Source organism: Streptomyces yangpuensis (assembly GCF_024666385.1).
Lineage (GTDB): Bacteria > Actinomycetota > Actinomycetes > Streptomycetales > Streptomycetaceae > Streptomyces > Streptomyces yangpuensis.
In genome coordinates, this window is sequence record NZ_CP102517.1 from 1 (window position 1) to 56817 (window position 56817).

Below are 56817 nucleotides of genomic sequence, written 5' to 3' on the forward strand. Positions count from 1 at the left end.
TGTGGAGGGCCCGAGAATTTAGGCGCAGCAGAGGGGAGGTGCGCGCGTCAATTTTCTATTTGCCGCATTTATGCTTAGAAACGTGCCGACTTCGTGTTTCGATCGCGTCCTGAACAGGGGCCGTCAAGGGGGCGCGGCAGAGCAGCTGAGGAAATTAAGGGGTTAATGTCCCGCTATCTAGCCTTTTGTCTCTTTCCTGCAAGTGAGACATGTGTCTCTTCCGGTCAACTGGTGTGTCGGCTCTCGGGGGTATCGCGACGAGGCCCCTCACCTGCGCTGACACCCTCTCAGGCGCGCAAGTAGGGGGCCAACTTCCTGTGGTGCCGTCAGTTGAGCAACGGGCCTCTTCTGGTGCCTGATTGGAGCCACCTCGGACGGTCCCGTTCGGGGCATGCAGCGGGCCCACCCTGTCGGGAGATCTGGCCGGATCGAGGCAGGGCGGGCCCGAGTTGGCCTAGGAGGCCGTAGTTGACCGTACACATGACCCTCGGAGGGGTCGCAGCGTTTGTGATGAGCGTCCTAGTGACGTACTTCGTCTTCCAGCGCTCCCGGCGTGCTCACGCCGGCCCTCCCGGCCCGGGTGACCTCGGCGGCGCGATCGCCGCCGGAGCAGCGACATTCGGCGTCCTGTACCTCCTGCTGGGCACCGGCATCACGGCCGGCGCACCGCGCGAGGCCGGCCCCGCACAGCCGGCCCCGCCTGTGAGCAACACCACCACACCGATCGCCGACCCCTCGGCCAAATAGGTGGCGAACGGTCCGCTCCGGCGTGCAGCTGCCGCCGCGGACACACGACTGCGCCCCGGCCTGTGCGGCCGGGGCGCAGTCGTGTGCAGAGTGACCGGTCAGGCGCCGATGCCGACGGAGGAGACGTAGGCGTAGGCCGCGTAGTCGGAGTCGAGGTCGGTGATGACGTCGTCCCAGATCTCGTCCACCATCGCCTCGTCGCGGTCGGCCCAGGCCTGGACGAGGTCGGGCCAGATGTACCGGACGGTGATCGAGCGGTCGCTCAAGGGCCGGCTGTACTTGGAGTCGACGTGGCTCTGGTCGACCGGGTAGATCTCCATCCGGCTGCCGCGGCCCTCGTTGTCTAGGTGCCGGACCAGCCAGCCGGAGCGGATCAGGTTCTCGCGCCGGCGCCACCAGTACGCCGCGTCGATCCGCTCCCGGCTCGCCGGGGAGGGTGTGGCCTTCCCGCGCGTCCAGGAGCGCAGGGAACGGGGCGTGACGCCCTGTTCGGCGAGGGCTTCGCGGCCGGCGGGGCTGTCGAGGTAGCGCAGGCGTGCGGCGAGGCCGCGGCGGGAGGTGACGGGCGAGACGATGCCGGAGGAGTGCACGATCCGGTTGAGCTCCAGGATCAGGGCCTCCCCGCCCTTCATGCCACGGGCGTCGTGCTTGCCCCAGTCGCCCCAGCGGGCCCACAGGTCCTCGGAACCGGCCATCAGCGCTTACCCCCCAGCAGGTAGGTGTTCTTTTCCTTCACCTGGTTCAGGTCCCGGCCCTCGGCGAACACCTGCCGCCAGTCACCGATCACGTGGAGTTCGTCCGTGCCGGAAATCTCCACGACCTGCAATCCGGCCTTGTGGGCCTTATTGGCCTTCATCCACAGATTCGCGAATGCTTTCGCCCGGATAATGTGCATCCAGTCCGGGCGTCGCAGTTCACGGTTCGCAGTCGACTCACCGACGGTCGATACCAATTTAGAATACATGGCTTTCACGTAGGCGACGGTCAATTCGTCACCCTCAGCCAAAGCAGTCTTACGCGTTTCGGCGAGGGCGCGGCGGAGTTTTTCCAGGAGTCCTTCGGTGGCGCCGGAGACGAGGGAGCGGTGAATGGTCGGGGGGTCGGTGAGGTTTTGGCGGGCGCAGTCGAGGAGGAGGCGGAGGGTGGATTCGCTGACCCACAACTCCCCCGGCTCCATCCGGTTGCCGAGCGGGTTCGGGAGGTCGGCGTGCTCCCACGAGGCTGGGGTGATGAGGTGGACGCCGGCCTTCTTCGGGTCGTGGACCCCGGTGGTGTCCTCGCGGAGCTGGCCGATCGGAAGCCAGCACTTGAGCGCGCTGAGGTAGGCGGCGTTCATGTCCAGAGCCGTCACCTCCAGCTTCGCGCCGGCCTTCGCCGCCGCCACCAGCTCGGGGTTGCGCCACTTCGGACGGCCCTCCCAGATCTCGTCCGCGCCCTTCTGCGAGCGCTTCCGCAGGATCTCCGCGGTCGGCGGGAACTCCGAGTGCTCGTACCGGCCGCCGACCCGGGAGGCCTTCAACAGGGCCATCACATCCGGGATCGCCACCTTCAGCAGTGCGGCCTGCGCGGCGTCGACGTCGCCAGCGTGCTCGGCGAGGACGTCGTGGACGCGATCGGTGATCCGGCCGATCAGGTCCTCCGACGCGTACGTACGCGGGCTCCGCGGCCTCGCTGGGGCCGGCTCCGGGGCCGGAGCAGGGACCGGTGCCGGGCCCGCGGGCTCCGGCGCAGGGGCGGGTGCTGACGCCGGAGGCACAGCAGGGGACGGCGCCGTCTGGGCCGGCTGCACGACCGGCTCCGCCGGCTCGGCGGAACCGGCGGGGAGCGCCGCGGCCGGGGCGGGGGGCGAGACCACGGCGGGAGTGGTCGCGGCGGGGGCGGCGACCAGGGCGGGGGTGGACGCGGTGGGGGTGGGGTTCGCTGCGGCAACGGCGGCCGCGCACTCCTCGGCACTCAGGTGCTGCGGGAAGCCTTCGAGCTCGTCTCCGGTCGGCTGCCCGCACAGCACACAGGCCCCCACCGGCGCCGCAGGAACCGCGGGCGCCGCAGAAGCCTCAGGAACCGCGGGGGCGGGCGCAGCGGGTGGCAGGGGCGCGGAGGGGAACAGAGCGGCCGGGGCTGGCTGCGCGGCTGTCGCGGGCGCCGCCACGGCGTCCGCGGGGCGCAGGGCGGGAGTTGCCCCGTGGAGGACGCCGACGGCGTGGGTGGGGCCGGCCAGCAGGTCGAGGTAGTGCAGGCCGAAGTGCGCGGCGAGACGGTCGACGTCCTCGAGCGACCAGTGCTGCCGGCCCGCCTGTTTGCGTGAGACCTGCGCCTGGGACAGGCCGAGCCCGTCGGCGAGGTCATTCTGGCGCTCACCGGTGCGCGACATCAGCGCTGCAACCGTGAGCCTGAGGAGATCCTCAACACCCATCATGCATGCAACTATAGCATGCCGCATGCACATTACGCATATGGCATGCGTTAGTTGCCGTACCGATATGGTGCGAAGCGCGCCTACCTCTCAGGAGATGCTCGGGCCGGTGACGGGAGGCGTGTGGTCAACCGCAACCGCCCCACTCGGAGACCACTGGGCAGGTAGGCTGCCGCGCCAACAGCGCTCGCAACGGCGCGGTGCTGAAGTGCCGGGGGGTCTTGTGCCTGTCTCCTTCTCCGTCTCTCAGATCAGCCTCGTCGGAGGCGTCACGGTCACACCGCCCACCAACGGGATGACCTTGTTCATCGGCCCCAACAACTGCGGCAAGTCCCTCCTCCTCAGGGAGCTCTCGACTCAAATCGGCCGCACGGTGACGGGCAACTTCCGCTGGATCCAGCAAAGCGGTGTCCGGTGCACCCGCGAGGGCACAGGAGCGGAGTTCCTGAACTGGCTCACAGAACGGGGCATCAGGCGTTGGTCTCCGCAAGCCGGTGACGCCGCCCACTTCCGCACAGGCCCCGGCCAATCAATGCCTGAGAACTCGCTCAGCGACTGGTGGGAACGCGATCACCTTGACAGCTTCCTGGGCCTTCTCACCTCGGCGCAGTGGACGGACGACCGGCTCCACGTCGCAGCGGAAGACGGCCTGTGGGACCCCGCAGACCCAGGCAACTCACCCGTTCAACAGCTCTGGGAAGACCCTGAGCGGGAGAAGGCGTTCTCGGATTTGATGGAGCGGGCATTCAACGAGCCCGTCGTTGTCGACCGCTGCGGCGGTCCGACGATCGCCCTGCGCGTCGGCGATCCGAAGGTCACCGAGGTCACGTTGCCGCCGGCTCCCGAGGTGATCGCCGCGTTTCGCGCGCTCCCGCACGTCCGGGAGCAGGGAGACGGGTTCAAGGCCTTCACTCAGATCCTGCTGCACACGATGATCCGCCCCACACCCGTGGTCATCATCGACGAGCCGGAGGCCTTCCTCCACCCCCCTCAGGCACGCCTCCTCGGGCGGATGCTGGCGAGCTTGTCGGGCCCGTCCCAGGTCTTCGTGGCCACCCACAGCGCGGACTTCCTCGCCGGCGTGCTCGACGCCGAAACCGACCGCGAACTCGCGCTCGTCCGCCTCGACCGCAGCGCAGCTGTTCCCAGCGCAAAGATTCTCGAACCCGGCATCGTCCGCGAGCTCCTGCGCACCCCGCTGCTGCGCTACTCCAACATCGTCTCGGGCCTCTTCCACGACCGCGTCGTGCTCTGCGAGTCCGAGGGGGACTGCCAGTTCTACGCCGCGACCTTCGACATCACGAACGACGACTCCAAGCCCGAGAACACGCACTTCCTGCACACCAACGGGAAGGTCCGCCTCGCCGACACCGCGCGCCGACTGCGCGAGTGCGGCATTCCCACAGCAGTCATCGCTGACCTCGATCTCCTGAACGACAAGACCGTCGCACGCCGCGCCTTCGAAGCGCTGAACGCTCGTCACACCGATCTGCAGAGCCTCGCCAGCGACGTGAAGACCCTCAACGAGTACACCGGCAGAGACGTCAAAACCATCACGATCAAGGCGTTCCGAGAAACGATCAGCACGCTGCTCGAGAAGAAGCGGGGCGAGTGGGCTCTCCCCGCCCATGTGGCAGCCGAGGTCAAGAAGCTCATTGCCTCGTCGTCGGGCTGGGACGATCTCAAGCTGAGCGGTGTCAAGCATCTGGCAGGAAGCAACGACGCATACAAGGCGGCGAAGCGCCTCGTCACCGCGTCGGCCCGCCTCGGACTCTTCCTGGTCCCCTGCGGTGAGCTCGAGAGCTGGGTACCCGACGTGCCCCGCGGAGACAAGCAGCGCTGGCTCACCGAAGTCTTCGAAATCCCCGAGAACCCAGAAGGGCGAGAGCCCTGGTACTCGCAGCCCAGCCAGGAGCTACGCGACTTCTGCCAGGACATCCGCACCTACCTGAACCCAAAACGCCCCTGACCTGGCGACTCTCCACCAGACAAACCTGTTCCCGTGATCACAGCAGACGTACGGCGCAGCTCTAGCGCTACCGCGGGCCTCGGGCATCCGGCGCGTTCCGGGCGTTGTACTGCGTCACCCACTCGGTGACGTCGGCGCAGTCAGCCGGCGGATAGGCGACGTCCGGCCCGATCTGCAGCAGCGCGGCAACGTCAGCGCCCGGGTGCATCGCGCGGACGTGATCACCGGCCCGCCGCACCGCCAGGTCCAGCCGGCCGCCATCGAGAACAAGCTCGCCGAGCGTTCCGCACGGGGCGCACCGGACGTACGTCACCGCGACCGGGGTCCGCATCCCGAACGGGAGCCGCTCCACCATCTCCATGCCCTGCCCAACGCCGGAGGGCCACGCCGGACACCGGCAACACAGATGGCAGTCGGCTTTGGGGGGCGGCCCGGGGGTACTGCTGCCCCCAGAGCGCTCTGGGCCCCGGGCCTCACCCGGGCACGCCATATCGGCACGGGCTGAGCCAGACCCTAGCTTGATCAGCAGTCCTGCCGACGCGCGGTTGTCGATCTCTTTGCCCTGACCACCTGACGCCGCCACGTGCGGCCACGGGCGCCGCTCCGGAGCACGTCAGACTCGCCCAACCCGAGCCGCCACCCCACATCGCACCTAAGCCTGTTCCACCTCCGTCATGAGCAGGCGCAGGGTCAGGGAGTGCTTCTCCGGCGGGAGGGTGTCCAGCGCCGCGCGGGCGTACGCGGTACCGGCGGCGACGTCGCCGGCACGGGCCAGCATCAGGCCGCGGTGCATCTGCAGGTGGGTCGCGAACCGGGGCAGCGTGGCGGGGAGCTCCGCGGTCGCGGTGTCCTGGGCCGCGGCGGCGGTGGTCTCGTCGCCGAGGCGGGCGGCGAGCAGGGAGATGAAGACGTTGAGGCGCCAGTGGGGGACGGCGTAGTCGGAGGTCTGCTCGTGCGAGCCGGCCCGGTCGAAGATCCGCCGGCCCTCGGCGAGGAGCCGGCGGGCCGTGGTGTCGTCGCCGCGGAGGGCGGCGGTGTGGGCCTTGCCGAAGACCGCGTTCAGCAGCCCGAGCGACGGGCGGTCGCTGAGGGCGATGGCCTGGTCGGCGAAGACGTCCGCGAGGGGGAGGGCGGCGCCTTCGTAGCCGAGGGCGATCGCGGCCCGTCCGCGGACCCAGACGCGGGTGTCGAGGTCCTCGGAGGCGTCGGCGGCCTTCGCGGCCATCCGGTACCAGTGCACCGCCTTCGCCCCGTCCGAGCCCGGGAACGTCTTCGCGTACAAGGTCATGAGGCGGGCGGCGACGGACCAGAGGCGGGGGGTGTCGAGTTGCTGCTGCACGGTGACGAGCTCGGCGCTGACCCGGCGCTGGATGTCGGCCGCGCCCAGGCTCATGTACTGCGTCCCGTACACCGCCAGCTTCGCCTCCCACGCCTCCACCGTCGGGCCGCCGGTCAGGCGGGCGGCGAAGCCCGCGGTGAGGAGGTCGGAGGCCACCACAGGGGCTATCGCGGCGCCGGCCGCATCGGTGAGGAACTCACGCCTGTCCACTTGACCCTCCAGAACAGCCAGGGGCACGTCCAGCACCACGGACAGGCACCGCAAGTAGTAGGCACCCGGCGTCACCGCGCCGCGCTCCCACCGGGAGACGTACTCACGAGTCAGGGCCGTCCCGTACCGGGCGTTGATCTGATCGGACAGCCTGCCCTGCGACCATCCTCGCGCGGTACGCAGGTCTCTGATCAAGTCCCCCAGGTCCATCACCCCATCTTGCCCCTACCGATGCCCCTGGTGAGGAGACATCAGATCACCGACGGTATGCGTGCAGGGGGCACGTCGAGGACGCCGTGCAGGCGGCGAGGAGCGGTGGACGGCATGACGTACGACAGCAAGCCCGGAGCACCCGGCGGAGGCCAGGGCGCCGCGGTGCACGTGACACTTCCCCGGCTCGACCCCGCACCCGTCCCGGGGTGTCCGCGCTGCTGTGGCGCAGCAGCGCGACGGGCTGTGCGCCGGCGGGTAGGGGACCTGTCCGGAGTGTCCGACTGCAACGTCGACATCCGCCACCACCCCCACACCTGAGACGGGGGCCTGGATGATCGACCGCAACGACATCGGACACCGCGTCCAGGACGCCTACGGCCGGACCGGGATCCTCCGGGACATCGACCCCGCATGGGAAGACCCCTCCGACCCGCCCCACAACCGCACCCGGCGCCCCGTCGCCTTCATCTCCCCCGAACACGGCGGGCGCGAATGGCACACCGACCCCACCACCGTCACCCGCGCATGAGCCGGGGCGGGATCAAGAAGGGCGCCGGTGGCGCCATCTTCGAGCAGTTGTGATCACTCTCAGTCTGCGGGCAACGAGATGCAGCTCTCTCCGTATTAGTCACGTGGCGCGGTACGCGTCGTCGTGTCGAGAAGGAAGAGCTGGAGCCTGAATTGACACCCCCGGACTGGGTCGAGCTGATCTCGGCCATGGCTGGCCTGTCCCACGCGGTTCTCGCCGCGTCCGGCCGGCCCTGGGATGCAGGTCCCCACCGGCGCAAGAGGCGCCGAAGGCCTTCGCACGGCGCGGACGCACCGGCGCAGCGCACGCCGTGCGGTTGTGAGCGGACCGTCGTCGTGCAGTACGAGCCGCCCGGTGGCGGGCGGCTGACGGTCTGGGCGATAGCTGCCTTGCCGGATGCCGGCCGAGAGGAGGGTGGCCGGTGGTAGGTGGTGCTGGGGACGGAGGCCTCCGCCGCCGTCTGGAGGTGATCCGTCTCTTCGAGACCAGTTGCGAGGAGTACCGGCAGAAGGTCCTCGTAGCGCTGCGGTCCGAGTTCCCGGACTTGTCCGACTACTGGGAGGAGATGGCTCAGGAGGCGATGGAGCGCACGCTGCGGGTGTGGATGGAGGGCCGGAACAAGGCGGGACGCTCGCCCCTGCCGTACATGAAGAGGGTGGCGCGCAACCTGGCCATCGACTCCTACCGCTCCCCGGAGCGCCCCCTGGACGACTGCGACCTTCTTCCGCTGGTCGATGAGCGGGTGGTGCGCGGGCACGAGGTGCACACCCCGATCGACCCGGCCACTGAAATCGTGCTCCCGGCCGTGGGCAGGATGAAGCGAACAAAGCGTAGAACAGTGGCAGAAGCACAGATTCAGGGAATGGAGGATGAAAGCATCGCAGTCGACCTGAAACTCCCGCGTGAACAGGTCCGGTCCCTGAGCAGCAAGGCCGCCAGGGAGATGCGTGCCATGGACGAGGTCCAACTCCACATCCGTCCAGCACACCAGAGGAAGAGCCGGCGCGGGGAAGAGGACGCAGGTGACTGACGTGAGCAGGAATGACAGCGGCCGAGGCACACGTCGGGGGCAGTACGCCCCGGACGGGTTCGCCGCCGTACTGTCCGAACCGAAGGGACCGAAGGACTACTGGGACCGCCCTGACGGGAACTGGGGGCTGCTGGTCGGAGCAGGGGCCCTGGAACGGCGCCAGCATGCAAACTCCTGCTACCGCCTGGGTAGCAGGGCGCTGCGCGGCCAGGACTGGCAGAGGGCGGTGGCCTGGCTGACGCGGGCACGTGCCGAGCGGCATCCAGGGGCGGCGTTCCGTCTGGCCGTCGTGCTGTGGAGAACCGCCGAGGATGTTAGCGACCGGGTGGGCCGGGGGCAGGACGTCGTCGCGGCCGTGATGGACGCGGCTCGGTTTGGCCACGCAGACGCGCAGCGGCTGCTGCAGCAGAGCGGCTGGTCCGTCCCCTCCACGACCGAGGAAACCGCCAGCACGGCCGCGGGTAGTACGGAGGAGGGCGTGCGCGCGGCTGCGGGTCCGGTCGCGACCGTAACGGGTGATGGTGTAGGTGGGTGGCAGGATCCGCAGTTCGCCCCTGTCGTTGCGGAGGCGCTCGCGGTCCTGCGGCCGGCTCTGCCGCGCCCGCGTACCCGGCGAGCCGCAGCTCCGGAACCGGTACGCGCGAGGTATGTGCCGGAGAAGGGGTTCACGCCGCTGGCTCTGCGTTCGCCCGGTGTCACCGCGCTCGCGCAGCAGACGCCCAAGCCCCCGCCGCCGCGCCAGTGGGAGTCGGCGCTGCGGGTCCTGGACGTCTTGGACGTGATCGGCTCCTGCGGTGGGCCCGTGAGCACGCGCCAGATCCTCAGCCGCACCAGCCTCCCTCGCAAGGTGTTGGAGCGGGTGCTGTTCTGGCTGTGCCGCCAGGGCCTGGTCCTGCGCCTGACCGACGGCTCGTTCGCCCCCGGGCCGATCCTGGGGTTGATGGGCCGCCGCGACGCCGCGTCCCGGCCCGAGAGCCTCCTCGTTCGGGGTCTGAACAGCCTCCGCGATGCGGCGGGTGCCGCCGTGTACGTCAGCACCTACACCGGCGGTGAGATCGCGATCAACCAGTACGCGGACGGGCCTGGGGCACCGAAGGTTCACGAGTGGGTCGACTTCAAGGCGACCGCGCACGCCAGTGCGGTCGGCAAGAGCCTGTTGCATCAGCTCGACTTCGACAGCCGCATGGACCACCTTGCCCGGTGGCGCACCGTCCCGCTCACCACCCGGACCATCACCGACCTCCCCGACCTGTTCAGGTCCCTGGACACCAACGGGCCCCACGCCCTGCAGTTCGACCTGCTGGAATACTCCGACCAGGAAGTCTGCGTGGCGGTGCCGCTCGGCTTCGGCGGCCGGGCCGGCTCGGTCGCGTTCTCGCTACCGGTGGCTCAGAAGCACCGGCTCTTGGAAGCCGCGAAAATCCTCAGCGACAGCTCCACCGGCCTGCTGCTCTCCCTGCTCCTCGCCGCGGACCCGCTGCTGTCCGAACCCGGACAGCAGACCGATGCACCGGTCCCCTCCGCGACTCGAACCGTCGAGGAAGACCACGAGCAGCAGGACCCTCTGACCGTGGCCCGCAACTACCCCGCCAGCCCACCCCGGCGCACGGAGAGGAACGCCGCCCTCAGGCCCCGGACCCGTCCGGGGCCGCCAGCAGAGCCTCCCCCCGGGGCCCAAACCGCAGTCCAACCCGCAGCCGGGCCACCCGCCGCACCGGCCGAACCAGTAGTCCCACCCCCTCTACCGGCAATCGCCAAACCCGTCTTCCACCACGGCCGGAACCAACTACCCCCCTTCGAAGCCTCCGCCCTGCGACGCCGACACCTCGTCAGCAGCGGCCCCTAGGTGCCCCACCGCCCGGCGACGAGGCAGGGCACGACGAAAGGCCCGCCCCCTCATTGGGAGCGGGCCTCTCACCGTCGGCCAGCTGCTACGCGCACGACGGGCACCGAGCGGGTCAGCAATCGGACCTGGTGCTCACCCCGACGTTCACGTCCGGAAGCGGCGCGCTGCGCCTCGTCCGCGGTGCGGTCAAGGCGACCTGCCGGGATCTAGCCAAGCCAGACGATGTCCAGGACGGACAGGTGGCGCAGCATGCGGTTGGCGAAGTAGATGACGGACAGCCGGCCGGCGGACGCGATGCGGACGTCGTCGCCTTCGGGGTCGTCGGGGTCCCACTGGCGGAAGCCCCACGGGTCGGTCGCGGCGGCGTCGAGGAGGTCCCAGACCGTGTCCTCGGCGTGCTCGGGGAGTTCGGCGAGAACCTTCGCGGCCGGCGTGGAGAGGCGGACCGCGTACAGGGGCAGGCTCACCGGCGCCGCCGGCCGCGGAGCTCGGCCATGTCCACGAACCCGCTGTCGTCGCGGCCGGAGGCCGCGAAGGCGTCGACCGCGGGGGCGGAGACGAGGCGGGCCTGCCAGACGTGCACGACCTCGTAGAGGGTGGTCAAGGAGAACGTCCGACGGGACTCCTCCAAGGCGGCCGCCCACTCCCGCTCGAACGCTGGCACCCACCGCTCGGCACGTCGGTCCGCGCGGAGCTGAGCGAGGAGTTCGGCCGGGGCGCCGGGCGCGGGCGCGTACGGGGCGGCGGGGGCGGGTGTGTGGTCGGGCTGGGCGCTCATCGGCTCCTCCTCGCGGGTGCTACCCGCCACGGTAGAACGCCGCGGCCCATGGCCGTAGCGGTTGCTCCTGATGTGGACGCCGGAGCGTTGATGGTGGCAGCGAATGACCGCGGGGCCGCCTTTGGGCGGCCCCGTCGCATCATGCCAGCTCGTAGGGCTAGCGGTTGGCGCGCTTGCGCCCCACGCACCAGCTGGCAACGGCGGTCAGAACCACAGTTACCCCCCACTGGACGGCGCCGTCGTACACGGACTGGGCGAACACATCAACCGTGACGATGAACTCCGCAGGGTTCGCCGCGTAGGACCCGGCGAGGAAGCCCACGGCCAGGAGCACCAGAGCGATCGCGATTCGCGAGGGGCCCTCCTCCCGCTCGACGGTGCCGTGCTGGATAATCGATGCCACTAGAACCTCCTACAAGGTGATCTGACATTTCGGTGATCTTGCGCTGGTGGTTCGTCCACCGGCCTCTGGATGCGCCCACCACAAGCTCCCCAGAGGTCGGTGGAGTTCTTCATCAGGTGATGGAGTCACGCTCCCTCTCGGCCATGAGCCGCTCGACCGCCTCTTCCAGGGCGGCGACCCGCGCTTCGAGCCCCGGCGCCCTACGCCCCTGCGGAAGCAGCGGCGGACGATGCTGCCCCCTCACCCAGCTCTCGTTGCCCGTCAAGGGCTGGCCGGTCACAGCACTGATGTGCCCGGACTCCCGCAGCAGCCTCGCAAGGTTTGCGCGATCGAGCGGATCCTCCGTCGTGTCCTCCCTGCCCTGCTGGCGGGACTCACGGGCCAGCCGGGAAGCGACGTCATGGTCTCTGGACTGCCGATCGCCATCACGCAACCGATAGATGTGCTCATACAGCGCAGTCGGCTCGGTTGTCGGCCTCTCGGCAACCGAGGCGGTGACGTGCGACAGGCGGGACAGTTCGCGCTGCCGTTCCAACAGAAGATCAATTTCGGCGTACGCACCCTGGAGCTGCACATCCACGACGGTGAACTGCTCATCGGGAGCGCCGGGGTGCTCCTCCTCCCACGCCTTGACCGTCTGGGCGTACCGGTTGTGAACCGCCGCACGGGACAGGCCTCCGTGTGCCTGGCCGATCGCTTCCCACGGAACACCGCGGATGCGCTCCGCGATCACTGACAGCCGCTGCAGGTCTGCGGAGATCTCCGCCAGCCGACGCGCGGTTGCGACGTACTCGCCAGCAGGCACACGGCCGGCCGACCCTGCAGCGGCCGGGGCCGACGTCGCTTTGTCAGAAGAACTCATGCCTACATGATTGCGACCTAACCGACACGTCGTCAAGTTCCATTTGACGAGACGTACATGAAACCTGACGTCGAAGCTCAGGATCATGACACTGACCTGTGATTCTCTATCCGTCCGCCCGACGGGACAGGTCGGTGCAGCGGATCCCGCCGCCGGGGTGCCACTCCAACACCGGCCCCACCGCATCGCCATGCTCAGCACACCAGGACACCGGCACCACGCCGCCGCAGTCGTGCCGCGCGCACACGCAGGCCTCGCCCGCACCCGCGTACGCGACCCCGTGGCGGACTACCCCGCCCGCCGGCCTCGGGGCGGCGGTGCCGCGCAGGCCGGCGGGCCAGGCCAGCGCCAGGCGCAGGCCACCCGACCCCGACCGGAAGCGGTCGATCACCCGCACCTCGCCCGGCACCGCCAGCGGGCCGGCACCGGGCGCGGTCAGCCGGCGCAGCGACGCCCCGAACTCCCCGGCCGCCAGGGCGGCGATCGCGTCGGCGTCGTCGTCGGTGGACCAGCCGGACAGCGTGTCCTCGCCACCGGCGTCGTCGGCCAGGTGCAGCCACGGGTCATCGAGGCGGAACCGGTGCGAGGCGCCGCCGGCCGCGGCCAGCACGAGCGTGGCGATGGTCGGTCCGGTGGGGACTTCGATCTTGTCGTGGGCGAGGAGCCAGGCCACGACCGCGCGGCGGTCGAACTGCGGGTGCACGTCCGCGCCGGCCACCGGGTCGGGGAAGTCGTCGTGCCGGCGGCGCCAGTTCACCACCGCCGCCCGGCCCACCCTGGCGATCCGCGCGACTTCCGCCAACAGCACCTGTTCCCACCCCGGGGACGGGTCCAGCGCGGCGAGCGGGGAGCGGCGGCCCGCCCGGGCGGTGCGCACCGCCCGCCAGTCCACGAAGGGGCGGACCACCTCCAGGAGCGCGATCTCCTGGGCGTCGTACAGGGGGACCGTGGTCACCCCGCCCTGCCGCTTGAAGTCGACCTCCACCGTGGCGACCGGGGCCAGCCAGCCAAGCCGCACCACCCGGTCGAAGTCACTGCGGCGCACGCCCAGGCGCACCGCGGCCTGGTCCGGGCCGAGGGGCACGTGCCGGTCCAGGAGCGCGGGCAGGTCCCGCCGGCGGGCCAGCGCGGCCACCTGATCCGGATGGACGACGGGGAACTGCGGGTCCCCGCCGAGGTAGACCAGCAGGCCGGCACGGACGAGGTGGCCAACCGCCGAAGCCGTCACCCGCGGCCGCAGGATCGGCAGCGGCACCCCCAGGGCCTCCGTCAGCCGGTCCGCCGCCACCCCGGCCTCGATCCCCCGCAGCGCCGCCCGCACCGCCTCCGGGTCGGCGGCCTCCACCACCTGCCGCGACCACCGGCCCGGCCCGACATCCGCCACCGGGACCAGACCCGAACCCGTCGCCCACCGCCACGCCGCAACCGGCACCCGCAGCCGGCCCGCCGCCTGACCCTCGTCGAACACCTCACGCGCCGAACGCACCATCAACCCCACTCCCAACCACACCGAGACGGCCCGACCACCAGGCCACGCCCGAAACATGCCGAAAGATCCCGTTTACTGTCAATAGCCCTGATTTCAGGGCGAGTTGGAGGCGCACCGCACAAGTCGCCTACGCGTACGCGAGGGCCGGATTCACTCCTGTGGGGGACTCCGGCGACGCCCTGGGTGCTCTGCCGGGGAGCCGATACCGGGCATGCGAAAGGGCCGTCACCCCTTGGGTGACGGCCCAGAAAGCCCATTCTGATCACAGAGCCGGTCACGGCCCCGGCCGGCGTCGAAAGCGGCGGATCTACGCCGTCAGCGCTGCCAAGACGTCCACAGCCTCACCAGGGAAGATCAGTAGTCCGCCGCCCACCACACCGGTGAAGCCCAAGTACGTGAAGGCGGCCCGGAAGTGTGCGGCCCCCCACTCATGAAGCACACCAGCCCCTCCCCCGAGGACCACGAGTACAGCCAACACCTGCACGGCCAGAACCCCCACCGGACACCTCACCTCGCTCGGACTCGAAGGCCAACCATCATGCCTGCCTCTCCGCCACGGCACGCCGAGAAGGGACCCGACCTCACGATCTACGCTCAGCCCGTCGCCGCGGCCGGACCCTGCCCGAACCGGGGAACATCTTCCGCCCTCACGTCCAACCGGATCCGCTGGAACCGGAGCGGGTGGCGGTAGACGCCTCCGTGGTCGATGGCGCGGTCGGCGCTGATCTCGGCGACCAGGGCGGGGTGGACGAGGGTGGTGTCGAGGACGTCGCGGCTCCCCCACGTCGCCGAGAACTTGGCCCCCGTCCACGGGTGTCCGGGCGCGGCCGCGGTGAGGTGCTCGGCGACCTGGCGGGCGGCGTCCGGGCGCAGCGGTACGGTCCGGCCGACCGCGCGCAGCCGGCCGTCCTGGTCGTGGCGGCCGAGGACGAGCAGGCCGGGGCGGGTCAGGGTGCCGGTGATCGCGCCGACGATCGCCTCCGTGGTGTCCCGCCTTCTGATCTTGGTCCAACCGCGATATCCGGGCAGGTAGCGGCCGTTCAGGGGCTTGACCAGGATCCCCTCCACGCCCGACACGTCCGTCCAGGACTCCAGCCATTCCCGTGCCTTGGCCAGGTCCGTCGTCTGCGGGCAGAGCGTCCACGGGGCCGTCAGGGCGTGCTCGGAAAACAGGTTCTCCAGCAGTGCGCGCCGCTCGGCGTACGGGCGCGTGAGGAGCTCCTGGCCGTCCTGCTGCAAGAGGTCGAAGGCGACGAAGTAGGCCGGCCACTTCGCGGGGAGGGCCAGGGCGCCGCGGGCTCGGGTGGCGGCCCGGCGCTGCAACGCCTCGAAGGACAACCGGCCGGCCTCGGTGTCCCAGACGACCAGTTCGCCGTCGAGGACCAGGCCGGGCGGCAACTGTGCCTCGGCGGCTGCCACCAGGTCCGGCCATCGGTCCTGGACCAGCGCTCCGCGACGGGTCTGCACCAGCACGGTGCCGCCGGGGGCGGCCGCGGTGAACAGCAGCGCCCGGTGGCCGTCCAGCTTCTGCTCGTACGCCACTCCCGCCCGCAAAGCTGCCGGGCCCGGCACGGCTTCTGCGGCCTGTGCCAGCATCGGCTCCACCGGCGGTCTGAGCGTCACGGGGCCTCCCTCACGGCTGTCGGCCCCCTCTTCCAGGGTCCGCCAAACCAGCCGGAGGCGGCCCTGCAGGACAGCCGTCGCATCATCCATCCGAGGGGCGCAGCGGGCCCGTCTAAGGCTTCCTGCGGGGCGTGTGCGGCACGGTGACGGCATGCGTCGCTGGTCCCTTCCTCTGCTCCTTGTCGCGCTGCTCGCGGCCCCGGGATGCGTCACCGTCCACCCCGCACCCACTCAGCCCGCCGGGGCCTCGCCCGTCACGGTCCCGGAAGACCACAGGCACCCAGTCGACCCCCGGCCCGCACGGCCGAACACGGAAGCGGCGCTACCCCTCTCTCCCCTGCCCGAGTCTGCGGCCGCACGTCCGGCCGACGCCGTTCCGGAGGCCGGCCGTGCTCCCGCGCCGGCCCGTCCCGCGCCCGCGGCCCGGGAGGCGGCCGCCGAGACTCAGCCCGCCCGGCGGGCTCCCGACCGCCGGGCCGAAGGCCCGGTACGGTCGCGCCGGACGACCCCGCCCCGGCCCGTCGTGCGCCTCGCCGCCAAGCCCAAGCCCAGGAAGGCGAAGGGGCCGAGCCGTACACCCGCACCGCACCACCCGGTACGCGCCCCAGGGGCGGGGGCCGCGGACATGATGGAGCTGTGCCGCGCCGCGCACGGCGTCACCAGCCCCGCTGTGGCCGCGCTCTGCCACCAGACCTACGGCCGATAACCGGAGCGTGGCATTCGCGGAGAAAATCGAACACGTGTTTCACTGGAGGTGTGAGACCCCCGTTCCGCTACCCCGAGGACCTGATCACGCTCCAAGGGGCGTGGCAGCAGACGTACGCCGAGCTCGCGCAGGCCGGGGCCGGTACAACCGTGCTGCGGCGCCGGCTGATCGCCCTCTCCGGAACCTTGTGCACCCACCCCTACTGGGCGGCCCCCGCCGCCTGGCGGGCCGGCAGCGTCGAGCTGCGGCGCGCCGCCCGCACCCACACCTCCGCACCGGCGGAAGGGGAGGCAGCAGCATGAGCGAGCAGACCACCACCAAGCCCCGACCGCAGGTCGTCACCTGGGCTCCCAGCCAGACCGGCCCCTGCGCCCGGTGCCACACCTCGACGTGCCGCTACGGGGTGGGTGGGAACCCGCTCTGCACGTCGTGCCAGCAGGCACGGCAGGAGCAGTTCGCCCGCCCCTGACCGTGACCGAACCTGCACCACCACCCGCACCGATCACGCTGCTCCTCCCCGACGGACAGGAAATCGGGCGCGTACTGCTCTACGAGCGCCAGCAGCTCGACTCCGGCCTATGGATGTACCGCATCGGCGTCCCCCTCTGGCAGACAGCCGCCGGGGGCGGGGTCGAGCCGGCCGAGTACAGCACGTGGGTCACCTCCGAGCAGCTTCGCCCGCTGCCCGGGGTCGACCTCGGCCGTATCCCCGCCCACCCCCGTACCCGCACCTCGACGCCGACCCGGTGGGCGTGGCTGCTCGACGGCCGCGCCCACGGGCGGCCCGCCACCGTTCACGCCGAGGGCTGCCGGAACGCCACCGACCGCGCGCACCCACTGGGCACGATGCAGGCGCTCGACGCACTCGCGCGCCCCGGCACGACGGCCTGCACCGTGTGCGACGCCGCCGAGGTACTGCCGCCGATCCTTGCCCACGGCCAGGACGACGTGCCTTCCTCCGGCGACTGATCACAGGTCAGACGGTCGGGGACCCGGTGTAGTCGTGGCGTTGGTAGCCGTGTCCGTCGCCGTGCCAGTCCAGGAACAGCACCGAGTCCCCCAGCGCTCCGCGGCCGGCTCGGTGGCTGATCGTCGGCGTTCGGTAGTGGCCGTCGTAGTTCGCGTTGGACGTGCTGTCCTCCAGCCGCTCCTCGAGCCCAGGGAAATCACGCTCGACCACCACGGGGTCGGTGCCCTGGCGGGATTGCTTGATCTGCAACCGCAGCTTGGCCCCGTCGAAGATCGTCGGGTCGTCCACCTCACGGAACGCCGGGCCGTCCCAGTTCACCTCGGCGTACGCGTACACGGTGCCGCCGGACCGGGCCGCGCACGTCTTCACCGTGACCTTCCAGTTGTCCGGCCACGGCCCGTCATAGCCGCTGTCGTCAATGTCCTTCGTACTGCTCGCGCACCGGTAGGTCGGGGCGGCCGTGGCGGTGGGAGCGGCGGGCGCCGCCACCGCCACCACTGCCAGCGCGGCCACCGCCGCGCGCTTGATCGTGGTCATGCCCGGTCAATGCCGGGCCCGCAGATGCGACACGGCCCCGCCTCGAAACCGCCTCGGACGAGCGACACCCGGCCTCCGGGCGTCGATCGCACGTCCGGTCAGCCGGAAGCGGGTACCGCTGCGGTGCAAGCGAGTACGTCGCGGCGGCGGTAGTCCTCGCCGAGGATGGCGAGCATGTCGGCCAGGCAGTCCGCGAGGTCGGCGGCCCTCTCCGGGGACTCCTTACGGAGCAGGTGCCAGCAGGCATGCGCGTTGCGGGCCGTACGGATCGTGTCGGCCTCGGGGCGGTACCGGGCCGCCTGGCAGCGCAGGGCGGTCGTGATGAGCAGCTCCGTGGTCCCGTACCAGTCGGTGCGCTGGCAGAGGGTGAGCCAGGCCCGGGCGGTCAGCACGGTGATGGTGGCGGCGTCCTCGCCGAACCAGCCGGCCAGGGCGGTCTCCAGCTTGTAGGCGAGGGCGACCGCGGTGGGCAGGTCCCCTTCCGCGTGCGCGGCCCACACGGCCGCCCACATCTTCCGGTACGCGTCGGATTCGAGGAGCGCGGGCAGGGCCGCCGGGGCCGGGGAAGCCATGGCGATGGCGGGGGTCGGGGGCGCGGGTGGTGCGGGGCGTCCTTCCACCGGGGCGGGGGCTGGGGGGTGCTCGGCGACGTCGAGCACGGTTCCGTCCGGGCAGACGATCATGTTCCAGGGGATGGGGGAGGCCGACTCGACGGCGCGGGCGCGTACGGGCCGCCCCGCCAGGGCCGCCCGAACGCGCAGCTCAGACAGCCCTCCTGCGCGCAGGGCCGTGATGTCGGAGCCGGTGGCGATCTGCTCCCCGTCCAGGGTGAGGGCGAGCCCGTGTTCCTCGGCGGAACGGATCATCAGCGCGTACACCGGCGTCGCGGGGACGTTGCCCGGGTTGTGCATCTCATGCCCCTTTCGGGAAATAGGGGGGCGCCCAACCGACATAGCGGCCGCCCCATTTGGATTCGATATCCGATGCAGGGATTACGTCGACGTATCCGGGTCGAGCCACATCGTTACTGATGATCATTCCGTCGCCGAGGTATACCGATACATGCCCATGGGGGTTTGTTGTCTCCCAGTACATGAGCGCGCCGGGCGGAACATCGCGTGATCCCGGGTGTTTCATGTGGGCAGGCATGACGCGATAGTGGGTGATTGCCGAGGTCACGCCTGCGGCTCGCCATCCGTGGACTCGTGCAGAAAATTCCAGACACCGCCGGTACCAAATTTTCTGATTCAAGTCGGGTTGCTCTTTCGCCCATGCGATCGCAGCTTCCGTGCTGCGGCGGTTCTTCACTTCTTGAGGCCAGTCGGAGGCGGCGTCATGGAAGGGTGCTCCGGCAGGCGTTTCGCCGGTGGGCGTGCACTCTCCCGGTGCCGTCTCGCCCGGTGCGGTCGGCTGTGCCCACTCCGGGAGCTGACCTGTCACGGATCCGAGCCGTTCCAGGTTGATGCCGGCGTTCCGGGCGATGCCTTCGGCCTGACCGCGGCGGGTGGCGTACAGCTCGGGATGGGCGGAGAGCTGTACCCGCTGTGCCGCGCGTCCGGGATCCAGCATCGGCCACGCCGGGATATCGACCAGCCCGGGCGGGCGGCCTTTGTTCCCGCCGAAGAACAGACCTGCGGATACAGGTGGGTTGGTGATTTCTGCCGGGGTTCCCCAGCCCTGCGAGGGACGTTGCTGGAACAGGCCGAGCGAATCTCGGTCGCCGTGATTCAGGTTTTGGAGGCCGCTTTCCTGTAGAGCAGTCATGAGCGCAATCAGCGAGGCCCGGCCGGGAAGGCCCCTTTTCTGTGCCACTTCGTCAATGATTTTCGCGTGATAGATCTGCTGGGCGAGGATGGCGGCTGGAACCTTCCCGGGGTTCATGTTGGGGAGGCCGGGAGATTCGCACCCGCCGCTGCCGCTGTTCTTTCCGTCGGCGGCCTTCTTCGCTGCTCCGGCGATCAGAGTGGTTGCGCCGAGGCCGAGCATGCCGATCAGCGCAAGGGCCACGCCGATGCAGCCTGCCTTGGCGAGGAAGGGTGCGGAGGCCCGGGTGGCGGCGGCCTCGGCGACGTCGCGGACGTCCACTCAGACCCCCAGCACCCGAGATACCCGCCACCCGGCGGTGGTGCGCGTGAGTTCCACCCGCAGTGTGTCCGTGCGCCGGCTGTTCTCGTCCCCGGCCACTTCCACCTCGGCGGCGGCGAGCCGCCAGACCTGGGCCGCGTTGTCGGGAGGCAAGTCGGTGCCGGCCGGGCGGACGGCGACGTCGGTTACGCGGGTCGCCTCCCCGCGGCTGACCTGTCGCCCCCACCCGGCCGGGGTGTGCTCGGTGAGGTTGCGGGTCAGGTCCTCCGTCGCCCACGCGGCCGCACGCCGGACACTGGCCCGGTGCGTCTGATCCGTCAGCGGGTCACGGCTGAGGTAGGCGCGCGTCCATGCTGCGGCGACGTCGTCCGGCTCGGTGTCGGCCGGGACGGACGGGGCCGCCGGAGGGGCGGGCGCGGCCGTCCGAGTGACCGAAGGTGCGGCGGCGGGTGGGCGGTCGTCGCCTTGGCCGGGCCGGCCCCCGCACCGGGCGAGGACGCCGAGCACCAGGACTAGGAGCACGACCAGGAGCAGCGCGGCCGGGTGCACGGGGCGTGCGCGTACGGCCGTGACGGCCGCCGCGCGCTGTCGGCGGGCGGCTCGGCGGCGGGTACGGCGCCACCGCCGGCGGGACGTGCCCGGCGGCGGTTCGTCGTCTTGGTCGGGCAGGGCGGCGAGGAGCGCCCGCCAGTCGGGAGTCGGCTCATCGTCGGCGCGTTGGCGCTTGGCCATGGGCTGTCACTCCTCCCTTCAGGTGTGCGGGGGCGGTTGAGGCAGGGGCGGCTGTGTCCATCCGCGTGACGGGGGCGGAGGGACGCGGCGGCCGGTGCGCAGCCGTGGGGTGCGCGGCGGCGGGGGCTGGGCACGTCGGCTGCTGGGTGCCGGTGGCTGCGTCGCCTTGCGGCCGGCCTGGGTGCGATTGGGGGTGCTCCTCGCCGTGGTCGACATCCGCATGGGCCCGCCGGGCAGCTGCTGGCTAACGGGGGTGGTCGGCGCGGGGATGGTCCGGGCCGTCGGGGAGTGCACCGGGGTCTGCTGCCCCTGCCCCTGTCCGGACGGAGGGGGGACGGTCCGCGTAGTGGACGAGCGCACCGGGGTCTGCTGTCCCTGGCCCCGCTGCGCCCCGGCCGCGGTGGTGCGGGCGGTGCGGCGGCCGGCCGCGGCCAGGGTGGTGCCCGGTCCGGTGCCGCCCGGTCCGGTGCCGCGCCCGGGGCCCGTACCCGAGCCGGGGCGAGGCGGGCGGCCGCCTGCCGGCGGGGGCGGGGGCGGAGGAGCTGGCGGGCGGGGCAGGCCGGGCCGTGGCTGCACGGGCGGCCGGTGGCGGCGTTCCACCGCGTCCCCGAGCCGGCGCGAGATGCGGCCCGGGGTCCGCAGGACGCGGCCGGCCTGACGGCTGAGGCTGCGGGTGGCCAGCGCGCCGAGCAGCGCGCCCGCACCGCTTCCGCCCGCGGGGCCGGCGCCTCCGACGATGCCGGTCAGGATGCTCCGGTACTTGAACGCGCTGATGGCGCCCGCGATGGAGAGGGCCGAGCATCCCATCCACCCGTACGTCGGCATCGCGAGGGCGGTGACCATCTGAATGATCATCACGGAGCCGGCGGTCAGGGTGGTGATCGCGGACTGCATGACGACGCCGACCAGGGCGTCCGCCCACCGCACGCCCCACTGGCGGGGCCGGCCCGGGATCACCCACAGCGCCGCGAACAGCGGCCCCACGACCAGTAGGAACAGCGCGGCCATCATCGCCGCGATGCTGCCGAAGAGCAGGACGATCAAGAGAAGCCCGAAAAGGAGGGCGACGGGGGCGGCGATGACCAGGACTCCGGCCCGCTCCAGGGGACGGTGCCCCTGCCGGTAGGACTGCGACTCGGCCCCGACGTCCTCGTCGTCCAGGTGCTCCCGCAGGTACTCCTTTCGTTTCTCCAGGTCGGTGCCGAGGTCGAGCACCTTCCGCCCGTGCTCCTGGCAGAGCTTCATGGACCCGAACTCGGCTAGGCACCAGGGGACGCCGACGTAGACCCGCCACACGGTGTCAGTGGCTCGGCGGGCCACCCGGTCCGAGGCGTCCCCGGGGTACGTCGTCGTGTGCCCGAGGGCGAATGGGGTCTTCTCGATCCCGCCGCCGGCCGAGCCGATCCCGGCATCTGTCGCGGACATGGCCACCTCGGTGCCGAGCATGCGGCCGGAGTTCACCCCGTCCACCCATACCTGGGGCGCCGTGAGCAGGGTGGCCGCGGCCACCGCGGAGACCAGCACCCAGGACAGGTCGGTGAACCCGCCCCCGTCGCCGCGCTGCGCCCGCAGGAACGCCACCAGGCCGCCGACTGCGAGGGCGGAGGGGAACAGTCCGACCATCACCGCGCCCGCGCTGCCGCTGATTGCCTGCGTCAGCGGGCCCTGCACCTCGGGCAGGTCGGTCATGCCGAAGGTCCAGCCGGCCAGAGTGGAGACGGCGGAGCCGATGGTGACCAGCAGCACGAGCAGGACGTCCGCGATCATGTGCAGGGCGGGGTCCAGGAAGTCGAACTGCCCGTAGTCCTTGTCGAGTCGCCAGGTCAGCAGGTGCGGGTAGGTCTCGTACATCGTCCCGCCGCCCGTGGGGGCGGCCGGGGTGGGGAGCAGCCCGCCCACCCCGTCCGGGTCGACGGTCTCGGCGTGCGCGGCTCCGGCCGTGACGGCGAGGGTGGTGAGCACCGCCATGACGGGGAGGGCGAGGGTCCGGCCGCGCGGCAGGTGCCGGCTCATCCGGTCACCCGGCCCAGGGCGGAGGCGGCCGGGTCCCCGGAGTACGTCAGGTCGGAGTCGGCCACGTCCTCGCGTTGCTCCACCCACCAGGTACCGCCGGCTTCGGTCATGCGCAGGGCCGTGTAGCTGGTGCGGGCCGGCTTGCCGGGCCAGGTGACGGTGTGGGTGGTGATCACGCCCCATCCCGCCGGGTGGTTGGACGTTGCCGGGACGCGGGTGGGCGGCCGGTCCAGGAGGACGGGGCCGATCGCCGGGCCGGACGGGTCCGCCGGCTCGGGGGTGGGGTGTCGGCCGTGGCAGGGCGTGCGTTCGGCGGCGGACATCAGGTTGCAGGCGGTCGTCCAGTCGTCGGCGACCACCGCCCGCATGTAGGTGCGGGCGCGGTCGGCTGCGGTGGCGGACGGGTCCGCGGCCGGCGTCGGGTCGGTGTTCTTCTCGCTGGTGGTGCCGGAGCAGCCGGCGGCCAGGGCGGCGAGCAGGACCAGGCCGAGAGCGGCGGTTCGGGGTCGGGCGGTCATACGCGCACTCCGTCGTGGGCAGCCTCGGCGTCCGTGTCCTCGGCGGCGCGGGGGGATGTGTCGAGCAGGTCGAGGAGTTCGGCGGTGGGCACGTCCCACTGGACTGTTGCGGCGCCGAATCTCTGGTCGCGGGTGATCGAGTGGCCGTGCCGGGTCTCGTCTCCGTCGCCGTCGGCGAGGGACCGGATCCGTTCGCGGGTCTCCCGGCTGACCGGTAGGCCCAGCAGCTCCGCGAGGGCGTCCTGTTGTGGCGCGCTGGTGAGTTGGAAACCGATGACCATGGCTAGCTGCTCGATGACGCCGGGGAGCAGCAGTAGCCCGGTGGCGTCCTGTGTGTCGAGGCCGAACCTGACGCCGAGGGCGCGGCCCACGCGCGCGATGTAGTCGAGGAAGTGCCGGCCTTGGACCGTGCCGGTAAGCACGTGCACCTCGGGAACCATGATCACTTTTGCGAGGGTGCGCAGGTCGGGCCGGCCGGCGGTGGTGACCCCGTAGGCCAGGATCGAGTGCATGACCGCGACGGACAGGGCCTGTACGGATGTCCACCGTTCCCGCTCCTCACCGGGGCCGGGCAGGGACAGGCCGGGGAGTTGAACCACCCATACGCCCGGCTGCGTGTTCAGCGGTGGGACGGCGCCGGGCTCCGGGCGCCCCATGAACAGAGCCCCGTGCGGGGTCTGGGACAGCTCGTAGAGTGCTTCGCCTGTCGCGACGGCCACGGGGTCAGTCGAGTCGCGCAGGTGCTGGACGACCTGCCACGTCGCGGGGTTCGGGGAGCTGCTGATCACGGCGTTGGTGGCGGCCTGTAGAGCTACCTCCGCGCCGGCTGCCCGCAGGTGTGCCGGGGTCACCAGCGACAGCTGCGCGGGCACTTCGGCGCGGGCGGCGTCGCGGCCGGCCTCGGCCAGGAGCGGGATCAGGTCGGCGGCCCCGGCATGCGCGCGGCTCATCTGCACCAGCCGGGACGGCAGGCCGTACCGGTCAGCCGCGGCCGTGAGGCCGCCGAGGTCGCCCTTGAAGTCGAGCGCGAGCACCCACGCGCCGGCGTGGGCGGCCTCCAGCGCCATCATCATGCCGGCGGTGGTTTTGCCTTTCCCGGAGCGGCCGATGTAGGCGACGGTGGTCGCGTCGCGGCCGTCTGCCAGCGGTGGCAGGCGCACCACGCCCGGGGTCGAGCCAGTCAAGTAGCCGATGACGGGACCGTGGTCGGCGCCGACCCGGGCCCCGCCCCACCACCAGGCCCCCGCCATGGCGGCCGTGTCGCGAACGTGTCCGAGGTCGGGCACCCGCACCCGGTCTCCCGGCCAGGTCTCCAGCCACAGGGCGCGCTGCTCGTCCACCCCGACCTGCACCGTGATGCCGAGGTCCGCGTAGTGGGCGGACACGGCGTCCACCCGGGCCCGCAGGTCCTCCAGGCTGACCGTGGAGGTGACGACCAGCCGGGGGTGGTCCTCGACCAGGGACAGGTGCTCGCGCTCCAGATCGGCGCGCAGCTCCGCCATGGCCTCGCCCGCGTCGGTGATGACCTGCCCGGGGTCACCGATGGCGTGCGTGCTGGCGGAACGTGTCTGTTCACGCACCAGCTTCGCGGTCTCGTCGGTCCGCGCGATGGCCTGCCGTTTGGGCAGGACCCGCAGCCGTACGGACGCCTCCGGGCTCACCGGGGCCAGCCGGCCGACCATGTCGCCCTGGTCCTCGTCGTCGGGGGGCAGGTAGGAGACCTCCGCCAGGATGCGCAGCCACTCCCCCGGCCCCGGACTCAGCATGCGCTCCGGGAAGGAGACCATCGGGAGCACCGCCACCCACGCGGCCACGTCGCCGGCAGCGTCGACCATCCGCAGATGATCGGGGTAGGGCAGAGCGCGGCCGCGGGTCAGCGCGGCCAGCGCGGCACCGGTCACCAGAGATCGGCCGTCCACCGGGGCCGGCACGCCCCGGTGCTGCTCCCGGGTGACCATCCAGGCGAGCAGTTCCACCGTGGCGGCGGAGCAGCGCCAGGGCGAGGACTCCAGCCGGCGGCCGAGGCGCCGGGCGGCGGCGTGCCAGGTCGCGAGTTCCCGCGTGGGCACCCCCGAGGGCGAGACGGCGGCGGCCTCGGTGATGCGGCGGCCGGCCGGGCGCTGGCGGCCGCCGAGGCGGACGCCGAGCAGGACGTGACGGATCGGCAGGGCGATCTGGTCGAGGCGGGCGGCCCGGTCCTCCGCCCACTCCTCCCAGTTCCCGGCCCGGTACATCTCGGCGGCCTCGGCGCGGTAGTCGTCCGCCGAGTACGGCGACCACAGCACCCGCAGGTGCACGTCCATCCCGGCCAGCACGGACGTGAGCGCGGTCTCGGCGCGGGCCTGCTCGGCGTCGCGCTCGTCCTCGCCCAGCAGATCGGAGTTGGACGTCTCGCACGTCCACCAGGCCCACACGTCGGTGTCGGTGAGGACCAGGCCGTCCGTGATCCCCTCGTACCGCAGCGGCGGTGCGGACCGCTCCCCGCCGACCCCCAGCAGCGTCGTGATCTTCCCCAGCACGCTCACGTGCTCCGCCCCTTCCTCCGGCCGCGCCCGGCGGCGATCTTCACCATGTGGTCCGGCCCGTACAGGCGGACCGTGTGCGCGAGCTCGACTGCCGGGCCGGCCGGCGGGACGGCCTCCGTGTCCGCCCCGCCTGCCAGCCGGCCCGCCAGCCGCGATCCGAAAGCCCTCGTCAGGGTCGGGGCGTGGCGCTCCCACCGGGCGGAGCGCGCAATCCACTCCGACCGGTGCGCGACGACCCGGCCGCCGCAGATCACCGGGCGGTGTCCGTGGACCTGGTAGTGCGCGCCGATGACCCACGTCGCCAGCACGGCGCGGCGGTCGCAGCTCTTCGACGGCTGCGCTCCCAGCACCGTGACGATCACGGGCGGGAGCAGGTAGAGGGTGAGCCACTGAACGGACGGGAACCCGATGGATAGGAACAGCAGCCCGTCCCAGGAGGTGAATACGAGCACGCCGAGTAGCAGGGTCCGGCGGGAAACTCCCTGCCCGAGGTCGACGCCGAAAATTTCATGCTGTTTGGGTTCCAGCCGATTGAAGTAGCTGGTGTACGTCATTCCTTGACGCATCAGCTCATGGCCGCCGTGGCGAGATCAGCAACAACTTTCATCGACGTCTCCGGGATGATCACGAAGAATGCGGAGAATGCTGCACCGCCGAAGAAGCTGAGTTTCTTGTTGAAGTCGTCATCCCACGAAAGCCGCACCGCTTTGACTGCCAGACTGCACATCAGGACTGCTGCACAGATAGGCAGCACAGTGCTTTTCAGACCAGCTCCGGTCACCACTGCCAGCACGAATTCTTCAGACACTCGCCTCTCCTCTTCTCTTGTCAGGTCAGGTCGTCGCCGGAGATACCGGCGACCTGCCAGCGGCCGGCGCGCGCACTTTCCACGCGCGTGAGCTGCACCCGATATGCCTGCGTGATCTCGCCCCCGCCGATCGCCCACACCACCCGGGCCACCCCGTGCCGGTCCGCTCCCGAGCCGGGCGCGGCCTCCCACCCCTGCACTGCCCGCAGCTCCACCCCGTCCGGCAGGGCCGGCACGGCGGTGCCGGGGGCTGCGGCCTGCGCGGCCCCACCCGCCGCCCAGGCCCGGAAGAAGCCATCCACTGCGCCCCTTGTGGCCGTGGAGAACGCCAGGTCAACGCCTCGCGTCGAGGGTTGTGGGCCGGAGGCGGGCCCGTCGGGGACGCCGAGGAGCGCGGGCGGGCCGCTCACCGCGAGGCGCCCCGCACCGCCCGTCACGACGGGGACGTCCAGAGCCACCCACCGGGCTGGCCCCGTCCCCGGGGACACCTGGGCGTCGATCCGGACCCGGGCGCGGCCTTCCTTGCCCACGGCCACCGGGCCGGGGACGATCAGGCCGGCCGTCTGCGCTCCTCGCCTGTCCCACCCCAGCTGTGGGTCCATCCCGGACGCCAGGACGGCCGACAGTTCCCGCGCCCGATCGGCCGGCTTGGCTTCGTCCCAGGTCAGGTATGCGCGGGCGGCCCGGACGGCGAGCGCTCGGGCGGCATCCTCCGGGTACGCGGCCGCGGTCGGTCCGGGCACGGGTACGGCCTGCGGGGCCGGCTCGTGGGGGGCGAGAATGCTGCGGGCCGCAGCAAAGGCCACCAGGGCGACCGCGCCCCAGAACACGAGGGGGCCGAGGCGAGCGAGGCCGGCGGGCCGCTCCTGAACGATGGCCCACGGCGGCGCGGCGCTCTTTGTCTGCGAATGCGCTGCTGTTTCTTTTTGAGACTCAGCGACGGATACCCACGGGTTTGTCGGAGGTGGCTGCGGAGTCTCCTTCTTTTTCCTGTTCCACATGCTCGCGCAACGACTTAAACCCCCTCCAGGTGCGGCCATTGACGGATTTACACTCTTTCGATAAGACCTCGGGGCGGTTTTTCGAAAATGAGTTAGGGGCGACTCTGGGCGCCCGCCTGCCAGCGCTCAAGCCAGCCCTCAATCTCGTCCCGCGTGTAGTAGGTGACGCGCCCGTCAGGAATCCCGGAAGGGAACTGGATACCCTTTCTCGCGCTGCGCCCCTTGTAGACCTTGGCCGTGGCGTAGTCCCACGGCAGCAGCCCCGCCCCGCATGCCTCGGCGAGGCTGAACAGCTCCACCGCCGGCTGCGGGGCAGCCCCGCCTGCGCCGGTTACCCCGCCTGTTACCCCAGCCGTTACCGGAACCCCTGTTACCGCCCCTGAACTGGGAGGAACCACCCCACCCGCCAGGGTTGGGCGGAGGGTAACAGCCCCACCCATCACGGGGTGGGCAGGACCGAAACGGCCGCCGACAAGGAAGTCCGGGATAGCCAGCGACTCGGCCGTCTTCAGCGTCTCGGCAGTGATCCACGGGGCCCGCTCGCCGGCGTCGAACCACGCCGGCGCGGGCGGGATCGCATCAAGCCGGGCAGAGACCTCCGGAACAATGTAAGAAGGCTGAAACTCCCGCACCCACAGGCCATTCGTCTCCGGGTTGATGAGACCGTCCGAAAACACACCCCGCCCCGGAACTTTGGTATCCGGGGACACCACGGGCGTGGAGGCACCGAAAGCCACCGACCACGACGGGGAGTCACAGAATCCGAGCTGCGCTTTCCATCCGATCTGCGCCCGCTCCATCGTCCCACCGAAGTAGGCATTCGCCCACTGCTGCGCTCCCACTCCGAACCGGTGATCGGCCGAGCGCCCTTGCAGGAGTCCAATGGAGAACCATTCTGCGAACGGCGGGATTCCTCGTCCCCTGAGTTGATATTTCCACCAAATCAGGGCCATTTTCATAAAGGTGGGCAACTCGTCCGCCACCAGGAGCCGCGGCACGAGCATTTGCCTGAGGACAGGGTCACCGCTTTTTCCGAGGGCGGTTTCGGCGGCCATCATAGACATGATGTATTCACCGAGTGCTGCCACGCATTCGGCGGGCGTCTTGTGGACGCGGACACCGCTCTTTCCCTCGGCCTCCGTCATGGAATTCTGCTTCGTGTCCAAGATGTCGACCAGAACGCCATTCTGTCGAGCGTGCACCACCCCGAGGTAGAGCACCGTGGATTTACCCGATCCGGTCAAGCCGCCCACACCGAAATGCGGTGTCGCGGACTTGGTGCGGATCACCACATCCTCCAGGTCATAGCCCCGGACGGCTTGGCCCACATACACCTGATACGGGTCCCGACTGGACTTCCATGCGACCGATTCCGGGAGCGTCGGCGTCTTCCGCGGGGGCTCCTTTCGGATCCACTCAGCGAAAGGCGCGGAGTCCGCCCGGTGCCACTTCTCCGACCATTCACCGGGCAGCCGATCGGTCACCGCGGCGGTAATCGCCCGCTTCCCGGCCTCCCCCCCGGACCACCCCGCCGGCAGCCGCAGCACCACCCTGGCCCCGGGCACCGAGACGTCATCGGACAGCACCAACCACCGCTCCCGGCGCTGCGACTCCTCCACCCCCAGCGCGGGACGCAGGGCCGCCCACATCCCCGGACCATGGACCAGATCCGCGCCGGCCGGCCGCGGGCGCCACCACCCCAGGACCGCCGGGCCCGTCACCGCGGCCGCGACCCCGGCGGCCGACAGGACACCTGTGCCGGCGGCCGCCACTGACCACCAGCCGCTCCAGCCCGCCACCACGGCCGCGGGGACGACCAGCCGAACCGATGCACGGGCAACGCCCGGCCAGCAGGACCACCGTCCGGCGCCGGCCGCGATCGTGCGCAGCACCGAGTGCTGCTCCTTCCCGGGCGCGTCCGGGGCCCTGGCGGCGAGGTCGGCGGCCGTACGGTCGCGCACCACCTCCTCCCCCGCGCACCACCAGCTGGCCGACGAGGAGGGGTCACCAGGCTTGAGGTCTCGGCCGGCCACAAAGCGCACCAGCACCGCGTCCCCGGCCCGCCGCGGCTCCGACCCGTCGGACCGTCCAGAGCGGGCCCGGTCCCTCTGCCGCTGCTGCGCCAGCGCGCCCGCCGCCGGAATGCCGATCATCACGGCGGCCGCCGCCGCTTTCCCCGGTTCCTCGGCCACCCACGCCCACAGATCCCCGTACACCCGCCGCCCCGCCCTTCCAGCAGAAGGACAGACCAGTCCTCATTTAGAGCAACGAGGGCAGACCCCAGCAGAAACCCCCGTGCGTCGAGGCGTACGGGGGTTTCCGTGTACCAGTCAGGCAGCCTTACGACCGACGGCTCGTGGGCGCGAGCCGGATATCACCGCGGCGCCTGCCTCATGTCTGCACGGCATACAGCCTGTTGGACCCGTCGGAGAGGTACGCGACTCCGTCGGCGACCACCGGCGAGGAGGCTGGGCTGTTGCCCAGAGGGTGGACCCAGTGCTGTAGCCCGGTATCCGCCTGCAACGCGCAGAGCTGATAGTCGAAGGCGACGTAGACGATGCCGTTGGCTACCACAGGCGAGAGGGCCTCAAAATGCGAACCGATTTCGTAGGACCAGCGTTCGCGTCCCGTGGCCGTATCAACCGCATACAGCTTGGGCATCACATCCCTATCTGTCACTCTCGCGATCCTTGTGCTTGTGAGATAGACGGTGCCATTAGCCACCGCTGGCGACGAGCGCAAGCGGGCCTTGGTGTGGAAAGACCAGCGCTCCCGCCCGGTATCTGCGTCCACCGCGTGGAGCTTGCCGTTGTCACTGCCGACGTAGACGACGCCGTCGACCACCGCAGGCGACGAGCGCACCTTCCTGCCCGTGGTGAAGGACCAGCGCTTCTCGCCGCTCCTCGCGTCCAGCGCGTACAGCCGACCGTCGTCACTGCCGAAGTACACGATCCCCTCGACCACCGTCGGCGACGAGCGCACCATTCCGCCGGTGGTGAAGGCCCAGTGGGGCTCCCCGGTTTCCGCGCTCACGGCATGAAGCCCGCGTTCGTCGCTGCCGACGTAGACGACTCCGCCGGCCACCGCAGGCGACGTGCGCACCGTTCCACCGGTGGTGAAGGACCAGCGCTTCTCGCCGCTCCTCGCGTCCACTGCGTACAGCCGACCGTCGTCACTGCCGAAGTACACGAGCCCCTGGACCACCGTCGGCGACGACCACGCCCTGCCGCCGGAGGTATAGGCCCAGCGCTGCTCCCCACTCGTTACATCCACCGCGTACAGGGCGCCGTTGCTGCAGTAGACCAGGCCGTCGGACGCGGCTGACCCCCGGTACCTCTCCCTAGGGGTGGCCCAAAAGCCCGTGGGGGTGAAGGCGTAGGACCACTTCCTCGAACCGCGTAGGCGCCGGTCGGGCCCCCCGGGCACGGTGGCCCGTGTGTCCGGCGCGGGCGAGGGGGGATCGTTCTGCTGAACGAGCTGGGCGATCTGGTCAGGCATCCAGCTTGGCTCTGTGAGCAGAAGTGTGGGGCGGAGGGACTGCCCCTTTCCGTCCTTGCCGCGAGAGCCCGTCAGCCGATCGAGCAGTGTGGCCACGGTCGGACGCTGATCGGGCTCCTTGGCCAAGCAGGCGGCGACGACATCACGAAGTTCACCAGGGAGGGCATCAAGGCTGGGCTCTTCCTGGACGGTACGGATGCACAGCGCGGTCGAGCTGCCAGAACCGAACGCACTGACGCCAGTGGCCGTGTAGGCCAAGACTGCTCCCAGGGCAAAGACATCGCTGGCCGGGGTCACCGCCCGGTCGAGGAGCTGTTCCGGAGACATGTAGCCGGGGGTGCCGATCAGCACGCCGGCCCGGGTCAACGTACTGGCCTCCATAGCGACCGAGATACCGAAGTCGATGATCCTCGGTCCGTCCGCGGCGAGAAGCACGTTGGACGGCTTGAGGTCACGGTGGATGACCCCGGCCGCGTGGATGACCTCGAGTGCCTCAACCATGCCAGCGGCCAGGGCAAGCACCGAGTGAAGTGGCCATGGACCGTGAGCGGCGAGTGCCTCGCCGAGGGAGGGACCCGGCACATAGACGGTCGCCATCCAAGCTGGCGAGCCGTCCGGGTCGGCGTCGATCACACCGGCGGTGAAGGCCCCATTGACCCGTTGAGCCGCCATCACCTCTCGCTTGAAACGTCGCCGGAACTCGCCATCCCCAGCCAGCTCCGGACGCACTACTTTCACGGCAACCGGGCGCCTGCCGGGCGAGCGCCCGAGGTACACCCGGCCCATTCCTCCGGAGCCCAGCCGCGCCACGATCTTGTAGCGCCCCACCTGCTGCGGGTCCTCCGGGCCCAATGGGTCCAACGCTCCCACCCCACACCCCCTTCAGGCTCCCCTTGGGAGCCACTGTCCGCCCCCGCCACCACTTCCACACAAGACGCAGTCCGTTGCCTGATAGATCCCTGACGGTGTGCGCATCAAGCGATGAAATTGTTGGCAGCAGCCGCACGGTGCCTCCCCCTCCGAGTGCTGTCTCACACCTGCCCTCGACCCGCCCCGCTGGGTGCCTACGGGCGGGAGATCTGGAGGCACTCGGCATAGACAAGCCCCCTGCAGCGGTGCGCAGGGGGCTGGACGGTTCGGGTGGGTGGTGGTGTCACCACCCGTGGATGAAGGCGGCGGCCTCGGCAGCGTTGTCGGCGACTCCGACGGGCAGCCACTCACTGGACTCCTCGTCGAGCTGGAAGAGGACGCGGGGGGCGTCGGGGGCGAGGTGCGCGGCTCGGCCGCGGGCCGCCGGGTCCAGGGGTTCGGCTCGGCGGCGGCCGGTGATCTGCCGGTCGGACTCGCGTCGTCGATCACGGCGCTCCGCCCACGCGGCGAGCGGTTCCCTGTCGGCGTCCACGTCGCCTCTCCTATCGCCAGCGGGCCCCGGGCAGCAGGTTTCCGGGGGCGTCCAGCCATGGTGTCTCACCGTCAGGTCCCACGGTAAGGCCGAAGCGGTCCAGGGCGGGGCTGCCTTGGGCCTCCCACCACCCGCAGGCCGCCTCTACAGCGTCCCACAGGCGCCGCGGGCCGTGCTGGTAGACGATGCCCGGCCCGTACTCCTCCGGCCACCGTACGGCCGCCCACGAGCGATCGGTGAGGGAGTACCACCAGGCGGCCGGTGCGCCGTCGGGTTCGGTGTGGGTGGTGTGCGCGACGTGGGGCACAGCAAGGCTGACGGCGTGGTGCGCGTCGGCGAGTTGGTCGGGCTGCACGGCTGTGCCGGTCGAGCCCGGCCACTCCTTGACATACTGCTCGGCGTCCGGCCACACCGTGCGGTGCGACCGCGCCTTCATGAACTCCACCGCGGTGACGAACGGGCCAGATGCGGTGCCGTCGGCGTGGACCGTGAGGCGGGCGGCGGCGTCGCGGCTGCTGTAGTGCGTGCCGTACGGGGCGACGATGACGCCGCCAGGCCTGACCTGTTCCACCCAGGCGTGCGGGATGCTGCGCACGCCGAACGTGCACAGCAGCCGGTCGTACGGGCCGCGGTCGGGGTGGCCGGCGAGGGCGTCGCCGGTGACCACCTCGGCGTAGAGGCCGAGGGTGCACAGCCGCTCCCGCGCGGCCGCCGACACGGCCGGGTCCACGTCGATGGTGGTGACGTTGGCTGCGCCGCAGCGGTGGGCCAGGAGGGCTGCGGTCTCGCCGGTGCCGGTGCCCGCGTCCAGGACGCGCATCCCGGCGTCGACATCCAGGGCGGCGAGGAGACGGAACACCACCGAGGGCTGGGAGCTGGACGAGGTCGGGACCGTGCCCGGATGGTCGCCGCGATGGGCACCGTCGTCCCACTGGGTGACGACGGACAAGTCGCTGTCGGCGTATCCGTACCAGGCGGCCGGATCCGTGCGCCGGTCCACGGTCACCGCGCGGGAGTGGGGAGCCTCACCGAGCTGCTCGGCCGGGATGAACGGCCACATCACCTGAGGCAGGAACGCCGCGCGGTCGACGGCGGCGAAGGCGGGCGCCCAGTCGGAGGAGAGAGCGCCGGATTCCATGAGGCAACGCCCCAGCTCGGTACGGCTGGGGCGCTCCTGGTGTGCGATGACGGTCATGGGTTACCGGTGCTTCCCGCCACCTGAGGGCGTGCTGGTGTCGGGGTTCGACGGCGGCGGCGGGGGCGGGGTGGAGATCGGCGCAGACCCTCCGCCGTGGCTCCCTCCACCACCACCTCCACTGCCACTGCCTCCACCGCTCCCGCTCCCGCTGTTCCCGCTGTTCCCGCTGTTGTTGGCCATGGCAGTACTCCTCTCGGTCGTGCGTACCGGCCGGGCCGGGTGGCCGGCCGGGGTCGTACGCCCCACGGTCGGGGGTGCCGAAGCGTCAGGGGAAGGCTGCGTCGGCAGCAGCCCCGCCGTGGGGCCGTCTCAGGGGTTGGCGATCCGCTCGGCACGACGTCCGGCGTCTTTGACCTGGTCGCCGACCCATGCCCGGGGCCCAGTCACTGGGCGCCCGCGGCCACGTCCGGGGCGAGCAGGCGCAGGGGTTTCAGCTCGCGGGGGGTCGGCCGTCCACTCCCGCCCCGAGCCGTCCATGGGGCGCATGTGCGCGGTCCGGCCGACCGGCTTGCCGGTGACCTTAGAGGTGCGGATGAACACGGTTCCGACGGTGCCGGTGCGCTCCGTTCCGGGGTGGATGACCTCCCGCCCCAACAGGTGGTGGTCGTCGTCCTCCCCGACCCACACGTTCGTGTCGTTCCTGGTCACGTCCGTGCCTCCTGCCTGTCGGCGTAGGGGTGGGAGTGCGCCCCGTTGCTAGGCCAGGACGCACCCCCTGGGGGATGTGCTGTGGGTAGTCAACCGGTGACAGGCAAGGCGGGGCGTGGGCTGTGCCGGACTTTCAGGCGGACTTTTTCTGCCCCGAGGCGCTGAAAGTCCGGGCCGGGTGGCCCTACGGTGCGAGGAGAGGTCACACCACGGAACGCGAGGGGGCGCCATGTCCGAACCGGCGGAGGAGCCAAGGACGTTCGCGGACCTGGTCGACGGTTTCGGCTGGCGCAGCCCCAAGCAGTTCATCCGCGTGTACGCGGCCGTCGCGGCCCGCATCGGTGAACGCGAGGACGTCACCGACCGGCAGATCCGCCGGTGGCGAGCGCCATCACCGCCGTGCCCGCAGCCAGGCCGTCAGCGGGTCTTAGAAGCGATGCTTGGCGTGCCCCTGGAACAGGCCGGGTTCCGGGTTCCAGAGCACCGCCGCAACGCTGTCACGGCCTCCGTGGCGGTACTGGACCCGATCCCCGAACTCCGTGAGAGGCCCGATCCGATGCAGGACCGCCGCACCATCCTGGCCGCCGCGGGCGGCATCGCCCTCGGCGCAACCGGGATAGGAGCGGCGCCGGCCACCGCGTACGACGCGCCCCGGATCGGCACGGACACCGTGACCGACCTGCGCCGTGGCCTCGCCTCCCTGTACGGGCTGGACGACCGGTTTGGTGGCGCCACGGTCGGCCCGCTCGCCGCCGCCCACCTCTCCCGCGTGCGACGCCTGATCGACACCGGGTCCTACCCCGAGACGATCGGCCGTCAGCTCCGGCTCATCTCCGGCGAGACCGCCGAACACGTCGGATGGCTCGCCTTCGACGCAGGCGACCACGCGCGCGCCCGCTCGTTTTGGACGCAGGCCAGCGAGACGGCGGCCGAACTGCGTGACGACTCCCTCGGCGTCCTGGTCCTCGCGTCCATGGCGCTGCTGGAGCTACGGGAGAAACAGCCCCGGCACGCGCTGGACCACGCCCGGCGGGCGGCGGAGCTCGCCGCGCCGTGGGCGCCGCCGTCGCTGTTGTCCATCCTGGCCACCCGGGAGGCGCGGGCGCTCGCCATGCTGGGCGACTCGGCGTCGGCCCGCTCCACGCTGGCGAACGCAGCCCGCCTGTATGAGAAGGACCGCGGGTCACGGCCGGCACCGGACTGGACGCTGTTCCACGGTCCCGCCGAACTCGCCTCGGCGCAGGCCGAGCTGTTCACGGCAGCCGGGCATCACCGGGCCGCTGTGTCGTGGCTGCGCCGTTCCCTGGAACGGCAGGAGACCGCCTACGCCCGCAACGAGGCCTTGCAGCGGGCCGGCCTCGCCGGAGCGCTCGCCCGGTCCGGGGAGGCAGAGGAGGCGGCGCATCACCTCGAGCAGGGCGAGGCCCTGCTCACCGAAGTGTCCTCGGGACGGGCGCGGGAATCGCTGGCCGTGGCCCGCCGCGAGCTGGATCGTGTTCGCCCCACTCGATGAGGAGTCCCGTGGAATACATCACCGTCACCGACACCGTCTCGGCCGGGCGCGAGCTGGACGACCTCGCCCCTGTCTATGAAGCCGTGTTCGCCGAGCCCCCGTACAACGAGGGACCGCGTGACGTCGCCGAGTTCCTGGAGCGCTACCAGCGCGAGCACAAGACGCCCGGCTTCCGGCTGGTCCTGGCCCGCAACGGCGGCGAGCTCGCCGGGTTCGCCTACGGCCTTCCCCTCGCGTCCACCACCGGATGGTGGTCCGGATTCCTGGACACCGACCTGCCGGAGGAGTTCATCCGCGAGGACGGGCGCCGCACGTTCGTCGTGATGGAACTGGCCGTGCTGGCCGACCGGCGCGGCCGCGGTGTCGGCCGGGCCCTGCACACCGCTCTGCTGGACGGAGTCACCGCCGAGCGGGTCACCCTCACCGTCCGCCCTGAGGCGCCGGCCGCCGCCTGGTACGAGCACCTGGGCTACCAGCTGGTGGGCCTCACCCAACCCTGGGACGGCGCTCCCGTGTACCGATCCGTGATCAAGCCGCTGCGGCGCTAAGGCGCGAAGCGCCCGGCAGACGGAGACCCCCCGCACGCAAGGCGTGCGGGGGGTCTCTTGTGCTGTGACGAGGAAGTCAGGCCTCGGCGGCGATGGCCTTTTGGGCCGCCTTTTTGGCGGCTTCCACGCGCCGCTGGATCTTGGTGATCTCTGCCTCGATGGCCTCGGCCTGGTCCAGGACCGCGGCGGGGTTGTCCTGCACCAGCAGCTCAATGCGCTTCGGTGCGAGCACCTTGTAGGCGTCAGCGAAGGCCAGTCGGCCCACCGTGTCGGAGGGCGAAGCGGGCGCGCGGGGTGCCGGCTTCGGGTCAGGGGTGTCTGCGGGGGGCAGCAGCCCGAGCTCACGTGCTGCCTCTGTCAGGGAAGCGGCCGACAGCTTGCCGCTGTCCTTGGCGCCCTGGAGAACCAAGCCAGCCGCTTCCGGGTCGGCCTTGTAGATGGGGGCGAGGACGGCCGCCTGAGAGGCCACCACGGGGGTTGAGGTCTCCTCGATGAGCGGGGCCAGCGCCCGAATGTCCTTGGCCGCACCAATCAGGTCGTACACGTACTGCCGTTTGATCTCCAGAGACTCGGCGTAGTCCCCGACGGTCAGGCCGCGGTGCTCGTGTGCGCGCCTGTCGAGCAGCAGTTGCAGCAGTTCCCCCTTGAGGAGGCTGCCCCGCATCTTGGCGAGCTGGAAGCTGCGGACTTCCGTCCGGTCCGCGTCCCAGTATGCCGCTTCAAGAGTCTCGACCTGCTTGGCCTCGTCCATTCCGTCCAGGGTGGACGTCTCGAATGGGGGTGGTACCAGCGTCGACGCGACGGTGAGGGCTTCGGTCGGCTGAATCTGGTGAGGCAGGGCCGGGTCCCGGTTCGCATCCGCCGCGCGGGGAACGCGGCTTACGCGCTGGGCGGCCTCTGCCTCCAGGCTCGCAACTCCTTGGGCAAGAAGTTTGTTCTTGCTCATTCGGCCACTCCCGCGGCGGTCAGGATGCTGTCGTAGGCGGTCATGAGCGCAGTCGCCTCTTTGCCCGTCTGCGAGGTGATCGGCACCCTTGCGAAGCGGGTCTGCTGACGGATCGAGTAGCGCGGGATGGCGAGGTCGTCTCGGTAGAGCGGACCGTAGGTGTCCGCGAGGAACTTCCCGATCACGTCGCCAAGGGTGCTCTTCCCGCCGGGAACGATGCTGGGAACGATGCCGACCACCTGAAGGCCAGGGTTGTAGGTCTCCTGAACCTGGCGGATCGTGTCGAGTGCCTCGCGGGCGCCGACCCGGCCGTCCTCGTCGAGCGTGGCGGGGATGACCACGTGGGTGGCGGCGATCAGGCCCGAGACGACGAGCTTTCCGCCGGCTCGGGGCGGTAGGTCTATGACTGCAAGGTCGTCGTCCGTCACAACCCCGTCCAGGCCGCTCCGCAGCCGGAACTCAAGAGCGGTGGCCTGGTCCGTTTCGCGGTTGGCGAGCGCCCGCTCTGCGGCCAGTACGCGGACGCCCGACCAGGCTTCTGCGGCCTCCAGCATGACGTCCGCCGCCAGGCCCTTCTCGCCCTTGGGGTCGGCCGCCAGAAGGTCGTTGAGGCTGCACGGAAGGGCCTCGGTATCGAGGCCGAGTTCAGAGGTGAAGGTGCCCCGGGGGTCCAGGTCCGCCGAGTAGACGGTCCCGATCCTGCCAGCGAAGGCACGCCTGCGGGCCACTGCGGCAAGGCCGGCGGCCAGCGCGCTTTTCCCCACCCCGCCCTTCTCGCTGTACGACGCTACGCGCTTACCTGCCATGCCCGCCCTCTCCGAAAAATCCATGGTGTACGGCCCGCAGCGTAACCCTCGGCCCTACGCGAGCCACCACCGAATCCCGAGTGTCAGAATTTTCTGACACCGGTTTTTGCCCCCATCCCTCACCCAGCCGGAGGCGCCGATTCCTGAGTGTCAGAATTTTCTGACACCGGTCTTTGCCCCGGCCAGCGTCCGTGAGATGTCGGTCAGTAGGTGGCCGTTGGGGGCCGGCATCGCTAGATCCGGGTGGGGCTGCCGGGGTGCTCTGCCCAGTGACGCGGCTGCCCGTCCGGCCTGTGCCGGGCACGAAAACAGGCCCCCGGGGCCGCCCCTCGATGAGGGCGGCCCCGGGGGCCTGGTCGTGCACGGTCGGGGCTAGTTCAGGGTGTCGATCATGGAAGTCGCATCGGAGAATGCGTCCACACCGATGCCCCCTCAGAAGGTTGTTCGCGACACCGTATTCGAATGAGTTGTACGTGGATCGACGCTTGGAACCCGGCCCGTCGTCAGCCTGAGCGGTGCCAGCGCAGGACAGGGTTGCGGCAGCGAGGACAACCGCGACAAGGACACGCCTGGTGTGGTTCATGCCGAACCAGCGATCTTGGAGTGACCTCGTCACGCGTACCTCCTCTCGCACCTCTCACCGACCCATCGGCCCGTTCGGCACCATTCGAACGATCCGTCCCGCGCGCGGGACTCCCCGGCCCCGCCAGGAAGCCGGCTCGCCCCGCAGCACTCAGGCCTCCAGCCCGCCTCCGAGGGTGCCCCGGCGCGCGGGGTAGGCGACGTCCAAGGCGTGCATGAGGGCCATGTAGCGAACCAGGTCCGCAGCCCAGTCCGGCTCGGCCAGGTACTGGACTGTGTTGAGGGCGACGGCGGCCAAGCCGGGTGTCCCCTCCGGAGTCACGCCACCGACCCTGGCCCACCGCTGCCACATCACATCCCTCATCAGCAAGGCGATGATCTCCGGATCGGCCGAGGAGCGCCGCATCAGGTCATGAAGGGCGCCAGTCGCTTGCGTGCACGTGTACACGGCGTGGCACAGGTCGCGGTCGTCGGCCGTCTCGACGGTGCGCACCATGCCCGGGATGCCGTGCCCCCAGGGGGACTGTGCCAGCAGGTCAGTTCCGTCGAGTTCGGCTTGTCGGTGCTCCTCGCGCATGCGCTCGATCTTCTCGGTGTGGTTCGGCATGGCCTGCTCCAGCGCTTCCAGCAGCTCCTCGCTCCCGAGGTCGGCGGCACCGCCAAGGAGTAGCCGGGCGCCGGGGTCCATCAATGCCCGGTGGAAGACGTTCGGGAGGGCGTCCGGCAAGCGGGGCAGTTCGAGCCCGACTTCGGCAGCGTGGGCGCGCAGAGTCTCGTCCAGGTCCCGCCGCGGCAAACGGCGATTCCTGAGCATCTTCGTGGCTGCGGCTCGTCGGGCTTGGAACGCCCGGTTGGAGTTCCCGGTGGGGATCTTGTCTACGCCCGCCCGTGCCAGCGGCCGCTTCAGATGCGCGACCAGGGCCGTCCGTAGCCGCTGGGCGTTTTCGGGGGTGGCATCGGAGGCCCACAGGAACCACCCGGTCCACCCGATCCCGCGGCCCTGCCGCACGGTGAGCGCCACCATCAGGGCCCGACGCAGGATGTGCGGCTGAATGGTGAGGGAGCCGGGCTCGAACCAGGTCGAGGACTTGGGAACCCAGCCCTCCTGTTGCCAGCGCTCCACCTGCGTCGGGCTGGGCTTGCACCCGTGCTCCTTGAGGGCGCGGATCAGAGCAAGGTGGGCGGCGGTCGGCTTCGTACGGGCCATGGTCAATTCCTCCGGTCCTGGCTGCCGATGGTCAGGACGGAGTACAGGGTGACCGCAGTTCCCACCGCACTCGCCCACGCCTCGCTCTGCGCGGCTGCAACAGCGGCGGCCGCCACCAGGAGCAGCACGGACAGCCGCGGGCCGGCGCATCCGCCGGGGGTGATGTTCACGTACGTGGTCCCTTTCGTGGAGTCCTGCTGCCGGGTGTTCCCGGCAGTGCGGCCCGACCGCGTGGAGCCGGGCCGGTGCCGCACCTAAGGGGCTCACGGCGCCTGTCGCGGAGTGCAGGAAACTTCGCGGGGTTGCCGTTGGTCGTGGCGCTGCCGCTCCCCGATGTAGGCCTTTGACCAGGGGTGAAGCCGGTCATGCCGAAGGGTCCAGAAACACAAAAGAGGCCTCGGGGCCGCCCTTGGGTGAGGGCGGGCCCCGGGGCCTGGTCGTGCTGGTGGGTGGCCAGCTCTGGGGTGTGGGGCGGTGGATGACGGGGCGGTCGGCGTGGAGGTGGACCACGGCGGGGTCGAGGTCGGCGAGCACGGCCCCGAGGGCGGAGGCCACGACGTAGGAGCGATGCCGGCCTCCGACTCACCCCGGCGATGTGCAGCGGCCGGGCGCTGGGGCCGCTGCCGAACGCTCGGGCGGCCGCGACGGTGGCGGCGATCAGAGCCGGGATCCCCGGAGGCCTGAGCTCCGTCGTGATCACCTCCTGGTCCCGGCCGGTCATCTCCCGCATGGTGGGGTCCACGTGCGGGTCGCGGACGTGGGCGCGGAGCTCAAGGGTGAGATACGCGTCCGGGGCGACCCCGCCGGGCTGTGGCCGTACCCGAAACACGTGATCGTGACGGCGGGGACGGGGAGCTGGTCGGTGCCGGTCTTCTGCTGCTCCTAGTCGTGGTCGGGAACGGTCAGCGCTGGATGTTGATCGGTCGATGTCGACGCCCACGCCGCCGCGGGCGCCCCACCGGCCGCCCTGCCCGCCAGTTCCGGTCACGTTGACCGTGACAGGTGCCAGCACGGGCACGGCCGGGGCCTGCCCTCCGGAGACGCTGGACAGGGCTCCGGTGACCCGGAGGACCACCCACCCGACGGCGGCGCTCTCGAGGAACCCGGCCGCCCCGATCGCAAGTTCGGCGACGGCGAGGGCGGCAGGTCAGGGCGCAGATGCTCCCGACGACGGTGACGGCGGCCCGCTCGAACGGGGCAGCTCTCAGCGGACGGGGACGGCCTCGGGGGCGGCGGGCACGATGACGGGCGGCGTGGCCGGCACGTACGCGGCGCCCCATGAGCCGTCGTGAGCTGGACCAGGGCGCGACGCTCGGCGGGACGACGCGGGGAGCAGCACCGTGTGCTCGGCGACGTCGTACGGTCAGGGCTGGTGGACGAGCGGTGTAACGGGAGCTGGATGCCGACCAACACGGCCGGCAGCGTCGGCTCGTCCGCTCACGCCTACAGATCCCCGCGTGCCCGCACGCCTACGGTGTACAGGCACACGTGGCGGTACCTGGGGTGAACGGGATGTCACGACATGGGCAACCCCCGGACGCCGAAGCGTCTGGGGGTCGGTGTGGCTAGATTAGGCGGCCTTTCGGCCGAAGATCCGATTGAGCGCCAAGAGCATGCCCATCTTCGGCGCCGAGAGCAGCAGGTGGAGCGCGAACACCGCTGCTTCATGCGGACTCAGCTGCGCTACCTCGTTGACCCACTCCTGCCGGTATCGTTCACGCTGTCCCGGCGGTACGAACAGGAGCGCCAGCGCGACGCGTCGCTCGGTCTCACGGACCTCCTTGCGGGCACGCCGGTCTGCTGCCTCAGCTGCGGCTGGCGCCACTACCACCTCGCCAGCCTTGTCGGGGAGTGCAGCGCTCAGGCCCGCCCGGCGCGCGGCGGCGCGTGCGTCCGAAGCGAGCGCCTCCTTCATGGCCCTCTCGGCGCCGGCGAAATCGCCTTCAGCCCTCAGTTCTGCCGCTCGGGCCCACCAAATGTCCGCGTGGTTGCCCCGCTGCGGCTCTTGGGACTTGCGCAGACGCACATGGCCTCTGACTGAGGTGCGCTTCCGGTAGCGCTTCTTACGCCCCGTCCGTGTCAGGTTGGACAGCATGATCAGTAACAGCAGGATGACACCGACGACACCGGCGAAGTCGTTCATGACCCTCTCGATCACGCAGTGCCGCCTTGGGGGCGGGCGGACAAGAACGTACGACGCTTACGACTACTCGCCCTGGCCATCGCCGCGGTGGCCGCCTCGGCACCGCGCTCGCTCAGCCGGTAGTACCGACGTTGCGGGCGGCCCTCCTCCTGCGGGTCGATGTCCTCCCAGCGGCTCTCCAGCCAACCGCACTGTTCCAGGCGGATCAGAATCGGGTAGATCGTGCCGCCGGGAAGTTCGGCGGCATCGGCGATTTGCAGTCCGTAGTGCTCGTCAGCAGGTTTGGCCAAGAACGCGGAGAGCACGGCCCGCGTGGCCAGTGTCATTCTCGGCTCACCCATACCCGCACCCTACTACCTAGATAGAGATAGACATAGCTCCCTAGGTAGAGTAAGACTATGGTCGTCCCGTTGGAAGGCCGTGCTCCCGCCAAGGAGGCCGGCTCGCGAGATCGGCATGTCATGACCACTTGGGCGCTCATAGCCCTGTTGTGCGCCACCGGACTTCTTCTGGCGCTCCTGGCCGGAGCCGTATCCGCCGCGCTCCCCCATACATCTGCGCCCCATTGGACCGATCGGCTCCGCCGCGGCACCGCGGCCTTCGGTCTCACCCTGACCCTCTACATCGCCCTCGTGGGCATGGTTGTGGGCTTGCTCGCCCTCCTTGAGATGCCCAGCACCTGACGAGGGGCTGATCTGAGGGGCAAGACCAACCCGACAGCAGGAGGCCCCCGCACGCTGTGCGGGGGCCTCCTGCTGTCGGTGAGTGTCAGGATTGGCCGTCGACAGTCCGACGGGGTGCCTTCTTCTGCTGATTCCACCCGCCGTTGAACCTTGGCGATCTCCGTTCTCGATGGCTTCGGATGCAGGGCAGCACCGGGGGCTGCCCTGTACCAGCTGCTCGATGCGCTTCGGCGCGAGCCCTCGCATAGGCATCATCGAAGGCCAGCCGACTGCTGACACCCGGGGCCAAGAAGGACCGCCCCGGTTCGGTAGAACAAGGGTGAGTCCGCGGGAGGGTGGGTCGGCCACCGCTCCATCTCAGCGGCAGGGAGGATGGACCCATGACGCGTCCGATGCTGACCCAGCGGGAGGCGGCGGCCGCGTGCGGCGTCAGCCGTTCCACCATCCGCCGCCGGCGTGAGGCCGGCGAGCTGCCCGGCTCCGTCGAGGACCCCGTACGGGGATGGATGATCCCCGTGGATGCGCTGTTGGCGGCGGGGTTCCGGCTGAATGCTCCGGCCCCGCCCGACGACATCAGCCCGGCGCCTGAGGCTGGATCCGGCGCGGTGCCTGGCGGGGGCCAGGACGCTGCCGCGCTGCGGGCGGAGCTGGATCGGGTTCGTGCAGAGCACGCCCTGGCGCTGGCCGAGGCGCAGTTCGAGCAGCGTCTCGCCGCGGCTGAGGTCGGGCATCTGCGGGCGCAGCTCGCCGAGCGCGGGGAGCGGATCGCCGATCTGCAGCGGGCGGTGGCGGCGTTGACCCCGGCTCCGGCGCGGGATGTTCTCGCTCCGGGGGCGGAGGGGATGGGTGTGCCCGAGCAGGGTGGGCCGGAGCTGGCTCGGGAGGAGCCCGGGGGGCGCCGGCCGTGGTGGGGCGGGCGTCCCTGAGCCTGGGCGGCGGGCGGCATCCCCTGTTGCAGGTGCCGCCCGCCTTCGTGTTCGCGGTGCTCAGGCCCGGGCGGCTTCCCAGGCGCCGTCCAGTGCGGTCTCAAGGCCGTTCGGCCGGTAGCCGGCCTCCAGCAGGACTGCTGCCGATTTGCGGATGTCTCCGGCGGCGGTCTGCTTGACGCCGAGGACTTCCATCACCGTGCTGAGCGGGACCGCCTCGATGTGCTGCTCCGCCGCCTCCGGGCGGGCGCCGGCTGCCAGCAGCATGCGGGCCACCTGGCGCTCGGAGCGCTCGCGCGGGGTCAGCCGGGCGTAGTCCTCGGCCTGCTGGATCCTCGCCTCGGTCATGGCCGCCGCGTACCGGAGGTCTGCGGCCTCCTTCTCGGCCTGCGCGGCAGCCGCCAGCTCCTGCTTGCGGCTGGCCTCCATGCGGTCCGCCAACAGCGCCTCCTGAGCTTGCCGGCGCCGCTCGGCCTCCGCGTCCGCGTCCGCCTTCACCTTCGCCGCGCGGTGCCGCTCCGCCTCCGCCTCGGCCCGCTCCGCCTCCGCGAGATCTTCGGCCGCCTTGCGGCGCGCGGCCGCCGCCCGCTCCGACTCCAGCGCCTCCGTCTCCGCGAGGGATTGGCGCTCCGCCGCCGTGCGGCGGTGCTCCGCCGCGACCTTCGCGGCCGCGGCCTGCGACTCCGCCGCCGCGCGGGCCGCCTCCGCCTCCGCGGCCGCGGTGCCCTTGCGCGCCGCCTGCTCGTACGTGGCGACCTCGATGTCGGCGTCGTCCGCGAGCTCCCGGAGCCGGTCGGCCTTGGCCCGCTCGCGCTGCCGCTCCGCCTCGCCGCGCTGGCGCTCCGCCTCGGCGCGGGCCCGCTCCGCCGCCTCGGCCTTCCACTTCGCCGGGAGGGCCAGTGCCTCCTCCACGGTGAAGCCCTGGCCGGCCATCGTGAGGGGCAGCTTCTGCTCCTCGGTGGCCTTGGACAGGTCCCCGCCGAGTTCCTGCTTGAGCCAGACCTTGTAGCCCTCCAGCGCCCTCTTGCGCTCCACCATCTCCGGGTAGGAGCGGACGTTGGCCAGGCGCATCTCCCGGTACAGGCGCGGGGTCTTCAGCGGGGAGAGCGCCCACCGGTGCAGGGGGATGCGGTCGATGGCCGTGCCGTCCTCCAGCTGGGTGGCGTGCACGATCAGCCGCCGTGCGGCCTCGACGCCGACCACGAAGAGCACGGGCATCAGGCCGTGCCAGAACACCCGCACGGGGGCGGGCAGCGCCTCTGCTGCCGTCTCGGTGGCTGTGGCGACGGCCGCGCCGGCGGCAGCGTTGATGATGACGGTGGCCGCGGTCATGCCGTGTGCGGCGAACCGCAGGAGCGGCCAGGGGGTCCGACGGCGGGTCATGTAGAGGTCCAGGGCCAGGAATCCCACGATGGCGCCGTCCAGGCCGATCGGGATCCACGGGGCCAGCCAGTCGGCGAACCCTGCCGCTGCGGCCTTCTCCGCGACCGTGGTGTAGGAGGCGGCGAAGCCGATCAGGGCGACGGGGATCATGCCGATCAGGGCGGCCGCAGCAAGGACCCGGGAGACCCGTTTCCCGGCCTGGGGGGTGGCCACCGCGGCCGGGGCCACGAGACCGGCGGCCGGGGCCGTGACCACCCCTTGGCCACGCTCCCCCGGCCACCCCTGGCCGCCCAGTTCCTGCGCGGCCGGAGCGCCGTTTCGTCGAGCCGGAATACCCGGCCGTGGCCCCGGAGCGACCTCGGCCGTAACCGGAACGGCCGGGGCCACGGCCTCCCCCTGGCCTACTGCCTGGCCTACCGTCAGCGTCTCGTTCATCCCGGCAGTCTCCACCCTCCCCTCCGGCGCCGGAACACCGCCCCGCCTAAACGGAGCATCGGCCTGTGCGGCCGGAGCGAACGGCACGGGCGGCCGGGTCAGATCGTGCAGCGTGTGGTGCGTCGTCACGGGAACCTCCGGAGCAGGGACTTGGGGCGGGCCGGGAGATGTCTCCCGGCCCGCCGGATCGAGCGGCCGCGGTGGCCTGCCCCTCCCAGGAGGGGTGCTCTTCCGTGGCGTGCAGGGGGTGGCCGGTCAGCGGCCGAGGTGCGCGGCGATCTGTGCGTTCAGTGCGGCGGCGGCCTCCGAGGCGTTCCGTATGGCCGCCGCCGCGGCCTCGGCGGCTTCCGCCTGCTGGCGCTGCCGCTCCAGCGCGGCCTGGTACTCGGCGTTCTGCGCTTCGCTCATCGGGCACCCCCAACGTGCAGGGAGAGGACGGCGGTCAGGCGGGCGGTCCAGCCGCCGCACGCCGTGCACCGGTAGGTGCCACGGGCCCGGTCCTGCTTCATCCGCCGGCCGTGGCAGCGCGGCGCGGTCGCCCGGCTCACCGCCGACCCCACCGGCGGCCGCCGCTGCTGTCCTTGTCCTGGCCGGGTTCCGGCTTGGCCTCGGCCTTGAACCAGCCGCCGCGCGAGGGCTGGTACTCGGTGCCGTGGCGCCCGTGGTCGGTGTCGCGCTGGCTCTGGGCCAGCTCGTCCTGGGAGATCGTCCGGCGAAATGCCATGATGGAACTCCTGTTCCGTGAGGAATGGGTGTCCCCGGGGCGGCCGCCCGACTGCCAAGAAAGTCGGCCGCCTCGGGGTGTCTTGTTTCTGGTGCACCCGACCCCTGCTCGGAGGGGCCGGGAACTTGCGTCCGACGGCCGATAGCGGGGCCGTCAGGGGGTCCGTAAGGGGCCGTTAGGCGCCCGATAGAACCGCAGGTCAAACCGCCGATAGGCCGGTCTAACGGGCTTCCTGGACGGGGCCCGGGGAGAGGGCCGGGGAAGGGGCCTGCTCGGGGTCCTGACCACCCCCGAGAATCAGCCGCAGGGCGGCCGTCGCCGGGGCCGGCACAGGCACCGCGGCCGGGGGCTGCGCGGGGGTGGTGGCGGCCGCCACGACGGGCCCCTCCCCGACCGCCGGACCCGGCATCGCGGGGGCCTCGGCCGGGGCCTCCCCCACGGGCCGTTCGGGGGTCTCGGAGCGGGCCCGCAGCAGGGCCGTGGGGGTCATGCCGAGGGCCTCCGTCGCGGCGTCCACGCGCACCCCGACACGGGTTGTGGGGCGGCCCTCGATCCGCATGCCCAACTTGTCGACGGTGGGCAGGCCGCAGGACTCCACCCAGGCCCGAAAGTCGGCGACCTCGGTCCCCTCCGCGAGCAGCCCGCGCGTCACCGCGGAGGCCAGCAGCATGTCCAGGTGCACCCCGGTCCGTTTGGTGGCCTCGGCGTCGGACAGGGCCGTGACCACGTGCCAGAGCAGCGCCGTACCGCGGTCGGGTCCGGCCGCCTCTGCAGCCTGGTCCTCGGCGCCCTCGAGGTTCTCGGGTTCCTCCTCGACGGCCAGGACGTCGTTCTGCTCCTGGCCGTCGTCCGCGGCCGGGGCCGGCACGGGGGCGAGCATCCAGGCCGCGGTCATCCAGGCCAGCCCCCCGGCGACGCAGAACCACATCCCGTAGGGGGCCAGCCGCTCCTGGACCGACAGCCACGCCAGCCGGCCGACGCTCGCGATGCCGCCGCAGGCCACCAGACCGCCGAACCCAAGGATCGCCAGCGCCTCCAGAGCCCCCCGGCGCACCGGGGCGACGGGCGGCGCGGCCACCGCGCCGAGGTCGAGTTCGCCAGGGTCCTCCCCGCCGGCCTCGGCCGCCTCGGCGGCCTTCCGGCGGGCCTGGTGCACCTTCTTCGCCTTGGTCTTCGCGCTCCGGTCGGCCTGCTCCTGCCGGGCGGCGGTGGCGGCCGCGTCCACGGCCGCCGCCTCCCACACCCAGCGCGCCACGACGGGCAGGCAGCGGCAGATGCGTCCGGCGAGGACCATCGACCCCGAGCACAGGGCAGTCAGCGCGGCGCCCGTCCCCCGGGTGACCTCTCGAACCTGTCCGGTGGTACTCACATCGCCCCCAGGGAGGCGCCGATCTTGAGCACGAACATGGAGCACAGGCCCCACAGGCCGCCCGCCATCCCGTACGTGACTCCGGCCGAGATCCCCAGGAGTCCGGGGGCCACCGTCTTCTTCCAGTCCGGCAGGAAGGTCAGGGCGGACAGGGACAGGGCGACGGCGCCCAGCCCGATGTCACCGAAGATGCCGCCCTGCACGACGCTGGCCGGGATCTCGCTGACGCCCTTGGCGAGGTCGGACCACAGGCCGCCGGCCGCGACGGCGAGCGTGCCGAACACGATCCCGAGGCCGCCGGACTTGTCTCGGTCCATCTTCACGCGCTTCGCGCCCCGCCAGCCCAGGACGAGCACCAGGCCGGTGCACAGGGTCAGGCCGGAGACTCCGACAGTGCCCAGGATCGGCCCGGCGGCGAGAACGGTGTCCGTCGCGATGTTCTGAGGGGTGGTCACGACAGGGCTCCCGGGGCGTAGAGGGCGGCAGACAGCACGACGGTGGCGAGCGGGATGCGCGCGGCCCAGCGGACCAGGAGCGGGCGCGTCAGGAAGCGGCGGTCCACCAGCCACCACAGGGCGACCGCCGAGCCGCCCGCCAGGACGGCGGGGGCGACCATGCCGGGCCACGGAGCGGCCTCGGCGTACAAGGCTGTCAGGAGCGGGCCGGTGCCTTGCCCCCACATCGCGGCGCTCAGGGCGCCTACCGGGGAGGCGAGTCGGCCGACCAGGCCGCCGACCCCCCGGAAGAACCGGCCCAGCTGCCAGCCGGCGACCGCGGTCCCGCCGGTCAGGACGAGGACCGACAGCGGGACGGCGTTTACGGAGGCCTGCGCGAGGTAGACGCCGCCGCCCAGCGGATCGGCTGCGGCGGCGGAGAGGACCGAGTAGCCCACCGCCCCCGCCGTGGCGTTGAAGAAGCCCCACCGGATCCGGGGGTTGATCCCGTCGAAGAGTCCGGGAGCCGGCTCCGCCTCCGGAGCCTCCTCCTCGGTGGCCTCCACGATGAGGTGGGTGTGGGTCTCGGTCACCGTCACGTGGACGATTTGTGGACCTGGGCCCTGGGGCTGGTGCCACCAGTCCGGCATCGGCGGCGTGGCGGGAGGAGCGCCCGGCGGCGGGGGCGAGCCCCCGTTCCCGGCGCCCGGGGCCAAGACCGCCGTCGGTTCGATCGGCTCGGCGCTCACTCGGCCGCCCCGTTCTTCGGCCGCCGACCGAACACCCGGAGGTAAAGCGCCCGGCGATCCCCCTGCCTCAGCCCTGCCCGCACCCCGAGGATCTTCGAGGGGGTCGAGGAGTCATTCAGGTCCCGCTCCAAGCACCAGGCCAGCACCGGGCACCGGCCGCAGATCGCCAGCGCCCTCCGCTCCGCCCCCGAGGGCACAGCCCCGCCGGTCGTCATCTCCCACGGCTCCGGGAAGAACGTCCGCGGGTCCTCACCCACGCAGGCCGCCGTCCCATCCCGCTCCTGGCGAACCGCCGGCGCCGGAGCCAGGTCCGGGTACGCCCACAGCCGGTCCAGCCAGTCAGCCGACCGCGCCGCGGCCCACCCCGGCGGAAGCGGGGGCACCCCGCCCGCCCGGCTCACAGCGCCACTCCCAGCGCACACAAGCCCGCACGAACACGCAGCTCGTCCCCGCCCAGACCCAGCGTCTCCGGCGCCGTCGAAGGCAGTTCAGCCTGTCCGGCGGTGCAGTGCCGGGACGGTAAAACCGTCCGCGTCCGCACCACCGCGGGGCACGAGCCCCGCCCGGGACGCCACCAGCGCCCCATCTCTGCAACCATCACGAGAGTCGGTCCCCTCATCCACACACATATGGGCTGGTCCGACCGCGGGCGGGGCTGCAACCCACGCCTGCCGCCCGGCCCGTGTTGTGAGCACGGGCCGGGCGTCTGTTCGCGAGTCGGTCGTACCCAGGCAGGGGTCTAACCAGGACGGATAGCTTCGACCGCCACCAGTTATTGCCTAGGCATTAAAGAGAATGCCCGGACGTCCTGGTGTTGTCAATAACGACTAGGCGATAAAGTGAAGCCAGCTACAGGAGGTGAAACATGACCAGTTCCGGAGACCTCTCCGCAGAGCTGCGCCAGCGCATCACGGCAGGGGAGCTCGCTGTTGGCAGCAAGTTGCCCACGAATGCCCAGCTCATGGCCAAGCACGGCGTCTCGAAGGCGACGGTCACCAAAGCCATTGCCACGCTGGCGGACGAGGGGCTGGTCTACTCGTCCAAGCGGGCCGGCACGATCGTCCGGTCCACAAGCCCCATCGCGTTGCCGCTGAGCAGATACGGCCAAGTACTCGCACCCGGCGGAGCCAAGGGTCCATGGGAGACGGCCACCGCAGCTCTCGGCCTGGACGGACACATGAAGTTCGTTTCGGTCGAGCGCGTCCGTGCGGACTCCAGCCTGGCCGTGCTCCTAGACCTGCGCGAGGGCGATGAGCTGGTCTACCGCGTTCGCCAGGCAGTGATCATGCCCAGTGACGTCGTCCAGCTGCAGCATTCTTGGTATCCAGCCTCCATCGCCGAAGCGGCTGGACTCGACCGGGACGGAAAAGTCGTCGGCGGCGTCTACGGAGCTCTCACCAGCGCGGGCCACCAACCCACCAGAGCTAGCGAGACTGTGAGCGCTCGAATGCCGACAGAGGACGAAGCCGCACAACTGCGCGTCGGCGGCCGCGTCTGGGTCATCGCCATCGAGCGACTTACCCGCGATGCGCAGGGCCGCGCCCTCGAAGTGATGCGGGCTGTTGCCCCAGCAGACCGGCTCCAGCTCACCTACGACGACTTGCCCTTGTTGGAAGGCTGATTTAGCGGGCGACACGCCGGAGCGAACGAGAAGACAGAGCAACGATCTTCCGGGTATCTTTCACATCTCTAGATGTTGGAGGTGAAGGTGACAGCCACTCATGACCCCGTGTCATCCGTGGACGTGCTACTGCATGGCCAAACGCCACTCTTGCCCCCTGTCTTCCGGGGGCCGCTCCGACGTGCTGCGGGACTGACCCAACGCCAGGTTGCGCAAGCTGTCGGTGTTCAGCCTCTCCAGATTCTCCGGTGGGAAGCAGGCGAAGCCGAGCCACGACCTGGCGAGCGCCGAGTCGCATATAGCCGCCTGCTCCAAGGGCTAGCCCAGCAGCACCCTTACGTCATCACCTCAACCGCAGTGCCGTAGCAAACGCTGAAGGCCGTCCCTGCGCCAACAGGAACGGCCTTCATACAGCTCGACTCGTCCAGCCTCCACAGCTCCGAGTCGTGTCCGGTGAGGTGACCTCGCCGGGGGTGATGCCCGTGGGCCCGCAGGCCCTCGTGGTCACCGATACCCCAGGATAAGCGGCTCCTCACTCGGAGGCCACCATTCCGGGGCCCTGTCTGGTCACATTGCCGTTCGCGACTCCCCTCTCAGGGGAGAAATTGTCCCGTGTCTGACCTGCACTTCCTCCAGGCCAGCTGCACACCAGGGTGCCACCGCCTCGCCCTGGTGCCCGCATCGCTGACGGTCACCGTCCTGACCCGCACCGCCGCCGGCGCTGGCCTGCTGAGTGCCGGGGGTGCCCGATGAGCGAGGCACACGGCGCCGAACAGCTTGCTGAACTGCACGGCCCTGATCACAACCCGTTCTATGGGACGTACGTCCGCGACTGGATCGCGCTGTGCGACGACCTGCGGGACGCCGATGTGCGCGGGTACCTGATCCTGCGCTCCCTGGTGTTCGAGGGGAAGGGCGTCAAGAACCGCGTCCGTGTGCTGACCCTCGCTGAGCTGTGCCAGCTCATCCCCGGCCCGAACGGCAAGCCTTCGAGTCTCAGCCGAATCCGGGAGCTGCTGCGGTGCCTGTCGGCGGTCGGGCTGATCACCACCCCGGAAGGCGGTCCCGTCACCACCTCCTCCGGCGGGAAGGCCCAGGGCCGCCCACTGCGAATCAAGATCCACGACCAGCCCGCGACCGCCTTCAAGCCCCGGTGGCCCAACACGGAGGAGAAGCTCGCTTCCATCCGTCCGAAGGCCGAGCAGGCTGCCCGCGAGGCCGCCGAGCGGGACGCCTCCCGGGCAGCCGCCAAGGCTGCTGGTCAGAATTCTGACCAGCAGGGCGCTGGTCGGAATTCTGACCAGGCTGGTCGGAATTCTGACCAGGCTGGTCGGAATTCCGACCACGACTCTGGTGATGACCTGGGGGAACGGGCGCCGCAGTGCTGTTCTTGTGCTTCCCCTTCTTCTACTTCTGGACAACCGGGGGGGTCGGCCGGAGGCCACAGTGCGGGTGGTTTGGCGCGTGCGGACGAGGACGACGGCGCGGCGCCTGAAAGTCCGAACGCTGCGGGCGGCTCCGCCGCCGACTCCTCCGAGTCAGCCGCAACGAAGAAGGGGGAGGAGTCCGGCGCTCCAGCGGCGAAGCCGAAGAAGCCAGCAAGGAAGGGGCCCCTTCAGGTCTCGGAGCTGAAGCCCGTTACCGGCGAGGACGAGGTGTACGCGATGCTGGACGACCTCGGAGTGCTGAGGGCCCCGGCCGCCCGCATCTCCACCCTGCGCCGCGCCGTGCGGGAGTTCCTGGGGCACTACGCCGACGCTCGGTCGGGACCGTTCGCGATGTACCCGCGCCGCCCCGAGCACGCCGCGCTCCGGCTGAGCATCGGGTGGCACCAGGCCGGAGGCCCGCTGCGTTCAAGCGCTGGTTACACGGGTGGGGACCGGATCGCCCGGCCGGTCGGATACCTTGCCGCGCTGCTCACAACCCACGAGTGCGACCACCCGGCCTGTGAGGCTGGAGTGCTCCTCGACACCCGGGAGGAGTGCAACACCTGCCAGTACCGGGCCGCAGAGCGGATCGCCCAGGCGAAGGCCGTGCAGCTGCTCGCCGAACATCAGGTTCGCGCTGCGGCTGCGGCAGAGCTCCGGGCACGGCAACTGGCGGACGAGCGGGAGCACGCACACGGGGAGGCCCTGGAGGAGGACGCCCGCCGCGAGGAGGCCGCTGCCCGCCTGCGAGCCAGGGCGGCCGCCGCGGCCGCCGCGGCTGAGGAAACTGCCCGCCTCCGCGCCGAACTCGCCGAACAGTTCGCCGAGCTGGACGCCGCCGCGGCCCGGCCGGTTGTTCCTGCCCCGCTCCGCCCCGCCCACGACGAGGACCCCGTGGAGGCCGAAGCCTTCCCGGACGAGGAGGCCCCGGAGGAGGACCCGTTCGCCCCCAATCACTTCGAGGACGCGCCCGTTTCTGAAGGTGCCGTGCCGGAGCAGTCGGCGGGCCCGTGGTCGCTGTCGAGCCCGAACGCTCTGTACGAGGCGGCGAAGGCGGCCCTGGCTTCGTAGATTCCGTTCAGGATGTCGACGACCGCGGGTGCCGGTTCAGGTGCCTGGTGGCCCTATGTCTGTGGACGCCCGTAGGCGGCCCTACGTGCCCCGTACGACGATCAACGCCACCACCTGAGCCCCCAGCGCCGCGCGACCGCCCGTCAGGCCAGTACGCTGCCTTACAGGGCCGCGTACTGGCCGAGGGGCTTCTGGTTGGGGGCTGCCCAGCTGACCTGCGCGAGGCGCGCCATGTGGAGGGGAAGCCGGCGTGTGCACCCCCGTTGGCTACCGCCGCATGGTCTTCGCCGCCCACTCCTGACCACCGCGCTCACCGGACAGGTCCCGGCTGGACCACGGATTTCACCGACAGTCGCCCGCTCCCGCTCCACCATCGCCCCGGGCGCGGCCGCGCTGGGCGGGCAGGCAGGCCGGCGCCCTCGCCCGTCGTCAGCAGACTGCGTTGGATGTTGGGAAGGTCTAACTGCCCGGGCCAGGAGTAGAGCGCAGCACCCCGGATGGCGCTGACGGACTCGCCGCGGGCGAATGCGTGGAGTTCGGCGGCTGAGGGGGTTCCGATGGGTACAGCAACCGCATGGTGCGCGCGTATGTTCGGAGGCGTGTGGCTTAATCCCGGATGCGCTCCCCGGCGGGGCGGACGAGGCTGATGGGGACCCCATCGTGGGCCTTTCCACGTCGCAGGAGGAGCCGTGGCACCTCTGGCCCGGATTCCGCTGGACGGCGGGGGCTTCGTGCTGATCGAGGCCCCGGCCGCCCCGGACGGACCTGTCAAGGCCGGTCGCGTCAGCGACGCCATTCGCGATCTGCCGGGGAGCCTCGAAGACGCCCTCGAACCGGTCACCCAGGCCGCGCACGTCGCACTCGAACAACTGCGCAAGGCGGGGCCCGACGAGATCACCGTCGAGTTCGGAGTCGACCTCGCGGTCGAGGCCGGGGCCGTGATCACCAAAACGGGCGCCCACTGCCATCTGAAGGTGACGGTCAGATGGGAGCAGGCCGGGTCCGTCCGGCGCGGCCCGGGTGAGAGAGAGGGCTGATCCGGTGGAAGCCGAAGCCGACCGTACGTCGAGCCTGCCCCTGGCCGTCGCGCAGATCCTCGGCCCGGACGGGGAGGTCGCGGGGGCCGGCTTCCTTGTCGCCGCGGACCTCCTGGTCACCTGCGCGCATGTGGTCCGGGCCGCAGGAGGCGGCCCCGGCGACAGCGTGACGCTCGTCTTCCCACATACGGCAGGCGCTACTCGGTCCGAGGGCCGGGTCATGGCGGAAGCGTGGCGTGAGCCGGGAGAGAACGACGTGGCCCTCCTCCAGCTTCCCGCCGTACCGCCGGGGACGGCCCCGCTCGCGCTGGGCTCCGCGGCAGGGTCCCAGGGCCATCAGGTGCGCTCGTTCGGATTCCCCGCCCAGGCCCCGCGGGAGGGGCACTTCGGCTTCGGCGTGTCCGGTGGACTGCTGCCCGCCACCGCGCGCAGGGGTGCGCATCTTCAGCTGACCGGGGCGAACGACCTCACCACAGGGTTCAGCGGCGGACCGGTCCTGGACGAGGTGACCGGCCTGGTCATCGGCATGCTCACCGAGATCACCGCTCCCGACGAGCACGAACGGGGGCAGGGCATCGCCTACGTCACGCCCACCCAGGTGCTGCGGGAGACCTGGCCGGAACTCGCGGAGCGGGAGGTGTGCCCGTACCGGGGGCTGGAGCCGTTCACGGCGGAGTACGCCCAGTGGTTCGAGGGGCGGCAGGACGCGGTGGAGCAGGTGCTCGCGCACCTGGGCCGGCAGCACGGCCTGACCCTGCTGCTCGGACCATCCGGTTCGGGCAAATCGTCGCTGATCCAGGCGGGTGTGCTGCGGGCGCTGGCCGATGGCGCGCTGGCGGGCAGCGACCATTGGCTGCCTGTCCTCGTCCGGCCTCGGCAGGACCTGCCGGCAGAGCTGGAACGCGCCGGCCTGGCCGGGGCCGCCACCGACGGGATCGCCGCGGCTGTCAGCCGCCGACTCGCGGCCGAGCCCGGCCGTCAGCGCGTCGTGCTGGTCATCGACCAGTTCGAAGAGCTCCTCACCCAGTCGGCTACCCGCCTTGGCGTCGCGGACCAGATCACCGCGGCGGTCACCTCGAACACCGAGCTCCACGTGATCCTGATCATGCGTGACGATTTCTACCCACGGCTGGCCGCCTCGGCCCCGGGACTGCTGGAAGCCGCCATGCCGGGACTTCTCAACGTACCGGGCACTTTGAGCAGACAGGACCTGCACGACATCATCACCCTGCCCGCCCAGGACGTAGGACTCCACTTCCAGGCCGGGCTGCCCGAGCAGATCATCTCCGACGTCCTTGCCACCACCCCCGATGGGGCATCGGCCCGCCAGGCGCCCGTCACCGTGCTCCCGCTGGTGGAGCTCACGCTCAGTCAGCTGTGGCAGCGGCGCGCGGACGGGTACCTCACGCACGACGCCTACCAGCGGATCGGAGCGGTGGCAGGAAGCCTGACCACCTGGTGCGACACTGCCCTCGGCCAACTGTCCCCCGAGCAGCGGCCCATCGCGCAGCGCGTCCTGACCTCCCTGGTACGACCCGCCGACAGGGCCCGCAACGTTCCCGCGATCCGCGCGCAGATCCCGCTTGACGAACTCCGCGACCTGGCATCCGACCCCGATGACACCTCCGACGGCGTGGGGGCCGCCGACGGCAGGGGGATGGTCGACGCCGTCATCGCCACCCTCACGCAGCACCGCATCATGACTACCCAAACGCTCCGGGCGCCCGAGTATCCCGACGCGCACCGCGACGCGCACGACGCGCCGCCCGGCCGCCCGGTGGCCGAGCTGATCCATGACGCTCTCATCCGTGACTGGGGCGCGCTGCGCGACTGGGTCGGCCAAGACCACCGGTTCCAGCAGTGGCTCGACCGTACCCGCGAACGCAGGTCCCGCTACGCCGAGGGAAACGACCCGGGAGACCTGCTCAGCGGAACCGCCCTCGCCGAAGGCATGGAATGGTCGAATCAGCGACGCCTCCCGGCAGACATCGCGGTCTACCTCACGGCGAGCAGACAACGCCAGCAGGCTGGGATCCGGCGCAGCAGACGCCTCAACACCATCCTGGCCAGCTTGCTCGTTGTCGCCGTCCTGGCGGGAGGGTTCGCATTCCTGCAGCGCCGGACCGCCCTAGCCCAGCAGCGACAGGCCCTGTCCAGGCAACTCGCCGCGGAGTCCGGCACGCTCATCCACACCAACCCGGAACTCGCCTCCCTGCTCGCCGTCCAGGCATACCACACCGACGACACCCCAGAGTCCGCAGCCGCCCTGCACACCGTCGCAGCGCTCCCCCTGCACCGACGACTCTCCAAACACACCAGCACCGTCGCATCGGTGGCGTTCAGCCCTGACGGCCGCACCCTTGCTACCGCCAGCGCCGACAAGACCGCCCGCCTCTGGGATCTGGCCGCAGGCCGGACACGTGCCGTGCTGCGCGGGCACACCGACGAGGTGTGGGCGGTGGCGTACAGTCCCGACGGTCGCACCCTGCTCACCGGCAGCACCGACGGAACCGCCCGGTTGTGGGACACGGCCACCGGCGCGACGCGGACCATCCTGCGCGGGCACACCGGTCCCGTGTGGGCGGTGGCGTTCAGCCCTGACGGCCGGACCCTTGCCACGGCGAGCGACGACAAGACAGCCCGCCTGTGGGACGTCACCGCGGGTACGGAGCGCACCGTGCTGCGCGGACACACCGACGAGCTGTGGGGGGTGGCGTTCAGCCCTGACGGCCGGACCCTTGCCACGGCGAGCGACGACAAGACAGCCCGCCTGTGGGACGTCACCGCGGGTACGGAGCGCACCGTGCTGCGCGGACACACCGACGAGGTGAACGCAGTGGCCTTCGGTCCCGATGGTCGCACCCTCGTCACCGGCAGCACGGACAGGACCGCTCGGCTGTGGGACGTCGAGTCCGGGGCGCCCCGCACCACTCTGAGCGGCCACACCGCGCCCGTGTACGCGGTGGCGTTCAGCCCTGACGGCCGTACGGTCGCCACCGGCAGCGTCGACAAGACCGCTCGGCTGTGGGACGTGGCAGCAGGCATCACACGCAGCACCCTGAGCGGGCACACCGACGAAGTGGATTCGCTCGCGTTCAGCCCCGACGGCCGCACGCTCGCG

Annotated in this window: 57 protein-coding genes (1 of these 57 only partly in view); 19 read left to right on the plus strand and 38 right to left on the minus strand. The window is 71.1% G+C overall.

What is annotated here, in order from left to right:
* The first annotated feature begins 510 nt into the window (after positions 1–510).
* On the plus strand, positions 511–747 hold the full coding sequence (locus NRK68_RS36375; protein WP_257858433.1) for a hypothetical protein: 237 nt from the start codon (positions 511–513) through the stop codon (positions 745–747).
* Positions 748–845: 98 nt separating this feature from the next.
* Here NRK68_RS36375 and NRK68_RS36380 read toward each other — a convergent pair whose 3' ends face one another.
* Both NRK68_RS36380 and NRK68_RS36865 read right to left on the minus strand, forming a co-directional pair.
* Positions 846–1442 (minus strand): hypothetical protein, encoded by a 597-nt coding sequence (locus tag NRK68_RS36380; protein ID WP_257858434.1) that lies wholly within the window; start codon positions 1440–1442, stop codon positions 846–848.
* On the minus strand, positions 1442–3163 hold the full coding sequence (locus NRK68_RS36865) for a helix-turn-helix domain-containing protein (RefSeq protein ID WP_308296359.1): 1722 nt from the start codon (positions 3161–3163) through the stop codon (positions 1442–1444). Before NRK68_RS36865 ends, NRK68_RS36380 begins: the two co-directional genes overlap by 1 nt.
* A gap of 292 nt (positions 3164–3455) precedes the next feature.
* Between NRK68_RS36865 and NRK68_RS36390 the strand changes: the two genes are divergently transcribed.
* Positions 3456–5129 (plus strand): AAA family ATPase, encoded by a 1674-nt coding sequence (locus NRK68_RS36390; RefSeq protein ID WP_257858435.1) that lies wholly within the window; start codon positions 3456–3458, stop codon positions 5127–5129.
* Positions 5130–5196: 67 nt separating this feature from the next.
* Here the strand turns inward: NRK68_RS36390 and NRK68_RS36395 are convergent, their stop codons facing one another.
* Both NRK68_RS36395 and NRK68_RS36400 read right to left on the minus strand, forming a co-directional pair.
* The gene (locus NRK68_RS36395) at positions 5197–5490 is read right to left on the minus strand and encodes a hypothetical protein (protein ID WP_257858436.1); all 294 of its coding nucleotides are present in this window, start codon (positions 5488–5490) and stop codon (positions 5197–5199) included.
* 291 nt (positions 5491–5781) lie between these two features.
* Complete coding sequence (locus tag NRK68_RS36400; RefSeq protein ID WP_257858437.1) at positions 5782–6888, minus strand: helix-turn-helix domain-containing protein; 1107 nt, start codon at positions 6886–6888, stop codon at positions 5782–5784.
* Between the two features lie 334 nt (positions 6889–7222).
* Between NRK68_RS36400 and NRK68_RS36405 the strand changes: the two genes are divergently transcribed.
* From NRK68_RS36405 to NRK68_RS36415, 3 genes are all read left to right on the plus strand, one after another.
* Positions 7223–7420, plus strand: a complete 198-nt coding sequence (locus NRK68_RS36405; RefSeq protein WP_257858438.1) for a hypothetical protein — start codon at positions 7223–7225, stop codon at positions 7418–7420.
* 466 nt (positions 7421–7886) lie between these two features.
* Positions 7887–8450: an RNA polymerase sigma factor gene (locus NRK68_RS36410; protein WP_257858439.1), complete on the plus strand. Its 564-nt coding sequence runs from the start codon at positions 7887–7889 to the stop codon at positions 8448–8450.
* Between the two features lies 1 nt (position 8451).
* On the plus strand, positions 8452–10296 hold the full coding sequence (locus tag NRK68_RS36415; RefSeq protein ID WP_257858440.1) for an IclR family transcriptional regulator domain-containing protein: 1845 nt from the start codon (positions 8452–8454) through the stop codon (positions 10294–10296).
* A 206-nt stretch (positions 10297–10502) separates the two neighbouring features.
* Here NRK68_RS36415 and NRK68_RS36420 read toward each other — a convergent pair whose 3' ends face one another.
* From NRK68_RS36420 to NRK68_RS36445, 6 genes are all read right to left on the minus strand, one after another.
* Positions 10503–10763 carry a hypothetical protein gene (locus NRK68_RS36420; RefSeq protein WP_257858441.1) on the minus strand — a complete coding sequence of 87 codons (261 nt, stop codon included), beginning with the start codon at positions 10761–10763 and terminating at the stop codon, positions 10503–10505.
* A complete protein-coding gene (locus NRK68_RS36425) occupies positions 10760–11074 on the minus strand; it encodes a DUF6247 family protein (RefSeq protein WP_257858442.1) in 315 nt (104 codons plus the stop codon). The genes NRK68_RS36420 and NRK68_RS36425 overlap by 4 nt, the downstream gene beginning before the upstream one ends.
* Positions 11075–11231: 157 nt before the next feature.
* On the minus strand, positions 11232–11477 hold the full coding sequence (locus NRK68_RS36430; protein ID WP_257858443.1) for a hypothetical protein: 246 nt from the start codon (positions 11475–11477) through the stop codon (positions 11232–11234).
* Positions 11478–11589: 112 nt separating this feature from the next.
* Positions 11590–12339 carry a hypothetical protein gene (locus NRK68_RS36435; protein WP_257858444.1) on the minus strand — a complete coding sequence of 250 codons (750 nt, stop codon included), beginning with the start codon at positions 12337–12339 and terminating at the stop codon, positions 11590–11592.
* A 106-nt stretch (positions 12340–12445) separates the two neighbouring features.
* Positions 12446–13828, minus strand: a complete 1383-nt coding sequence (locus NRK68_RS36440) for a hypothetical protein (RefSeq protein ID WP_257858445.1) — start codon at positions 13826–13828, stop codon at positions 12446–12448.
* A gap of 594 nt (positions 13829–14422) precedes the next feature.
* Entirely contained in the window at positions 14423–15451 is a 1029-nt protein-coding gene (locus NRK68_RS36445) for an ATP-dependent DNA ligase (protein ID WP_257858446.1), read from the minus strand.
* Positions 15452–16207: 756 nt separating this feature from the next.
* Here NRK68_RS36445 and NRK68_RS36450 point away from each other — a divergent pair.
* Genes NRK68_RS36450 through NRK68_RS36460 form a run of 3 tightly spaced genes read left to right on the plus strand, consistent with a single transcriptional unit; the run spans position 16208 to position 17126 of the window.
* On the plus strand, positions 16208–16459 hold the full coding sequence (locus tag NRK68_RS36450) for a DUF8825 domain-containing protein (RefSeq protein ID WP_257858447.1): 252 nt from the start codon (positions 16208–16210) through the stop codon (positions 16457–16459).
* Complete coding sequence (locus tag NRK68_RS36455; protein WP_257858448.1) at positions 16456–16626, plus strand: hypothetical protein; 171 nt, start codon at positions 16456–16458, stop codon at positions 16624–16626. The genes NRK68_RS36450 and NRK68_RS36455 overlap by 4 nt, the downstream gene beginning before the upstream one ends.
* Positions 16627–16628: 2 nt before the next feature.
* Entirely contained in the window at positions 16629–17126 is a 498-nt protein-coding gene (locus NRK68_RS36460) for a DUF6233 domain-containing protein (RefSeq protein ID WP_257858449.1), read from the plus strand.
* A gap of 7 nt (positions 17127–17133) precedes the next feature.
* On the opposite strand, the gene NRK68_RS36465 is transcribed toward NRK68_RS36460, so the two are convergent.
* The 15 genes from NRK68_RS36465 to NRK68_RS36535 all read right to left on the minus strand — a co-directional run bounded on the left by NRK68_RS36465 (position 17134) and on the right by NRK68_RS36535 (position 34092).
* On the minus strand, positions 17134–17664 hold the full coding sequence (locus tag NRK68_RS36465; protein WP_257858450.1) for a hypothetical protein: 531 nt from the start codon (positions 17662–17664) through the stop codon (positions 17134–17136).
* Positions 17665–17762: 98 nt separating this feature from the next.
* Positions 17763–18575: a hypothetical protein gene (locus NRK68_RS36470; protein ID WP_257858451.1), complete on the minus strand. Its 813-nt coding sequence runs from the start codon at positions 18573–18575 to the stop codon at positions 17763–17765.
* A 1-nt stretch (position 18576) separates the two neighbouring features.
* Positions 18577–19749: a peptidase M23 gene (locus NRK68_RS36475; protein ID WP_257858452.1), complete on the minus strand. Its 1173-nt coding sequence runs from the start codon at positions 19747–19749 to the stop codon at positions 18577–18579.
* Positions 19750–20481: a hypothetical protein gene (locus NRK68_RS36480; RefSeq protein WP_257858453.1), complete on the minus strand. Its 732-nt coding sequence runs from the start codon at positions 20479–20481 to the stop codon at positions 19750–19752.
* Positions 20482–20499: 18 nt separating this feature from the next.
* Entirely contained in the window at positions 20500–22494 is a 1995-nt protein-coding gene (locus NRK68_RS36485) for a hypothetical protein (protein WP_257858454.1), read from the minus strand.
* Positions 22491–23012, minus strand: coding sequence for a hypothetical protein (locus NRK68_RS36490; RefSeq protein WP_257858455.1), 522 nt, complete (start codon positions 23010–23012; stop codon positions 22491–22493). The genes NRK68_RS36485 and NRK68_RS36490 overlap by 4 nt, the downstream gene beginning before the upstream one ends.
* Positions 23009–25537 (minus strand): ATP-binding protein, encoded by a 2529-nt coding sequence (locus tag NRK68_RS36495; RefSeq protein ID WP_257858456.1) that lies wholly within the window; start codon positions 25535–25537, stop codon positions 23009–23011. The genes NRK68_RS36490 and NRK68_RS36495 overlap by 4 nt, the downstream gene beginning before the upstream one ends.
* A complete protein-coding gene (locus tag NRK68_RS36500; RefSeq protein WP_257858457.1) occupies positions 25534–26091 on the minus strand; it encodes a hypothetical protein in 558 nt (185 codons plus the stop codon). The genes NRK68_RS36495 and NRK68_RS36500 overlap by 4 nt, the downstream gene beginning before the upstream one ends.
* Positions 26092–26102: 11 nt before the next feature.
* Positions 26103–26345 (minus strand): hypothetical protein, encoded by a 243-nt coding sequence (locus tag NRK68_RS36505; RefSeq protein ID WP_257858458.1) that lies wholly within the window; start codon positions 26343–26345, stop codon positions 26103–26105.
* Between the two features lie 20 nt (positions 26346–26365).
* The gene (locus NRK68_RS36510; protein ID WP_257858459.1) at positions 26366–27175 is read right to left on the minus strand and encodes a conjugal transfer protein; all 810 of its coding nucleotides are present in this window, start codon (positions 27173–27175) and stop codon (positions 26366–26368) included.
* Between the two features lie 263 nt (positions 27176–27438).
* The gene (locus tag NRK68_RS36515; protein ID WP_257858460.1) at positions 27439–29538 is read right to left on the minus strand and encodes a hypothetical protein; all 2100 of its coding nucleotides are present in this window, start codon (positions 29536–29538) and stop codon (positions 27439–27441) included.
* Positions 29539–29737: 199 nt separating this feature from the next.
* The gene (locus NRK68_RS36520) at positions 29738–31672 is read right to left on the minus strand and encodes a serine/threonine-protein kinase (RefSeq protein WP_257858461.1); all 1935 of its coding nucleotides are present in this window, start codon (positions 31670–31672) and stop codon (positions 29738–29740) included.
* Between the two features lie 325 nt (positions 31673–31997).
* A complete protein-coding gene (locus NRK68_RS36525; RefSeq protein WP_257858462.1) occupies positions 31998–32246 on the minus strand; it encodes a DUF6087 family protein in 249 nt (82 codons plus the stop codon).
* Positions 32247–32256: 10 nt separating this feature from the next.
* Positions 32257–33441, minus strand: a complete 1185-nt coding sequence (locus NRK68_RS36530) for a methyltransferase domain-containing protein (RefSeq protein WP_257858463.1) — start codon at positions 33439–33441, stop codon at positions 32257–32259.
* Positions 33442–33753: 312 nt separating this feature from the next.
* On the minus strand, positions 33754–34092 hold the full coding sequence (locus tag NRK68_RS36535) for a hypothetical protein (protein ID WP_257858464.1): 339 nt from the start codon (positions 34090–34092) through the stop codon (positions 33754–33756).
* Positions 34093–34321: 229 nt separating this feature from the next.
* Between NRK68_RS36535 and NRK68_RS36540 the strand changes: the two genes are divergently transcribed.
* Positions 34322–35605, plus strand: a complete 1284-nt coding sequence (locus NRK68_RS36540; protein ID WP_257858465.1) for a tetratricopeptide repeat protein — start codon at positions 34322–34324, stop codon at positions 35603–35605.
* An 8-nt stretch (positions 35606–35613) separates the two neighbouring features.
* Positions 35614–36153, plus strand: a complete 540-nt coding sequence (locus tag NRK68_RS36545; RefSeq protein WP_257858466.1) for a GNAT family N-acetyltransferase — start codon at positions 35614–35616, stop codon at positions 36151–36153.
* A 76-nt stretch (positions 36154–36229) separates the two neighbouring features.
* On the opposite strand, the gene NRK68_RS36550 is transcribed toward NRK68_RS36545, so the two are convergent.
* From NRK68_RS36550 to NRK68_RS36565, 4 genes are all read right to left on the minus strand, one after another.
* On the minus strand, positions 36230–37099 hold the full coding sequence (locus NRK68_RS36550; protein WP_257858467.1) for a hypothetical protein: 870 nt from the start codon (positions 37097–37099) through the stop codon (positions 36230–36232).
* On the minus strand, positions 37096–37929 hold the full coding sequence (locus NRK68_RS36555) for a ParA family protein (RefSeq protein WP_257858468.1): 834 nt from the start codon (positions 37927–37929) through the stop codon (positions 37096–37098). Before NRK68_RS36555 ends, NRK68_RS36550 begins: the two co-directional genes overlap by 4 nt.
* A 709-nt stretch (positions 37930–38638) precedes the next feature.
* A complete protein-coding gene (locus NRK68_RS36560) occupies positions 38639–39694 on the minus strand; it encodes a hypothetical protein (RefSeq protein WP_257858469.1) in 1056 nt (351 codons plus the stop codon).
* Positions 39695–39696: 2 nt separating this feature from the next.
* The gene (locus NRK68_RS36565; RefSeq protein WP_257858470.1) at positions 39697–39864 is read right to left on the minus strand and encodes a hypothetical protein; all 168 of its coding nucleotides are present in this window, start codon (positions 39862–39864) and stop codon (positions 39697–39699) included.
* Between the two features lie 572 nt (positions 39865–40436).
* Here NRK68_RS36565 and NRK68_RS36570 point away from each other — a divergent pair.
* Complete coding sequence (locus tag NRK68_RS36570; protein WP_257858471.1) at positions 40437–40580, plus strand: hypothetical protein; 144 nt, start codon at positions 40437–40439, stop codon at positions 40578–40580.
* Between the two features lie 684 nt (positions 40581–41264).
* On the opposite strand, the gene NRK68_RS36575 is transcribed toward NRK68_RS36570, so the two are convergent.
* Together NRK68_RS36575 and NRK68_RS36580 are read right to left on the minus strand one after the other, a co-directional pair.
* Entirely contained in the window at positions 41265–41837 is a 573-nt protein-coding gene (locus NRK68_RS36575; RefSeq protein ID WP_257858472.1) for a hypothetical protein, read from the minus strand.
* Positions 41838–41848: 11 nt separating this feature from the next.
* Entirely contained in the window at positions 41849–42178 is a 330-nt protein-coding gene (locus NRK68_RS36580; RefSeq protein ID WP_257858473.1) for a PadR family transcriptional regulator, read from the minus strand.
* Positions 42179–42298: 120 nt separating this feature from the next.
* Here NRK68_RS36580 and NRK68_RS36585 point away from each other — a divergent pair, with 120 nt between their 5' ends.
* Complete coding sequence (locus NRK68_RS36585; RefSeq protein WP_257858474.1) at positions 42299–42520, plus strand: hypothetical protein; 222 nt, start codon at positions 42299–42301, stop codon at positions 42518–42520.
* Between the two features lie 380 nt (positions 42521–42900).
* On the plus strand, positions 42901–43446 hold the full coding sequence (locus tag NRK68_RS36590; RefSeq protein ID WP_031152975.1) for a helix-turn-helix transcriptional regulator: 546 nt from the start codon (positions 42901–42903) through the stop codon (positions 43444–43446).
* A gap of 60 nt (positions 43447–43506) precedes the next feature.
* Here the strand turns inward: NRK68_RS36590 and NRK68_RS36595 are convergent, their stop codons facing one another.
* From NRK68_RS36595 to NRK68_RS36870, 7 genes are all read right to left on the minus strand, one after another.
* A complete protein-coding gene (locus NRK68_RS36595) occupies positions 43507–45084 on the minus strand; it encodes a DUF2637 domain-containing protein (RefSeq protein WP_257858475.1) in 1578 nt (525 codons plus the stop codon).
* Positions 45085–45519: 435 nt separating this feature from the next.
* The gene (locus tag NRK68_RS36600) at positions 45520–45672 is read right to left on the minus strand and encodes a hypothetical protein (RefSeq protein ID WP_158714815.1); all 153 of its coding nucleotides are present in this window, start codon (positions 45670–45672) and stop codon (positions 45520–45522) included.
* Positions 45673–45808: 136 nt separating this feature from the next.
* Positions 45809–45988, minus strand: a complete 180-nt coding sequence (locus tag NRK68_RS36605) for a hypothetical protein (protein ID WP_257858476.1) — start codon at positions 45986–45988, stop codon at positions 45809–45811.
* Between the two features lie 220 nt (positions 45989–46208).
* Complete coding sequence (locus tag NRK68_RS36610) at positions 46209–47357, minus strand: hypothetical protein (protein WP_257858477.1); 1149 nt, start codon at positions 47355–47357, stop codon at positions 46209–46211.
* Positions 47354–47812 carry a hypothetical protein gene (locus NRK68_RS36615; RefSeq protein ID WP_257858478.1) on the minus strand — a complete coding sequence of 153 codons (459 nt, stop codon included), beginning with the start codon at positions 47810–47812 and terminating at the stop codon, positions 47354–47356. Before NRK68_RS36615 ends, NRK68_RS36610 begins: the two co-directional genes overlap by 4 nt.
* A complete protein-coding gene (locus NRK68_RS36620; protein WP_257858479.1) occupies positions 47809–48390 on the minus strand; it encodes a hypothetical protein in 582 nt (193 codons plus the stop codon). The genes NRK68_RS36615 and NRK68_RS36620 overlap by 4 nt, the downstream gene beginning before the upstream one ends.
* Before the next feature lie 146 nt (positions 48391–48536).
* Positions 48537–48962 (minus strand): WhiB family transcriptional regulator, encoded by a 426-nt coding sequence (locus tag NRK68_RS36870; protein WP_308296360.1) that lies wholly within the window; start codon positions 48960–48962, stop codon positions 48537–48539.
* 443 nt (positions 48963–49405) lie between these two features.
* On the opposite strand from NRK68_RS36870, the gene NRK68_RS36630 reads away from it, so the two are divergent.
* The 6 genes from NRK68_RS36630 to NRK68_RS36655 form a co-directional block, all read left to right on the plus strand.
* Positions 49406–50161 (plus strand): GntR family transcriptional regulator, encoded by a 756-nt coding sequence (locus NRK68_RS36630; RefSeq protein WP_257858481.1) that lies wholly within the window; start codon positions 49406–49408, stop codon positions 50159–50161.
* A gap of 72 nt (positions 50162–50233) precedes the next feature.
* The gene (locus NRK68_RS36635; protein ID WP_257858482.1) at positions 50234–50527 is read left to right on the plus strand and encodes a helix-turn-helix domain-containing protein; all 294 of its coding nucleotides are present in this window, start codon (positions 50234–50236) and stop codon (positions 50525–50527) included.
* Between the two features lie 246 nt (positions 50528–50773).
* Positions 50774–50914, plus strand: coding sequence for a hypothetical protein (locus NRK68_RS36640; protein ID WP_257858483.1), 141 nt, complete (start codon positions 50774–50776; stop codon positions 50912–50914).
* A complete protein-coding gene (locus tag NRK68_RS36645) occupies positions 50911–52659 on the plus strand; it encodes a hypothetical protein (RefSeq protein WP_257858484.1) in 1749 nt (582 codons plus the stop codon). The genes NRK68_RS36640 and NRK68_RS36645 overlap by 4 nt, the downstream gene beginning before the upstream one ends.
* Before the next feature lie 689 nt (positions 52660–53348).
* Positions 53349–53696 carry a CU044_2847 family protein gene (locus NRK68_RS36650; RefSeq protein WP_257858485.1) on the plus strand — a complete coding sequence of 116 codons (348 nt, stop codon included), beginning with the start codon at positions 53349–53351 and terminating at the stop codon, positions 53694–53696.
* 4 nt (positions 53697–53700) lie between these two features.
* Positions 53701–56817: the 5' portion of an nSTAND1 domain-containing NTPase gene (locus tag NRK68_RS36655; protein ID WP_257858486.1), read on the plus strand. 1209 nt of this gene lie beyond the right edge of the window; 3117 of the gene's 4326 nt are visible here — the first part of the coding sequence; its start codon is at positions 53701–53703; its stop codon lies off the right edge, out of view.

Excerpts from the sequence above, each read along its gene's own strand:
- NRK68_RS36400 (WP_257858437.1), bottom strand. The coding sequence starts at position 6,888 with ATGGACCTGGGGGACTTGATCAGAGACCTGCGTACCGCGCGAGGATGG.
- NRK68_RS36555 (WP_257858468.1), bottom strand. The coding sequence starts at position 37,929 with ATGGATTTTTCGGAGAGGGCGGGCATGGCAGGTAAGCGCGTAGCGTCG.
- NRK68_RS36465 (WP_257858450.1), bottom strand. The coding sequence starts at position 17,664 with ATGACCACGATCAAGCGCGCGGCGGTGGCCGCGCTGGCAGTGGTGGCG.
- NRK68_RS36580 (WP_257858473.1), bottom strand. The coding sequence starts at position 42,178 with ATGGGTGAGCCGAGAATGACACTGGCCACGCGGGCCGTGCTCTCCGCG.
- NRK68_RS36425 (WP_257858442.1), bottom strand. The coding sequence starts at position 11,074 with ATGAGCGCCCAGCCCGACCACACACCCGCCCCCGCCGCCCCGTACGCG.
- NRK68_RS36540 (WP_257858465.1), top strand. The coding sequence starts at position 34,322 with ATGTCCGAACCGGCGGAGGAGCCAAGGACGTTCGCGGACCTGGTCGAC.
- NRK68_RS36530 (WP_257858463.1), bottom strand. The coding sequence starts at position 33,441 with ATGACCGTCATCGCACACCAGGAGCGCCCCAGCCGTACCGAGCTGGGG.
- NRK68_RS36600 (WP_158714815.1), bottom strand. The coding sequence starts at position 45,672 with ATGAGCGAAGCGCAGAACGCCGAGTACCAGGCCGCGCTGGAGCGGCAG.
- NRK68_RS36390 (WP_257858435.1), top strand. The coding sequence starts at position 3,456 with ATGACCTTGTTCATCGGCCCCAACAACTGCGGCAAGTCCCTCCTCCTC.
- NRK68_RS36485 (WP_257858454.1), bottom strand. The coding sequence starts at position 22,494 with ATGAGCCGGCACCTGCCGCGCGGCCGGACCCTCGCCCTCCCCGTCATG.
- NRK68_RS36440 (WP_257858445.1), bottom strand. The coding sequence starts at position 13,828 with ATGGTGCGTTCGGCGCGTGAGGTGTTCGACGAGGGTCAGGCGGCGGGC.
- NRK68_RS36550 (WP_257858467.1), bottom strand. The coding sequence starts at position 37,099 with ATGAGCAAGAACAAACTTCTTGCCCAAGGAGTTGCGAGCCTGGAGGCA.
- NRK68_RS36585 (WP_257858474.1), top strand. The coding sequence starts at position 42,299 with ATGACCACTTGGGCGCTCATAGCCCTGTTGTGCGCCACCGGACTTCTT.
- NRK68_RS36455 (WP_257858448.1), top strand. The coding sequence starts at position 16,456 with ATGAGCGAGCAGACCACCACCAAGCCCCGACCGCAGGTCGTCACCTGG.
- NRK68_RS36635 (WP_257858482.1), top strand. The coding sequence starts at position 50,234 with ATGTTGGAGGTGAAGGTGACAGCCACTCATGACCCCGTGTCATCCGTG.
- NRK68_RS36395 (WP_257858436.1), bottom strand. The coding sequence starts at position 5,490 with ATGGAGATGGTGGAGCGGCTCCCGTTCGGGATGCGGACCCCGGTCGCG.
- NRK68_RS36630 (WP_257858481.1), top strand. The coding sequence starts at position 49,406 with ATGACCAGTTCCGGAGACCTCTCCGCAGAGCTGCGCCAGCGCATCACG.
- NRK68_RS36645 (WP_257858484.1), top strand. The coding sequence starts at position 50,911 with ATGAGCGAGGCACACGGCGCCGAACAGCTTGCTGAACTGCACGGCCCT.
- NRK68_RS36375 (WP_257858433.1), top strand. The coding sequence starts at position 511 with ATGAGCGTCCTAGTGACGTACTTCGTCTTCCAGCGCTCCCGGCGTGCT.
- NRK68_RS36590 (WP_031152975.1), top strand. The coding sequence starts at position 42,901 with ATGACGCGTCCGATGCTGACCCAGCGGGAGGCGGCGGCCGCGTGCGGC.
- NRK68_RS36470 (WP_257858451.1), bottom strand. The coding sequence starts at position 18,575 with ATGCACAACCCGGGCAACGTCCCCGCGACGCCGGTGTACGCGCTGATG.
- NRK68_RS36575 (WP_257858472.1), bottom strand. The coding sequence starts at position 41,837 with ATGAACGACTTCGCCGGTGTCGTCGGTGTCATCCTGCTGTTACTGATC.
- NRK68_RS36380 (WP_257858434.1), bottom strand. The coding sequence starts at position 1,442 with ATGGCCGGTTCCGAGGACCTGTGGGCCCGCTGGGGCGACTGGGGCAAG.
- NRK68_RS36480 (WP_257858453.1), bottom strand. The coding sequence starts at position 20,481 with ATGGCCAAGCGCCAACGCGCCGACGATGAGCCGACTCCCGACTGGCGG.
- NRK68_RS36500 (WP_257858457.1), bottom strand. The coding sequence starts at position 26,091 with ATGACGTACACCAGCTACTTCAATCGGCTGGAACCCAAACAGCATGAA.
- NRK68_RS36560 (WP_257858469.1), bottom strand. The coding sequence starts at position 39,694 with ATGGCCCGTACGAAGCCGACCGCCGCCCACCTTGCTCTGATCCGCGCC.
- NRK68_RS36435 (WP_257858444.1), bottom strand. The coding sequence starts at position 12,339 with ATGAGTTCTTCTGACAAAGCGACGTCGGCCCCGGCCGCTGCAGGGTCG.
- NRK68_RS36490 (WP_257858455.1), bottom strand. The coding sequence starts at position 23,012 with ATGACCGCCCGACCCCGAACCGCCGCTCTCGGCCTGGTCCTGCTCGCC.
- NRK68_RS36405 (WP_257858438.1), top strand. The coding sequence starts at position 7,223 with ATGATCGACCGCAACGACATCGGACACCGCGTCCAGGACGCCTACGGC.
- NRK68_RS36865 (WP_308296359.1), bottom strand. The coding sequence starts at position 3,163 with ATGATGGGTGTTGAGGATCTCCTCAGGCTCACGGTTGCAGCGCTGATG.
- NRK68_RS36605 (WP_257858476.1), bottom strand. The coding sequence starts at position 45,988 with ATGGCATTTCGCCGGACGATCTCCCAGGACGAGCTGGCCCAGAGCCAG.